Annotated in this window: 46 protein-coding genes and 1 pseudogene (2 of these 47 running past the window's edge); 26 read left to right on the top strand and 21 right to left on the bottom strand. The window is 70.2% G+C overall.

Going from position 1 to position 56413, the window contains the following annotated elements:
• The 8 genes from metE to AC3A6G_RS00680 all read left to right on the top strand — a co-directional run.
• Positions 1-1509, top strand: the 3' portion of a protein-coding gene (gene metE, locus AC3A6G_RS00715) for a 5-methyltetrahydropteroyltriglutamate--homocysteine S-methyltransferase (protein ID WP_487865889.1). It extends 849 nt beyond the left edge of the window; only the last 1509 of its 2358 coding nucleotides appear in the window; its start codon lies off the left edge, out of view; the stop codon is at positions 1507-1509.
• A gap of 25 nt (positions 1510-1534) precedes the next feature.
• Positions 1535-2416: a hypothetical protein gene (locus AC3A6G_RS00710; RefSeq protein ID WP_487861599.1), complete on the top strand. Its 882-nt coding sequence runs from the start codon at positions 1535-1537 to the stop codon at positions 2414-2416.
• A gap of 284 nt (positions 2417-2700) precedes the next feature.
• A complete protein-coding gene (locus AC3A6G_RS00705) occupies positions 2701-3042 on the top strand; it encodes an alpha/beta hydrolase (RefSeq protein ID WP_487861598.1) in 342 nt (113 codons plus the stop codon).
• Between the two features lie 236 nt (positions 3043-3278).
• A complete protein-coding gene (locus AC3A6G_RS00700; protein WP_487861597.1) occupies positions 3279-3827 on the top strand; it encodes a hypothetical protein in 549 nt (182 codons plus the stop codon).
• 123 nt (positions 3828-3950) lie between these two features.
• On the top strand, positions 3951-4691 hold the full coding sequence (locus tag AC3A6G_RS00695) for a DUF3348 domain-containing protein (protein WP_487861596.1): 741 nt from the start codon (positions 3951-3953) through the stop codon (positions 4689-4691).
• A complete protein-coding gene (locus tag AC3A6G_RS00690) occupies positions 4684-6783 on the top strand; it encodes a DUF802 domain-containing protein (protein WP_487861595.1) in 2100 nt (699 codons plus the stop codon). Before AC3A6G_RS00695 ends, AC3A6G_RS00690 begins: the two co-directional genes overlap by 8 nt.
• A gap of 76 nt (positions 6784-6859) precedes the next feature.
• Positions 6860-7537, top strand: coding sequence for an OmpA family protein (locus tag AC3A6G_RS00685; RefSeq protein WP_487861594.1), 678 nt, complete (start codon positions 6860-6862; stop codon positions 7535-7537).
• Positions 7530-8180, top strand: coding sequence for a DUF2894 domain-containing protein (locus AC3A6G_RS00680; protein ID WP_487861593.1), 651 nt, complete (start codon positions 7530-7532; stop codon positions 8178-8180). Before AC3A6G_RS00685 ends, AC3A6G_RS00680 begins: the two co-directional genes overlap by 8 nt.
• Here AC3A6G_RS00680 and AC3A6G_RS00675 read toward each other — a convergent pair.
• Genes AC3A6G_RS00675 through AC3A6G_RS00655 form a run of 5 tightly spaced genes read right to left on the bottom strand, consistent with a single transcriptional unit; the run spans position 8177 to position 11400 of the window.
• On the bottom strand, positions 8177-8485 hold the full coding sequence (locus tag AC3A6G_RS00675) for a chaperone modulator CbpM (RefSeq protein WP_487861592.1): 309 nt from the start codon (positions 8483-8485) through the stop codon (positions 8177-8179). The genes AC3A6G_RS00680 and AC3A6G_RS00675 overlap by 4 nt on opposite strands.
• 2 nt (positions 8486-8487) lie before the next feature.
• Positions 8488-9450 carry a DnaJ C-terminal domain-containing protein gene (locus AC3A6G_RS00670; RefSeq protein ID WP_487861591.1) on the bottom strand — a complete coding sequence of 321 codons (963 nt, stop codon included), beginning with the start codon at positions 9448-9450 and terminating at the stop codon, positions 8488-8490.
• 39 nt (positions 9451-9489) lie between these two features.
• A complete protein-coding gene (locus tag AC3A6G_RS00665; protein WP_487861590.1) occupies positions 9490-10149 on the bottom strand; it encodes a histidine phosphatase family protein in 660 nt (219 codons plus the stop codon).
• Positions 10150-10163: 14 nt separating this feature from the next.
• Complete coding sequence (locus AC3A6G_RS00660; RefSeq protein WP_487861660.1) at positions 10164-10736, bottom strand: glutathione S-transferase family protein; 573 nt, start codon at positions 10734-10736, stop codon at positions 10164-10166.
• 25 nt (positions 10737-10761) lie between these two features.
• Positions 10762-11400 (bottom strand): CDP-alcohol phosphatidyltransferase family protein, encoded by a 639-nt coding sequence (locus tag AC3A6G_RS00655; RefSeq protein WP_487861589.1) that lies wholly within the window; start codon positions 11398-11400, stop codon positions 10762-10764.
• A 197-nt stretch (positions 11401-11597) separates the two neighbouring features.
• On the opposite strand from AC3A6G_RS00655, the gene bla reads away from it, so the two are divergent.
• Positions 11598-12503, top strand: a complete 906-nt coding sequence (gene bla, locus AC3A6G_RS00650) for a class A beta-lactamase (protein ID WP_487861588.1) — start codon at positions 11598-11600, stop codon at positions 12501-12503.
• A gap of 6 nt (positions 12504-12509) precedes the next feature.
• Here the strand turns inward: bla and AC3A6G_RS00645 are convergent, their stop codons facing one another.
• From AC3A6G_RS00645 to AC3A6G_RS00620, 6 genes are all read right to left on the bottom strand, one after another.
• Positions 12510-13814: a UDP-N-acetylglucosamine 1-carboxyvinyltransferase gene (locus AC3A6G_RS00645; protein ID WP_487861587.1), complete on the bottom strand. Its 1305-nt coding sequence runs from the start codon at positions 13812-13814 to the stop codon at positions 12510-12512.
• Between the two features lie 27 nt (positions 13815-13841).
• On the bottom strand, positions 13842-14276 hold the full coding sequence (locus AC3A6G_RS00640) for a helix-turn-helix domain-containing protein (RefSeq protein WP_487861586.1): 435 nt from the start codon (positions 14274-14276) through the stop codon (positions 13842-13844).
• A gap of 70 nt (positions 14277-14346) precedes the next feature.
• Entirely contained in the window at positions 14347-14967 is a 621-nt protein-coding gene (trhA, locus tag AC3A6G_RS00635; protein WP_487861585.1) for a PAQR family membrane homeostasis protein TrhA, read from the bottom strand.
• 111 nt (positions 14968-15078) lie between these two features.
• Positions 15079-16497 (bottom strand): GTPase/DUF3482 domain-containing protein, encoded by a 1419-nt coding sequence (locus AC3A6G_RS00630; RefSeq protein WP_487861584.1) that lies wholly within the window; start codon positions 16495-16497, stop codon positions 15079-15081.
• Positions 16494-17885 carry a DUF2868 domain-containing protein gene (locus tag AC3A6G_RS00625; RefSeq protein ID WP_487861583.1) on the bottom strand — a complete coding sequence of 464 codons (1392 nt, stop codon included), beginning with the start codon at positions 17883-17885 and terminating at the stop codon, positions 16494-16496. The genes AC3A6G_RS00630 and AC3A6G_RS00625 overlap by 4 nt, the downstream gene beginning before the upstream one ends.
• Positions 17886-18225: 340 nt before the next feature.
• A complete protein-coding gene (locus tag AC3A6G_RS00620; RefSeq protein WP_487865891.1) occupies positions 18226-18828 on the bottom strand; it encodes a TetR/AcrR family transcriptional regulator in 603 nt (200 codons plus the stop codon).
• An 86-nt stretch (positions 18829-18914) separates the two neighbouring features.
• Here AC3A6G_RS00620 and AC3A6G_RS00615 point away from each other — a divergent pair, with 86 nt between their 5' ends.
• On the top strand, positions 18915-19343 hold the full coding sequence (locus tag AC3A6G_RS00615) for a VOC family protein (RefSeq protein ID WP_487861581.1): 429 nt from the start codon (positions 18915-18917) through the stop codon (positions 19341-19343).
• 22 nt (positions 19344-19365) lie between these two features.
• On the opposite strand, the gene AC3A6G_RS00610 is transcribed toward AC3A6G_RS00615, so the two are convergent.
• Positions 19366-21231, bottom strand: coding sequence for an ABC transporter ATP-binding protein (locus tag AC3A6G_RS00610; protein ID WP_487861580.1), 1866 nt, complete (start codon positions 21229-21231; stop codon positions 19366-19368).
• A 225-nt stretch (positions 21232-21456) separates the two neighbouring features.
• Here AC3A6G_RS00610 and AC3A6G_RS00605 point away from each other — a divergent pair, with 225 nt between their 5' ends.
• The 4 genes from AC3A6G_RS00605 (at position 21457) to AC3A6G_RS00590 (ending at position 31748) form a co-directional block, all read left to right on the top strand.
• A complete protein-coding gene (locus tag AC3A6G_RS00605; protein ID WP_487861579.1) occupies positions 21457-21675 on the top strand; it encodes a hypothetical protein in 219 nt (72 codons plus the stop codon).
• A gap of 25 nt (positions 21676-21700) precedes the next feature.
• On the top strand, positions 21701-29944 hold the full coding sequence (locus AC3A6G_RS00600) for a glycoside hydrolase family 94 protein (RefSeq protein WP_487865892.1): 8244 nt from the start codon (positions 21701-21703) through the stop codon (positions 29942-29944).
• 62 nt (positions 29945-30006) lie between these two features.
• Positions 30007-30819, top strand: coding sequence for a DODA-type extradiol aromatic ring-opening family dioxygenase (locus AC3A6G_RS00595; RefSeq protein WP_487861577.1), 813 nt, complete (start codon positions 30007-30009; stop codon positions 30817-30819).
• A gap of 44 nt (positions 30820-30863) precedes the next feature.
• A complete protein-coding gene (locus AC3A6G_RS00590) occupies positions 30864-31748 on the top strand; it encodes an alpha/beta fold hydrolase (protein WP_487861576.1) in 885 nt (294 codons plus the stop codon).
• Between the two features lie 6 nt (positions 31749-31754).
• Here AC3A6G_RS00590 and AC3A6G_RS00585 read toward each other — a convergent pair whose 3' ends face one another.
• Positions 31755-32759, bottom strand: coding sequence for a Bug family tripartite tricarboxylate transporter substrate binding protein (locus AC3A6G_RS00585; RefSeq protein ID WP_487872819.1), 1005 nt, complete (start codon positions 32757-32759; stop codon positions 31755-31757).
• 11 nt (positions 32760-32770) lie between these two features.
• Positions 32771-33775: a Bug family tripartite tricarboxylate transporter substrate binding protein gene (locus tag AC3A6G_RS00580; RefSeq protein WP_487861575.1), complete on the bottom strand. Its 1005-nt coding sequence runs from the start codon at positions 33773-33775 to the stop codon at positions 32771-32773.
• Between the two features lie 154 nt (positions 33776-33929).
• Between AC3A6G_RS00580 and AC3A6G_RS00575 the strand changes: the two genes are divergently transcribed.
• The 7 genes from AC3A6G_RS00575 to AC3A6G_RS00545 all read left to right on the top strand — a co-directional run bounded on the left by AC3A6G_RS00575 (position 33930) and on the right by AC3A6G_RS00545 (position 41980).
• Positions 33930-35378 (top strand): FAD-dependent oxidoreductase, encoded by a 1449-nt coding sequence (locus AC3A6G_RS00575; protein ID WP_487861574.1) that lies wholly within the window; start codon positions 33930-33932, stop codon positions 35376-35378.
• A 43-nt stretch (positions 35379-35421) separates the two neighbouring features.
• Positions 35422-36270, top strand: a complete 849-nt coding sequence (locus AC3A6G_RS00570; RefSeq protein ID WP_487861573.1) for an IclR family transcriptional regulator — start codon at positions 35422-35424, stop codon at positions 36268-36270.
• Between the two features lie 50 nt (positions 36271-36320).
• Entirely contained in the window at positions 36321-37622 is a 1302-nt protein-coding gene (locus AC3A6G_RS00565; RefSeq protein ID WP_487861572.1) for an aconitase X, read from the top strand.
• Positions 37623-37645: 23 nt separating this feature from the next.
• Positions 37646-38077: an aconitase X swivel domain-containing protein gene (locus AC3A6G_RS00560; protein WP_487861571.1), complete on the top strand. Its 432-nt coding sequence runs from the start codon at positions 37646-37648 to the stop codon at positions 38075-38077.
• The gene (ilvD, locus tag AC3A6G_RS00555) at positions 38074-39759 is read left to right on the top strand and encodes a dihydroxy-acid dehydratase (protein ID WP_487861570.1); all 1686 of its coding nucleotides are present in this window, start codon (positions 38074-38076) and stop codon (positions 39757-39759) included. The genes AC3A6G_RS00560 and ilvD overlap by 4 nt, the downstream gene beginning before the upstream one ends.
• 117 nt (positions 39760-39876) lie before the next feature.
• Positions 39877-41001 carry a porin gene (locus AC3A6G_RS00550; protein WP_487861569.1) on the top strand — a complete coding sequence of 375 codons (1125 nt, stop codon included), beginning with the start codon at positions 39877-39879 and terminating at the stop codon, positions 40999-41001.
• A gap of 13 nt (positions 41002-41014) precedes the next feature.
• A complete protein-coding gene (locus AC3A6G_RS00545) occupies positions 41015-41980 on the top strand; it encodes a Bug family tripartite tricarboxylate transporter substrate binding protein (RefSeq protein WP_487861568.1) in 966 nt (321 codons plus the stop codon).
• 10 nt (positions 41981-41990) lie between these two features.
• Here AC3A6G_RS00545 and AC3A6G_RS00540 read toward each other — a convergent pair whose 3' ends face one another.
• A complete protein-coding gene (locus AC3A6G_RS00540) occupies positions 41991-42968 on the bottom strand; it encodes an aldo/keto reductase (protein WP_487861567.1) in 978 nt (325 codons plus the stop codon).
• A gap of 318 nt (positions 42969-43286) precedes the next feature.
• Between AC3A6G_RS00540 and AC3A6G_RS00535 the strand changes: the two genes are divergently transcribed.
• On the top strand, positions 43287-44216 hold the full coding sequence (locus AC3A6G_RS00535) for a LysR substrate-binding domain-containing protein (protein WP_487861659.1): 930 nt from the start codon (positions 43287-43289) through the stop codon (positions 44214-44216).
• Here the strand turns inward: AC3A6G_RS00535 and AC3A6G_RS00530 are convergent.
• Both AC3A6G_RS00530 and AC3A6G_RS00525 read right to left on the bottom strand, forming a co-directional pair.
• A pseudogene (locus AC3A6G_RS00530) lies at positions 44187-44833 on the bottom strand (DsbA family protein). The gene AC3A6G_RS00535 and the pseudogene AC3A6G_RS00530 overlap by 30 nt on opposite strands.
• Entirely contained in the window at positions 44830-45666 is an 837-nt protein-coding gene (locus AC3A6G_RS00525; protein ID WP_487861566.1) for a CmcJ/NvfI family oxidoreductase, read from the bottom strand. Before AC3A6G_RS00525 ends, AC3A6G_RS00530 begins: the two are co-directional and overlap by 4 nt.
• Before the next feature lie 173 nt (positions 45667-45839).
• Here AC3A6G_RS00525 and imuA point away from each other — a divergent pair, with 173 nt between their 5' ends.
• From imuA to AC3A6G_RS00505, 4 genes are all read left to right on the top strand, one after another.
• On the top strand, positions 45840-46661 hold the full coding sequence (gene imuA / locus AC3A6G_RS00520; RefSeq protein WP_487861565.1) for a translesion DNA synthesis-associated protein ImuA: 822 nt from the start codon (positions 45840-45842) through the stop codon (positions 46659-46661).
• Positions 46630-48015: a Y-family DNA polymerase gene (locus AC3A6G_RS00515; protein WP_487861564.1), complete on the top strand. Its 1386-nt coding sequence runs from the start codon at positions 46630-46632 to the stop codon at positions 48013-48015. The genes imuA and AC3A6G_RS00515 overlap by 32 nt, the downstream gene beginning before the upstream one ends.
• A complete protein-coding gene (locus tag AC3A6G_RS00510) occupies positions 48008-51370 on the top strand; it encodes an error-prone DNA polymerase (protein ID WP_487861563.1) in 3363 nt (1120 codons plus the stop codon). The genes AC3A6G_RS00515 and AC3A6G_RS00510 overlap by 8 nt, the downstream gene beginning before the upstream one ends.
• 87 nt (positions 51371-51457) lie before the next feature.
• On the top strand, positions 51458-52387 hold the full coding sequence (locus tag AC3A6G_RS00505) for a hypothetical protein (RefSeq protein ID WP_487861562.1): 930 nt from the start codon (positions 51458-51460) through the stop codon (positions 52385-52387).
• A 57-nt stretch (positions 52388-52444) separates the two neighbouring features.
• On the opposite strand, the gene AC3A6G_RS00500 is transcribed toward AC3A6G_RS00505, so the two are convergent.
• The 4 genes from AC3A6G_RS00500 to AC3A6G_RS00485 all read right to left on the bottom strand — a co-directional run.
• Positions 52445-52678: a hypothetical protein gene (locus tag AC3A6G_RS00500; RefSeq protein WP_487861561.1), complete on the bottom strand. Its 234-nt coding sequence runs from the start codon at positions 52676-52678 to the stop codon at positions 52445-52447.
• Positions 52679-52781: 103 nt separating this feature from the next.
• A complete protein-coding gene (locus AC3A6G_RS00495; RefSeq protein ID WP_487872818.1) occupies positions 52782-54284 on the bottom strand; it encodes a phosphoethanolamine transferase in 1503 nt (500 codons plus the stop codon).
• A 74-nt stretch (positions 54285-54358) separates the two neighbouring features.
• On the bottom strand, positions 54359-55219 hold the full coding sequence (locus AC3A6G_RS00490; protein WP_487864387.1) for a universal stress protein: 861 nt from the start codon (positions 55217-55219) through the stop codon (positions 54359-54361).
• A 12-nt stretch (positions 55220-55231) separates the two neighbouring features.
• Positions 55232-56413, bottom strand: the 3' portion of a protein-coding gene (locus tag AC3A6G_RS00485) for a SulP family inorganic anion transporter (protein ID WP_487861558.1). It continues 297 nt past the right edge of the window; only the last 1182 of its 1479 coding nucleotides appear in the window; its start codon lies beyond the right edge, outside the window — the gene reads right to left on this strand; its stop codon occupies positions 55232-55234.

Genomic DNA, 56413 nt, shown 5'->3' with positions numbered 1-56413 from the left:
GTGCGCGCGCCGCAAGAGCTGATCGGCGTGGCCGATTGGCTCCCGGCGCACAAGGTGCTGTCGGTCGGCATCGTCGATGGACGCAACATCTGGCGCACCGATCCCGATGCGGCGCTCGCCGCGCTGCAGCCCGCGACGGCAAAGCCGCGCAGCGAGTTCTGGCTGGCGCCGTCGTGCTCGCTGCTGCATGTGCCGTTCAGCCTCGAAGCCGAACACAAGCTCGATGGCGAACTCCGCTCGTGGCTGGCCTTTGCCGTCGAGAAGCTCGGCGAGTTGCGCGTGCTGCGTGCCGTGCTCGACGGGCGCGAAGACAGCGTGGCCGATGCGCTGCGGAGCGCACGCTCGGCGGTGGCGGCACGCCGCGCGAGCCCGCGCGTGCACCGCGCCGACGTGGCGCTGCGGCTCGCGCGCAGCGTGGCGGGCGACGACCGCCGTGCCTCCGCCTTCGCACAGCGCCAGGCGCTGCAGCGTGCGCGCTTTGCATTGCCCGCGTTGCCGACCACCACCATCGGCTCGTTCCCCCAGACGCCGCAGATCCGTGCCGCGCGCGCCGCCTTCAAGCGCGGCGAGCTCGATGCCGCCGGCTACCGCGAGAAGATGCGCGCCGAGATCGCGCTGGCAGTGCAAAAGCAGGAAGAACTGGACCTCGACGTGCTGGTGCACGGCGAGGCCGAGCGCAACGACATGGTCGAATATTTCGGCGAGCAGCTCGACGGCTTCGCGTTCACCGCCAATGGTTGGGTGCAGTCGTACGGCTCGCGCTGCGTGAAGCCGCCGGTGATCTTCGGCGACGTGTCGCGCCCGGCGGCCATGACGGTCGAATGGACCGCCTACGCGCAGAGCCTCACGAAGCGGCCGATGAAGGGCATGCTGACGGGGCCGGTCACCATCCTGCAGTGGTCCTTCGTGCGCGACGACCAGCCGCGCAGCGTCACCTGCGAGCAGATCGCCTGGGCGATCCGCGACGAAGTGGCCGACCTCGAAGGCGCCGGCATCGGCATCGTCCAGATCGACGAGCCCGCGATCCGCGAGGGCCTGCCGCTGCGGCGCGCCGGCTGGCCGGCGTACCTGAAGTGGGCGACGCGCGCGTTCCGCATCAGTGCCGCGGGCGTGCGCGACGAGACCCAGGTCCACACGCACATGTGCTATTCGGAATTCAACGACATCCTGCCCGAGATCGCGGCGATGGACGCCGACGTGATCACCATCGAGACCAGCCGCTCCGACATGGCGCTGCTTCGCGGGTTCGGCGGTGACGCAGCCGGCGGCGGCTTTCGCTACCCGAACGAGATCGGCCCCGGCGTCTACGACATCCACTCGCCGCGCGTGCCATCGGTCGACGAGATCGTGCGCCTGATGCGCAAGGCCGCCGCCGTGGTGCCGCCCGCGAACCTCTGGATCAATCCCGACTGCGGCCTCAAGACCCGCGGCTGGCCCGAGACCGAGGCGGCGCTCGCGAACATGGTTGCGGCCGCGAAACTGCTGCGCGCGGAGCTCGCGCCGGCCTGACCAGCGTGGCGCCAATAATGGCGCCATGCCCTTTCACGCCGTTCGTTCGCGATCCGTTGTTCTTCTTTCCGCGCTGCCGTTGCTCTTGGCCGCGGCCATTGTCTTGCTGCTGCCGGCCCCGGCGCGCGCGCAGGACCGGGCCGAGGCGCTGATGCTGTTCGAAGGCGTGCAGGCGCGCTACCAGGCGGCCTATGCGCCCGGCGCCGTCTCGCGCGAGGCGCGCCAGCTGCTCGAGGCGCCCGACCAGGCCATTGCCGGCAAGGCGCTCGAAGCGCTCGACCAGGCCGCGGCCCGTGCCTTCGATGTGGCCTCATCGGTGGCGGCCGTGCGGCAGGAGGTGGCAGCGGCGGGGCAGGGCGCCGCGGCGCCGGGCCCGCAGGTGCAGGCGGCAGTGGCCCGCCTCGCGAAGCTGCGCGCCGACTATGCCGCGATGGACGAGCCGGCCAGGGTGGCCTTCTTCCATCGCGAGCGCGCGAAGCCCGCCGACGCGGTGCGCACCGAGCTGCTCGAGCGCATGGCCGTGGCCGACCTGCGCGAGGTCGACTTCTCGAGCCAGCTGCTGCTGAGCGCCGTCGTCAAGCAGCTCGCGCGCGGCAATGCGGGCCAGTACACCGCGCTGCCCGATGCCACGCTCGACATGGCGCTCGACACGCTGTGGTCGCGCGGCGTCACCTCGCCGCGCCCGCGCAACCTGCTCATCGTGGCGCGCGAGTTCGAGCGGCAGCTCGCGCAGGCGTTGCTCGCGGCGCTGCCCGATGCGGATGCGGCGGCGCTGCTCGCCTGGCGCAGCGATCCGCAAGCCGCGGCCGAGCGCGAAGCGCTCGTGGGCACCTACCGTGCCGAGGTGAAGGCGAGCGGCGCGGTCGCGATCCGGACGCTGCTGCGCGGCTGGCCGCCGCGCTCCTGAACGCCCGCGCCGGGGAAATTGGCCGGGACGCGACAGGTATGAACCGGATGCGCGATACTCGCCGCCCGCATCGGCCAACTGGCTTACATCGCGGGCAAATGGCCGCCGAGTGAGGCAAACTTCTTAATCGAACCGCAACTTTTAGGCGGACGCAAGAAAGTTCCGCGTCATTGTTTCAGTTTCATGAACACTGCGGTTCAATTCGTCGAGGGTTTTCCCTTGGTTTGTGGTGCAAACTTCAAGGCATCCAAAGTCCAAACCAAGAAACCAAGAAGGAACCTGAAATGAAGACCTCGAACATCCTCGCCGCCGCCGCTCTCTCCCTGCTCGCCGCCGCTGGCGCCCATGCAGAAACCTACGAAGGCGTGCAGCCCCTGACCTCCGGCTACAGCCGCGCCGACGTCGCGCCGCAAGCCGTTGCTGCCGCCCGTGAAGGCAATGCCTACAGCGAAGTCGCCTCGGCCGGCGTGGCCCCGGTGCTCGCCAGCGCCACCGACCGTGCGATCGTTCGCAGCGAAGCTGTGGCCGCTGCCCACGCTCCCGGCCAGAACCTGCGCCGCGAAGCCTTCGCAGGCAGCGTGATCCCCGAGCAGGCACGCGGCTTCACCCGCCAAGCCGGCCTGTAATCGAACAGGCAGGCAGAACGCCGGCGGCCCTGGGCGGCCGGCGCTTCGGCAAGCAAAGACAGCCAGAGCCGGACGGTGCGACAGCACCGTCCGGCTTTTGTCCTTGGGCGCTTTGAAAACCGGGCCGGCCGTTCGCCAGAGCCGACAGCCTTGCGGACACGACCAACAGCATATGGTCGGCCGCGCGTCCGCCCGACAGAATTCGCGACTTCACTCCATCACTGAAAGTCGCTCCCATGTCCGATCCCGAGACGCTCACCGCACAGGTGGTCAACATCCTGAGGCATGACAAATTCATCGCGCGCCACAACTTCGCCATTGGTGCGCTGCGGATCTGGCCGCGCGCCTACCACGACGTGGCCGACGCGATCACAGCAGGCAAGATTCGCGTCGGGTCCAACCTGAGTGCCGGCAATGCCGCTCAGTACGACATGACCTTTGCCGTGATGGACGTGTCGGAAGACCTCAACGTGCTCGACGAGCGCCATCGCGCTGTGGTGTTTCACGAAGCGACGCACGCCCACCTCGATATGCTGGCGTTCGGCGAGCATTCGGGCTACGAGAACGAAGCCATGGGCTACATCGCCGAGGCGCTCTATACGCTGGCGGCGAAGGGGCGCGACGTTCCCTCGCACCCCATCCGCGTGATTGCCAAGCCGATCGCTGCCAAGGTGTACGCCGGCATGTATGCGATCCCGCAGGCCGACGTCGCCGCGCTGACAGCCGCCATCTCGGCCGTCCCCCTCTACAAGCAAAGGCCGCGCTACCACAGCAACGGACTCTGACTCCCAAGGGGCCTGATCCGAGCGGGCCCGCCAGCGTTACCGGCGGTTTCCTTCGGCGCGCCATGCACGGGAGGCCGGCGCGGCCCCCCGGTGTAGACTGCCAGGTTTTTCGTTCTGGCGTTCATGGGGCAAGTTTCACAGCAGCAGCGCACGGCCTTCAGCGATTCGGCGCTCGTTCGCTTGCTCCTCGGGCTCGCCCAATCCGACGTGCGCGAACCGCGCCAGGCAACGGCCGACCAGCTGAGCCAGTGGTTCGGCTGGACCGAGGCGATTTCGCTCTCGGCCGCGCTCGACGGCGGCGCCTCCGGCATGCCGTCGGCCGGCCGTACCGCACCCGGCGCCGAGGAGCGCGAATGCACCCGCGTGCGCACGGCACTGACCAAGGCCATTGCCGAAGACGCCACTTGGCGGCGCGGCAAGAACGCCGACGATGCCGCACCCGACTTCACACCGTACCGCCGGCGCTACCTGGCCCAGCAACAGGCGCTCGATGCGGCCGTCGGCCCGTTGCGCGCACGGCTGCGCGCGATGCTGGCGGCGCGGTCGCCCGCCATGGCTCGGCTCGCGTCGGTCGACGTGGTGATGGAGCAGGTGCTGGCGCCGCGCGAGCGCAGCTTTCTCGCAGCCGTGCCCACGCTGCTCGAGAAGCACTTTGACCGCCTGCGGCCTGCCGCCGCCGCGGACCCGGCCGACGGAGCCGCTGAGCCTGCTGCACCCGCTGCACCCGCTGCGCCCGGACCCTGGCTCGATGCCTTCCACAAGGACATCCGGAACGTGCTGCTCGCCGAACTGGACTTCCGATTCCAACCCGTCGAAGGGCTGCTCGACGCCCTTCGCATGAGGCAACCAGAGTCCCATGAATAGATTTCTTCCCTATTTCGTCTTTGCCGCGGGCCTTGCCGTGGTGTGCTGGGTCGGCGCGGGGTATGCCGGCTCGCACGCGCTGGCCTTTGCCGTCACGCTGATCGTCGGCGTGTTCTATGTCATCGGCGGGCTGGAGCTGCACCGCTTCCGGCAGGCGAGCGGCACGCTCGCGCGCGCCGTCGACGGCCTGTCCGAGCCGCCGGCCGATCTCGGCGCCTGGCTGGCACAGCTGCATCCGTCGCTGCGCAACGCGGTACGGCTGCGCATCGAGGGCGAGCGCGTGGGCCTGCCCGGCCCGGCGCTGGCGCCGTACCTCTCGGGCCTGCTGGTGCTGCTCGGCATGCTCGGCACCTTCATGGGCATGGTGGTCACGCTCAAGGGCACCGGCCTGGCGCTCGACAGCGCGACCGACCTGCAGGCGATCCGCAACTCGCTGTCGGCACCGGTGAAGGGCCTGGGCCTGGCCTTCGGCACCTCGGTGGCCGGTGTGGCCGCCTCGGCGATGCTGGGGCTGGCCTCGGCGCTGTGCCGGCGCGACCGCCTGCAGGCCGGGCAGCGGCTGGACAGCCTCATCGCCACGCGCCTGCGCCCCTACTCGCGTGCCCACCAGCGCGAGGCGTCGTTCCAGTTGCTCGAGCAGCAGGCCCGCCTGATGCCGCAGCTGGTCGACCGCATGCAGGCCATGATGGAAACCATGGAGCGGCAAGCCCTGGCGCTGAACGAGCGCCTCGCCGCGGGCCAAGCGCAGTTCCACAGCCAGGCCGAGGCGGTGTATGCCGGCCTGGCTTCGTCGGTCGACAGCTCGCTGAAGCAGAGCCTGACCGAGAGCGCGCGCATCGCCGGTGCGACGATCCAGCCCGTGGTCGAGGCCACCATGGCCGGCATCGCGCGCGAGACCGCCTCGTTGCACGACAGCGTCGCGCGCACGGTTCAGCAGCAGCTCGACGGCCTCACGGTCCGTTTCGAGACCGCGACCGCCGGTGTCGCAGACACCTGGAAGGGCGCGCTGGCCGAGCACCGCAGCACCTCGCAGGCGCTGGTCGCAGACCTGCGCAGCACGCAGGAGCGCTTCGCCGAAACCTTCGAGCAACGCTCGGCCACGCTGGTCGAGAGCGTCTCGGCCCGCCTCGGCCAAACGACCGACGAAGTGGCGGGCAGCTGGGGCCGCGCGCTGGCCGAGCACGAGCGCGTCGGCGCGCAGTTCGCCGCCGAGGCGAAGCAGTCGCTCGCGGCGGCCGCGGCCGATGCCGGGCAGCAGGCGGCCGCGCTGTTGCGCAGCGTCGATGAGGCCCATGCCGGCCTGCAGGCGCAGATCGCCTCGCGCGATGCGGAGCGTCTTGCGGCATGGACCGAGGCCCTGGGCGCGGTGGCCGCCTCGCTGCAGCAGGAATGGCAGCAAGCCGGCACCGAGTCAGAGCGCCGCCAGCAGCAACTGTTCGACGCGCTGGCCGAGTCCGCACGCGGCATGTCGGCCCAGGCCGAAGGCCATGCCAAGAACACCGTGGCCGAGATCTCGCGGTTGCTCGAGGCCGCATCCGAGGCGCCGCGCGTCGCGGCCGAGGTGGTGGCCGAACTGCGCCAGAAGCTCTCCGACAGCATGGCGCGCGACAACGCGATGCTCGAGGAGCGCAGCCGCCTGATGGAAACGCTGGGCACCTTGCTCGATGCGGTGAACCATGCCTCGACCGAGCAGCGCTCGGCCGTCGATGCGCTGGTCGGCGCCTCGGCCGACGTGCTCGAACGTGTCGGCAGCCGCTTCACCGAGCAGGTCGAAGCCGACACCGGCCGGCTGGCCGAGGTGGCCGCGCAGGTCACCGGCAGCGCGGTCGAGGTGGCGAGCCTCGGCGAGGCCTTCGGCCATGCGGTGCAGCTGTTCAGCGAATCGAACGAGAAGCTGGTGGTGCACCTGCAGCGCGTCGAAGGCGCACTCGGCAAGTCGATCGAACGCAGCGACGAGCAACTGGCCTATTACGTGGCACAGGCGCGCGAGGTCATCGACTTGAGCATCATGTCGCAGAAGCAGATCGTCGACGACCTGCAGCAGATCGCGGGCCGGCCTGCGGCAGCGGTGGCGGTGGGAGGCGAAGCGTGATGAGCGCCGCGCCGGGCCGCCCCAAGCAAGCTCGCTCCCGCTTGGCGGGAAGGCGCGCAGCGCCAAGGGTGCACCAGTGAACGACGAGATCGACATCGACGCGGGCGTGGAGCCGGGCGTTCCGGTCTGGGCGGTGTTCGGCGACCTGATGGCTGGGCTGGTCGGCGCCTTCGTGCTGATCCTCGTCGGTGCGCTGGGCATGCAGCTCGACCTGGCCGCGAAGCTGCAGGCCGAGGTGCAGCAGCGCCAGGCCGAGACCCAGCGCCGCGAGGCGCTCGAGCAGGCGCTCGCGGGGCCGCTGGCTGCCGGCCGCGTGACGCTGCGCGACGGCCGCATCGGCATCAGCGGCAGCGTGCTGTTCGCCTTCAATTCCGCCGAGCTGCAGCCCGAGGGGCGGCAGGTGCTCGAGAGCCTCGCCGGGCCGATGGCGGCCTACCTGCGCGCGCGCGATGAAGTGCTGATGGTCAGCGGCTTCACGGACGACCGGCAGATGCGCGCGCCGCGCGACGGCAACCGGCCGTTCGCCGACAACTGGGAGCTCTCGGCGCAGCGCGCGCTCACGGTGACGCGCGCGCTGATCGACGAAGGCGTGCCCTCGGATGCGGTGTTCGCGGCCGCGTTCGGCGCGGAGCAGCCGGTGGCCTCCAATGCCGATGCCGAAGGGCGCTCGAAGAACCGGCGCGTGGAGATGGCGCCGACGCCGAGGCACAAGCCCGGCGCTGCCGCCCATGCCGATGCCCGGCCCCGTGAGTAGCGCTGGAGCGATCGACGCCGCGGCCACGCTCGCGGCCTGGCGCGAGCGTGGTGCGCATCGGCGCGACCCCGTGCGCTTTCGCCTGATCGAGGCGATGGCGCGGCGCACGGCCGGGCACCAGGGCGAGGCGCGGCGGCTGCTCGATGCGCGGCTGGCCGTGCTGATCGATGCCTATGGCCGTGCGCTCGACGAGGCGCCGGCACCGGCGGCGGATGCTGCACCGCCTGCGCGCAGCGGGCTCGCAGAACTGCTCGAGCACATCGCGCGCCATGCGCCGACACCCGATGTCGCCGCGCCCGGTGGCATGGCGCTGGCGGCGTCGGGCTCCGCGCCCGAGCTCAAGGGCGTGCGCTTCTTCAACCGCACCTGGACGCGCCTGCGTGCCGAACGCCGCATCACGCAGTCGCTCGCGCGGGTGCCCGAGAACGCGGGCCCGCTCAACTCGCACCAACTCGTGCACCGCGCGCTGGTGCTCATGCACGAACTCTCGCCCGACTACCTCAACCGCTTCATGGCGCATGTCGATGGGCTGCTGTGGCTCGAGCAACTGCAGGGCCGTGCGGCGCCGCCTGCCGCGAGCGCGGCGAAGGCCGAGGCCCAGCCTCCGTCAAAGCCCACCCCCAGGAAGCGCCCGAAGTCCTAGCCCACCCCGTGCGCGCGCAGCACCGCCTTGAGCCGCCGCACTTCGTGCTGCAGGTCGAGGATCAGCGCGGCGGCATCGAGGCCCACGCCGAAGTCGCGCTCGAGCCGGCGCGCCTCGAGCGCGCATTGCAGGTCGCTGCTCGAAAAGCGCCACTGCTCGGGCGGCTCGGCCGCGGCGATCTGGACGATGCCGACTTCGACGAGTTGCACCACCCATTCGGTGTCGGCGCCACAGGCATGCGCGAGCTCGCTCGCGGCGAGCGGATGCGAAGTGCCCACGGCCGTGGTCACGGTTACTGTCGCCATGCTCAAACTCCCAGGTGCTGGCGTGGGTTGAACGTTGCCGAGGCCTGCGCGAGCTGCTCGTAGGCGCGGCGCACGGCCGGTTCGCCGGCCGGCGGCAGCGCGATGTCGAGCAGCAGGTACAGGTCGCCGGGCTGCTTGCCGCCGAGCCCGCGGCCCTTGAGCCGCAGCTTCAGGCCGCCGCGCGCGTTGGGCGGCACCGTCACCTCGACCGCGCCCCCGGCGGGCACCGGCACCTTCACCTGCGCGCCGAGCGCCGCCTCGGTGGGCGTGACGGGCAGCGTCATGTAGATGTCGCGCTCCTCGACGCGGTAGAGCGGATGCGGCGCAATGCGCACTTCGAGGTACAGGTCGCCCGCCGGCTCGCCGCCGTGCCCTGGCATGCCCTGGCCCGCGAGCCGGATGAACTGCCCGGGACGCATGCCGGGCGGGATCTTCACGCTCAGCGTGCGCGTGTCGAACACGGGGCGGCCCGCGGCGTCGAGCTTCTGCGACCGCAGCGTGATCTCGCGCTCGGCACCCTGGATCGCGTCCTCGAGCGCGATCTCGATCGCTGCATGGTGGTCTTCGCCTCGTGCCCGGTGGTTGCGCCGGGCCGCGCCGCGGCGTTCGGCCTCGCCGAACAGCGACGAGAAGAACTCGCTGAATTCTGCGTGGTCGGCCGGTCCGGCGTTCGGGCCGCGGTGGAACTCGAAGCCGGTGTCCCAGTCCGGCGGCGGCTGGAAGCCAGGCCCGGCCTGTCCGCCGCGCGCCACACGGTCGGCCAGTGCGTCGTAGGCCGCGCGCTTTTCCTTGTCGCGCAGCACGTCGTTGGCCTCGTTGATGTCGCGCATGCGCTGCTCGGCGTCGGCTTCCTTGCTGACGTCGGGGTGGTACTTGCGCGCGAGCTTGCGGTAGGCCTTGCGCACCTCTTCGTCGGAAGCGGTGCGCTCGATGCCCAGGGCGCTGTAGTAGTCCTTGAATTCCATGGTTGTGGTGGGTTGCCCGACGGTGCACAGCCCGGCGCGTCAGGCCAGGGCCGAATCCCCGTCGGCCTGCCGCAACAGCGGCGTTATCGTCCATGTAGGGCCGCTCTTCGAAAAACGCAATGGCTGCGCGTTGCCGAGCAGGCCCAGGTCCATCGGCACCCCGAGCAGCGCCGCGAGCGCATAGAGCGAACCGCCGTGCGCCACCACCAGCACCGGCGCCGGCTGCGCCAGCGCGGCATCGAGCGCGAGCCGCTTGCGCGCCACGAACTGCGCCAGGGTTTCGCCGCCCGCGGGTTCGCAGGCCCAGTCGATGTCGACCGACGAGGTGCCGATCAGCGCGCCGAAGTTCCGCTCGCGCAGCCCCTCCTGGAGGGTGGGCTCGATCCGCAGCACCGCCGCCACGGCATGCGCCGTGTCGTGCGCGCGCCGCGCATCGCTGCAGACGATGGTGCGGATCGGTTCGCCCGCGAGCAACTGCGCGGCGCGCGCCGCCTGTTGCAGGCCGAGTTCGCTGAGCGGCTCGTCCACCGCCTGGAAGATGCGCTGCGCATTGCGGCCGGTCTGGCCGTGGCGCAGGAAGTAGAAATGGTCGCAGGCCGGCGCGAGCGGCTGTTCGGCCGCGATGCGGGCCAGCTGCTCGAGGCCGGGCGACGTGGCGTGGGTGGTGGAAGGGGGCGAAGAAGAGGCGTGGGTCTGCATGAAAGGATTCTGGCTCAGCCAAATGACAGGCCCTTGGGCCGCGCCTGCAGGCGTGCGACGTAGGCGTCGATCTTCGGCCGGTTCGAACGGCTGCCGAAGGCGCGCTGCCAGATGAACATCGAGCCGATCATCACGTCGGCGGCGGTGAACTGCGCACCGAACAGGTAGGGGCCGTTGCCCAGCTCGCGCTCCACCACGTCCTTGGCTTGCTCGAAATCGGTCCAGCCGCGCGCAGCGTGATGTTGCAGGCCGAGCAGGCTATCCCCCATCGCGGGCTCGAGCTGTGCGGTCGAGTAGGCCATCAGCGACAGGTAGCGGCCGCGCTCGGGCGAGCCCACGGGCGGTGCGAGCCGGGCGTGCGGAAACTTCTCGGCCACGTACATGCAGATCGCCGCGTTTTCGAAGAGGCGCGTGCGGCCATCGACGAGCGCCGGCAGCTTGCCCGCCGGGTTGATCTTCAGGTAGTCGGGTTTCTTGTGCGCGCCGTCACGGATGAGCGTGGGCACGATCTCGTAAGCGGCGCCGGCCTCGTCGAGCATCCATTTGGCGATCTGTGCGCGGCTTTGCGGATCGAAATACAGCTTCATGGTCACAAGGCGTCTCCGATGGAAGTCAGAACTTGGGAATCCTCAGGGTCTTGCTGATCATCAAGGTGCCCGAGAGCGCGAACAGCAGCGTGAGCGGATGCAGTTGCCACGGCCCCAGCACCCAGGCGCCGCCCCAGACTGCATCGCCGATGCGGCCCTGCCAGGCCGCCAGCGCGAGCACGCCGACCAGCACCACGCTGGTGGGAATGGGCGTGCCCTCGAAGTACTTGACCTTGTCCGCGCCTTCGGAGAGCGCCTCGGCCGTGACGTTGTAGCGCGCGAGGCGACTCACGCCGCAGCCGACGAAGTAGATCAGCAGCAGGCAGTCCCAGACGCCGTCCAGGCCCGCGGCAAAAGCGAGCGCAGCGGGGGCCACGCCGAAGGAGATCACGTCGGCCAGCGAGTCGAGTTCGCGACCGAGCGCCGAATGGGTCTGCCGCCAGCGCGCGATGCGGCCGTCGAACACGTCGAAAACAAAGGCCGCCGGGGCCAGCGCGGCGGCCCAGTAGAACTGCGTGAGCGACTGGCTCGCCATGAAGGCCATCGCGAGGAAGACTGCACCCACGCCGCAGGCTGCGTTGCCGAGCGTGAAGACATCGGCCAGGTGGAAGCCGCGGATCATCGAGAAATGCCTGCGGACCGGTGCAGCGGGGGGAGGGGTCATGGGGAGCTCCGGAGTCGGCGAATGGCACGAACCTTAACGCAAGCCGCGTGGTCCGCCTGTAGTCGCGCGCCGACGCGTCCGGCCCGGCGTTACAGCCGATACACCCGGGACGCGGCCGCGCCGCCGGGCGCTGGAGCCGGCGCGGCTGCGCTCCTACGATGCCCTTCGTTCCATCCACTCGTCTGAAACCCAAGCACATGACTTCTTCGATTTTCTTCACTCAGCGTCGCACATTCCTGCTCGCCGCCTCCGCGCTGCCGCTTGCGAGCGCCTGCACCGCCGGGCTCGCGAAGCGCCCGGGCGCGCGCGCGGCCGAAGCCGAGGCCGCGCTCGCGGCGCTCGAGGCATCGGTGGGCGCGCGGCTCGGCGTGGCCGCATTCGACACCGGCACCGGCGCCCGCGTGAGCCACCGCGCCACCGAACGCTTCCCGATGTGCAGCACCTTCAAGACGGTGCTGGCCGCGGCCATCCTTGCACGCAGTACGCGCGAGCCGGCGCTGCTGGCGCGCCATGTGCGCTACGCCCGCAGCGACCTGCAGCCCCATTCGCCGATCACCGGCAAGCATCTGGACCAGGGCATGAGCGTGGCCGCGCTCTGCGCCGCGACCGTCCAGTACAGCGACAACGCCGCGGCCAACCTGCTGATGACGATCCTCGGCGGGCCCTCCGCGGTGACCGCCTATGCGCGATCCATCGGCGACACCACCTTCAGGCTCGACCGCTGGGAGGTCGAGCTCAACACGGCGATTCCGGGCGACCCGCGCGACACGACCACGCCCGAGGCCATGGCCGCGAGCGTCGAGCGGCTGGTGCTGGGCGATGCGCTCGGCGCCGCCGAGCGCCGCCAGCTGCAGGAATGGCTGCTCGGCAACACCACCAGCGCCACGCGCATGCGTGCTGGCGTGCCGGCGGACTGGAAGGTGGGCGACAAGACCGGTGGCGGCGATTACGGCACCAACAACGACGTCGGCGTGCTGTGGCCGCCGGCCGGTGCGCCGCTGGTGGTGGCGATCTATCTCACCTTCCCGGCCAAGGACGCGCCGGTGCGCAACGACGTCGTCGCCTCGGCGGTGCGCATCGCGGTGAACGCGCTGCGCGGCTGAGGCTCGCTAGTCTTCACTTGTCCATTCGACCTGCACGCCCAAGCTGCGCAGGTTCTCCGCAAAGCGCGGATGGGCGCGGCGGATCGGCGTGGCGTTGCGGATCTCGGAGCGGCCCTCGATGCTGGCCGCCACCATCAGGAGCGCGATCGCCACGCGGATGATGTAGGGGCTCTCGACCACGGCCGGCGTGAGCGGGCTGCCGCCGAAGGTGATGAGCCGGTGCGGGTCGGACGAGAACACGTGCGCGCCGAACTTCGAGAGCTCGCCGGTCCAGCCCAGCGCGCCGTCGTACACCTTGTTCCAGAACATCGCGTTGCCCTGCGCGCGCACGCCCAGCGCGATGAAGATCGGCAGCAGGTCGACCGGAAAGTAGGGCCAGGGCGCGGCCTCCACCTTGGTAAGCACGTTGCTCGTGAAGGGCGTCTGCACCTTGAGCGGCCCGTTGGTGCTGGCGCGCGACCAGCCGTCCTCGTGCGTGACGGTGACGCCGAACTTGGCGAAGGTGCGGTCGATCAGCGGAAAGTTGGCCGGCGCGCTGTTGCGCACCACCACGTCGCCGCCCGTGATCGCGCCGAGCGCGAGGAAGGTGGTGATCTCGTGGAAGTCCTCGTCGAAGCGGAACTCGCCGCCGCCGAGCGCCACGCCGCCGTGCACCGTGAGCCGCGAAGTGCCGATGCCGTCGATGCGCACGCCCAGCATCGTCATGAAGCGGCAGAACTCCTGCACGTGCGGCTCGGACGCGGCATTGGTGAGGGTGGAGACCCCGTCGGCCGCGGCCGCGCAGAGCACGAAGTTCTCGGTGGTCGTCACCGAGGCGTAGTCGAGCCAGTGCGCCACGGGCCTGAGCCGCTCGCCGTTGCTGCGCACGAGCAGCGAGCCGCTCGCACGTTCCACCTCGCCGCCGAAGTGGCGGAACACCTCGACGTGCGGATCGATCTCGCGCACGCCCAGTGTGCAGCCCTTGACGTTGTCTTCGAGGCGCGCCACGCCGAAGCGCGCGAGCAGCGGCGGCACCAGCATGATCGACGAGCGCATCTCCTCGGGCAGCCGGTCGCGCGCAGGGTCGAACGTCGTGTCGCGGTGGTGCAGTTCGAGCGTGCCCGTGGCGTGGTCCATCTGCGCGTCGCTGCCGAGGCTGCGGAAGATGTCGAGGATCTTGCGCACGTCGGTGATGTCGGGCACGCCATAGAGGCGCAGCGGCTCGCGCGTGAGCAGCGTGGCGCAGAGCACCGGCAGCACGGCGTTCTTGTTGGCGGAAGGCGTGATGCGGCCCCGAAGCGGCGTGCCGCCGTGCACGATGAGGTTGGACATGGGAAGAGGAAAGGAGAGAGGGAAAGCTCAGGCCGCTTCGAGCTGCTGCGCGGCTTCGCGCGGGCTCAGCCCGCGCACCGAGGCCAGGCCTTCTAGCTGGGCCTTGCGCGGACGTGCCTTGCCCTGTTCCCACTTGTAGATGGTCTGCCCCGTCACCCCCACCAGCTTGCCGTAGGCGGCGGCCGAGAGCCCGAGCTTCTCGCGATGCGAGGCCAGGCGGCTGGCACTGAAGCGCCGCGGCGGGGCGGAATCGGCTTCGTCGTCGGCCGGGGCCGCGGCGCGCGCGCTTCCCTTGGCGGTGCGGCGCAGTTCCTTCTCGAGCTGGTCGACCTGCCGGCGCAGTGCGGCGATCGAGGCACGGTGCAGGGTGGACGCTTTTCTGAGCGCCTCGACCTCGGTGCGCACTTCCTTGCGGGCGACGCGGGTGATCTCGGCTTTCAGGATGGAGGCAATATTTGGCATGGTGCGCATTTTGCACATCCGCGAAGGCACTCTGACCGCACGCCGTGCGGTAACGGTCGCTTACAGCTTCTCAGAGCACGAACCAGCCGACCGCGACGAAGTGGCTCGCGGTGCCGCCGAGCACGAACAGGTGCCAGGCGCCATGGGCATGCCGGAAGCCGCGGCGATTGCGATAGAACACCGTGCCCACGGTGTAGAGCACGCCGCCCGCCAGCAGCCATGCCAGGCCGCCGCCGTCGAGCCGTGCGGCCAGCGGCGCTGCCGCGAGCACGCCGAGCCACCCCATGCCGAGGTAGAGCGACAGCGGCGGCTTCGAGGACGTGTCGCCGGCCTGCCGGAGTTCGCGCGCAATGCCGAACACCGCCGCGCCCCATGCGGCGGCGAGCAGCAGCCAGCCCCAGGGGCCCCGCAGCGTGACGAGCGCGAACGGCGTGTAGGTGCCCGCGATCAGCAGGTAGATGGCGCAGTGGTCGGCACGCTCCCAGAACCGCTTCAGCTTCCCGCGCGTGCTGTGGAACAGCGTCGAGGCCGCGTACAGCGCCACCGCCGAGAGCGAAAACACCAGCGCGCCCGCAATGCGCGCGGCATCGCCGGTGGGCAGTGTCTTGGCCAGCAGCAGCGCCGTGGCCGGCAGCGCGAGCAGCAGGCCCAGCAGATGGCTGTAGCCGTTGAGCCTTTCGCCGGGGTACATCGCGACAGCGCAGTCCTGGTGAGGTCGGGTGGAGGAGGGGCCTGCCGATGCTAGGCAGGCCGCGTGACCGCACGGTGACTGTGCCGCGGCGGTGCTGCGGTGCGGCCGCGCTCAGGCCTCGAACGCGCCGTGCAGCGCCTGCGCGATCTCCGCCACCAGCGCGTCGCGCTGCGGCGCCGGGCGCCAGAAGGCGCGTGTCGCCACGCCCTTGGTCTCCCATTCGGGATGGCTGCGCGCGGGCCGCGCCGCGCGCACCGCCGCGGCGGTGGCGCGCGTGGCCGTGCCGTCTTCGGTGCCGGGTGCTGCGGCCGCGATGCGGTCGGTGGCCGCATGGCCACGCTGCTCGAGCGCGTGCGTGAGCTTCAGTTGCCAGGCCACCACCGCGAACAGCACACCGTCCTCGACCGTGAGCTCGTGCAGGTCGCGCAGCCGGTTCGCCAGCTTGCGGCCGAGCGGCCCCCAGCCCTGCGACACCGCGCCGCCGATGGCGCCGCCCATCGCGGCGCCCGCGCCGAGCGAGATGCCGGCCACCGCGAGGTCGGCCACCACGCCCACCGCCGCACCGATCACGGCGCCCTTGCCGAGCCGCAGGCCGGCCTCCTTCATGGCTTCGGGGCTGAAGAAGTCGAGCGACCAGCGGCCTTCCACCAGCGGCAGCGGCGCCTCGCTCGCATCGTCCTGCCGAAAGCCGAACAGCGCGAGCAGGTCGTCGGTGCAGTGCTGTGCCTTGTCGAATACCTCTTTCTGCAGGGCCGCGACGATCGTCTTGCGCCGTTGCAGGTCGGCGAACTCGTGCGCCGGCACCGTGCGGCGCAGCGCGGCCGCGTCGACCAGCCACTGCGCGATGCGCGTGCAGGCCGCATCACGGCGCTCGGCGGCCTCGGCCGCGAGCGAATCGACCACGGCGCGCAGCAGCTCGCGCCGGTCGCGCAGCAGCGTGGCAAGGTCGTTGTAGAGCTCGCGTTCGGCGCCCACGAAGGGCGCCGCGGCATCGAAGCGCACCTGCACGTGCAGGCCATAGGCCGAGAGCAGCTCCTTCCAGGCCGCCTCGCGGCTCGCCGCATCCCGCACGAAGTTCAGCACCGGCAGCACCGGCCGCGCACAGGCGTTGAGCAGCTCGATCTCGTCGCGGAACTTGGGCAGCACCGCCTCGCGCACGTCGATCACCAGGAACGCGGCATCGATGTCGAGCATGGTGCGCAGCACCTTGGCCTCTTGTTCGAACACGCCGTGCGCTTCGGGGCCCTGCAGGAACTGGCGGATGCGTTCGGGCGGCGTGGCCTTGGTGTCGTAGCCCGCGAGGTGCTCGCGCAGCGCCACCGCGTCCTCGAGGCCCGGCGTGTCCAGGAAGCGCACCGCGGGCCGGCCGTTCACCTCGAGATCGACCGACTCGACATGGCGCGTGGTGCCGGGCCGCTGCGACACCTCGCCAAAGCCGGCGCGCCGCGTCAGCGTGCGCAGCAGCGAGGTCTTGCCGGCATTGGTGTGGCCGACCACGGCAATGCGGATGGGTGGGGCTTCGTTCGTCATGTCGTCGCGGCCAGCGCCTGCAGTGCGTCATCGAGGCGCGGCGTGGCCGCGACCCGCGGTGCGAGGCCGGTCTCGGCGAGCCAGTCGGTCCAGCGCTCGACGGGCCCCGCGCCGGCCAGCCAGAGCCGGCACTCGCCGCAATGGGCCAACAGTTCGCGCACGAAGCGCTCGGTGCCGCGGTCGGGGCTCGAGGCGGCATGGCACACCAGCAGCACGGCGCGCGGATGCGCCTGCGCGAGCAGGTCGAGCACTTCGCGGCGCGCGGGCGCGCTGCCGTCGATGCGCCGCACCTCGGCGGCGGCCGGCAGGCCTTCGGGCGACCATGCCATGTCGGGCGGCAGTTCGAAGCCGAGCACGAAGAGCGCGTCGTCATGCCATTCGGAAGGCGCGAGGCCCGCGGGCACCGCACCGCGCGCATGCCCCGGGTCGGCATCGACGATCGTGGGCGGCACCAGCGCCGCCAGGCGGTCCGCCAGCCTGCGGTAGTAGGGCGTGTGCCAATCCGGCTGCAATGCGCTGCGGCGGCGCCGCCACACCAGGGCGCTCAGCAGTACCAATGCGACGCGCGGCAGCAGTCCGTAGACCACGATGCAGCCGGTGAGCCATAGCGCCCAACTGCGCTGGCCCGAGGCGCCGGCCACGGGAGAGAGAACGGTCGCGGCTTCGGGCACCGGAAAGCCGATCTGCGCCGGCGCCCAGCCCAGCAGCTGTACGGCGCGCACGAAGAACGCAGGGTCGAGGATGGTGGTTTCCCAGCTCAGCGTGTAGCTGCGGAACGCCAGCGCGAACAGCAGCGCGGCAAGCACCACGGCGAACGAGAGCGCCCAGATGCCATGGCTGACCAGCCCGAAGGCCCAGGGCAGCAGCCGGGCGCGCGCGAGCAGGTCGGTGGCCGAGCGCACCAGCAGCGGCGCCTGGCCGCGGCGCCCGCCCGCGACGCGCGCAGTGAGCGACAGCCAGAGCGACCCGAGCGATGCGCCATTGAAGACGCCCGCCGGCAGCCACAGCCCCACGAGCCAGAGCAGCAGCGTGAGCGCATGCAGCCCCAACAGGCTGGCGAGCGCGACGATGACGTTGATGTGCCGCTCACCGCTGCCGACCACGTTGCCGGCCAGCCCGAGCCCGGCGATGACGATGAGCGCCACGAGCCCGAGCAGCACCCAGGGTGCCCACTGGCGCGCGCGCGTCAGTTCGGCCGAGAGCCCGATGCGTTCGCCAAGCGAAAGCGCTCGGGCAGTGATCTGCGCGTGGCGGTCGGTGTTGGGGGAAGAAAGGGCGATGCGCATGGCTTGCGCATCGTCGAGCGGACCTTGCTGTTCGGTCCAGCGGATCGCTTCGGTGACGACCGCATCGGTAAAAACTGGTTCGCGCAATGCGGTGTTGGTCAACAGGGTCCCTTCGCTCTTTGGCCCTGCAAATTATGCCAACGCCCGGTAGCGACATGACTCGAGGCCGCCGCCTCGCGCTGAAGGAGGCACCACCGGCGGCCCGCAAGCCGGGTCCGCGGTGTGCCGATGACCGGTCAGCGCAGGCCGAAGAACGAAAGCACAGCGACCACGACCACGACCAGACCGACGATATAGATGATGGAATTCACGCGAGGACTCCTCTTTGTTGACGACAGCGCCAGCATCGCGCCCAGGGTGGCGCGGGGCTGTCGGCAAGAGACGGCCTGTGCTGTAGGACTCGCCAAGGGCCGGGCGAGCGCCAGTGCCGCGGCGCGCCGCCTCAGGCGCGCCGCTTGCGCGGCGCGGGTGCGGGCAGCGCCCGCTCCAGCAGCCACAGCATGGCCGAGCGCACCTCGGCCGCATCGGCACCGCCATCGATCTCGAGTGCGGCGCGGTCGAAGGCGGCCGACAGCAGGCGCGCGAGCGCATCGAGCGGCACCTCTGCCTTGCCGGTCTGCAGCTGCGCCAGCCCTTCGCGCAGCGAGGCCGCCGACGTCGCATCGTCGATCGCCGTGATCTCCTCGCGGCCCAGCACCGCGGGGCCGTCGATCAGCAGCAGCCGGGTGCGGCCCGGCGCGGTCATCGCGTCGAGGTAGGCCTTGCTGCCTTCGAGCAGCGCATCGCGCGGGGCGAGCGGCGCCGGCGCGGCGGCTTCGATGCAGGCGGCCACGGCTTCGGCCTCGCGTACCAGCACCTGGCGGAACAGGTCGCGCTTGTCGGCGAAGTGGTGGTAAAGCGCGCCGCGCGTGATGCCGGCGGCCTCTGCGATCTCGGGCGTGGAGGTGTCGCCGTAGCCCTTGCTGACGAAGAGGGCGCGCGCGGCGTCGATCAACGCCAGTCGGGTGGTTTCGGTGCGTTCGCGGTTGGTGCGGGGTGTGGCCATGACGTTCCAGGTCATTTACATACAGACTGTCTGTAGATAAGATTCAACTTACATGCAGTTTGTATGTTAATTGAAAGGAACCAGCCATGAAAGTGACGAGCTACTACCCGGTGATCATGACCCGCGATGTCGCGCAGACCGCGGCCTTCTATCAGGCGCATTTCGGCTTCGTGCCGCTGTTCACGAGCGACTGGTACGTGCACCTGCAGCTGGAGGGCGGGCCTGCGGTCAACCTCGCGGTGCTCGACGGCCGCCACGAGACGATCCCCGAAGCGGCGCGCGGGCAGGTGGTGGGCGGGCTGCTGCTCAATTTCGAGGTCGACGACCCCGATGCGGCGCACGACCGGCTTGCCGCGGCCGGGCTGCCGATCCTGCTGCCGCTGCGCGACGAGGCCTTCGGACAGCGCCACTTCATCACGCGCGACCCGAACGGCGTGCTGATCGACATCATCAAGCCGATTCCGCCGAGCGCGGAATTCGCGGCCCAGTACGAGGCGGGCGCGCTGCCGGGCTGAGAAGCCGTGAACTGAAGCCCGCTCAGGCGCGCAGCGCCTCCTCGGCCTCGCCCTCGTCGAGGTCCTCGCCGAGGAAACCGCCGCTCTGGTGCGCCCACAGGCGCGCATAGAGCCCGCCCTTGGCCATCAGCGTGCGGTGGTCGCCTTCTTCCACCACGCGGCCTTCGTCGAGCACCACGAGCCGGTCCATGGCCGCGATGGTCGAGAGCCGGTGCGCGATCGCGATCACGGTCTTGCCCTCCATCAGCCGGTAGAGGCTCTGCTGGATGGCGGCCTCGACCTCGGAGTCGAGCGCGCTCGTGGCCTCGTCGAGCAAAAGGATCGGCGCGTCCTTCAGCATCACGCGCGCAATGGCCACGCGCTGGCGCTGGCCGCCCGAGAGCTTCACGCCGCGCTCGCCGACGTGCGCGTCGTAGCCGTGGCGGCCGTGTGCATCGCCGAGCGTCTGGATGAAATCGTGCGCCTCGGCGCGGCGCGCGGCGGCCTCGATCTCTTCGCGTGTGGCGTCGGGGCGGCCGTAGGCGATGTTGTCGGCCACCGAGCGGTGCAGCAGCGAGGTGTCCTGCGTGACCATGCCGATGTGGGTGCGCAGCGAATCCTGCGTCACCTGAGCGATGTCCTGCCCGTCGATCAGGATGCGGCCGCTTTCGAGGTCATGGAAGCGCAGCAGCAGGTTCACCAGCGTCGACTTGCCCGCGCCCGAGCGGCCGACCAGGCCGATCTTCTCGCCGGGGCGCACCACCAGGTTCAAGTCGTCGATCACGCGGCGGCCGGCGTCGGCATAGCGGAAGCTCGCATGCGCGAAGCGCACTTCGCCGCGCGGTACCTCGAGCACGCCGGCGCCCGGCGCGTCGAGCACGGTGCGCGCGCGCGACAGCGTCTTCATGCCGTCCTGCACCGTGCCGATGTTCTCGAACAGGCTGGTCATCTCCCACATGATCCAGTGCGACATGCCCTGCAGGCGCAGCGCCATCGCGGTGGCCGCCGCCACGGCGCCGACGCCGACCGTGCCCTGCGACCAGAGCCACAGCGCCATGCCCGCCATGCCGGCGGTGAGGCCCATGCTGAGCGCGTGGTTGACGATCTCGAACGCGCTCACGAGCCGCATCTGGCCGTAGCCGGTGTGCATGAAGTCGCGCATGGCGTCGCGCGCAAAGCCGGCCTCGCGCTGCGTGTGCGAGAACAGCTTGACGGTCGCGATGTTGGTGTAGGCATCGGTGATGCGGCCGGTCATGAGCGCGCGCGCATCGGCCTGCGCCTTGCCGATCTTGCCGAGTCGCGGCACGAAATACGCGAGCGAGGCCGCATACAGCACGAGCCAGACGACGAAGGGCAGCACCAGCTGCAGGTCGAGCACGCTCACCAGCACGACGATGGTCACGATGTACACACCCATTGCCACCACCACGTCGGCCAGCACGAACACCGTGTCGCGCACGGCAAGCGCGGTCTGCATCACCTTGGCGGTGATGCGGCCCGCGAATTCGTCCTGGTAGAAGGCCATGCTCTGGCCCAGCATCAGGCGGTGGAAGTTCCAGCGCAGCCGCATCGGCAGGTTGATCGCCAGCGTCTGGTGCTTCACGATGGTCTGCAGCGCCACCACGCCGATGCTGATCGCGAGCAGCGCACCGAGCCAGCCCAGCGTGTTCCCGCGGTCGTCCCAGAGCCGCGACGGCTCCTGGCCGCCGAGCCAGTCGACCACGCGCCCGAGAACCCCGAACAGCAGCGCCTCGAACCCCGACATGAGCGCCGTGAGCGCTGCCATCGCGGCGATCTTGAGGCGCACGCCCCGGGTGCAGGCCCAGAGAAAGGCGAAGAATCCGGTCGGCGGCAGAGCGGGTTCGGCGGCGGGGTAGGGATGAATCAGTTTTTCAAAGAAACGGAACAAGACGGGGGATCTCCAGCGGAATCGAGCCCCGGACTCTAGCCGGGACGGCTTTTCCCTGCCCCGGAAAGGTGCGTTCCGACAGCTTCGAGCGTCTTTCCTACGCAGGTGCGCCCGCAATAGCAACCCGTAAGGTCAATTAAAAGAGTAGGGTCGGGAATACCCCAAGATTCTCGCTATATCCCGCATTCGCGCGGCGGCCCGAGTCGTATTCAGGAGCCCGTTGCCATGTCCACCCCCCAATCACTCACCCGTTCACAGATCGATTTCGTTCATGGCGACTTCGAAGCCCTGGCCTCCCACATGCGCCATTGCGCGCGTGCCCACGGCCCGTGGTTCTCGATGCAAAGCCACATGCAGCGCGCCCGTGCGCTGGCTGCGGGCCGGATCGTCACGCTGGCCTGCGTCGTAGCCGCGCTCGGCATCGTCCTGTTCGCCTTCGCTTGAGGGCGGCCGCGTCGAGGGTGCTCTCGTGAGCGCCGCTTTCGTCGTTGACCGGCTCGCCAACCTGAGTGCCTACGCGCGCGCGCTGCTGCTCGCGCCGCACGATCCGGTGGCGCCCCCGATCCGGGCCGAACTCTTCGGCACACAGCGCTTCGAGCAGCACGGCCACAGCCTGGCGCGCGCCCAGCCGGTCGAGGCCGACCCGCGCCGCGCGCGCGAGGGCGCGCCGTTTTTCCCGCGGGTGGACGAAAACCTCGAATCGCTGCGCCAGGCGTTCGACTACATCGCGCTCATTTCGCAAAGCGGGCGCTACGTGTCGCCTGCGGCCGAATGGCTGCTCGACAACTTCCACCTGGTCGAAGCGCAGCTGCAGCAGATCCACGAAGGCGTGCCGCGCAGCTACTACGCGCGCCTGCCCAAGCTCGCCACGCCGCCGCTCGCGGGCCTGCCGCGCGTATATGGCATTGCGTGGGCTTACGTGGCACACACCGACAGCGTGCTCAACAACACGCTGTTCACGGCCTTTCTCAACGCCTACCAGGACATCGACGAGCTCACGCTCGGCGAACTCTGGGCGCTGCCCACCACGCTGCGCGTGGTGTTGCTCGAGAACCTGCGCCGCGTGGCCGAAAGCATCGCCGAGAACAAGGTGGCGCGCGAGATCGCGCATGCCGTCTGGGACGCGGCGCCGCATCTGTCGGCGCAAGACCTCGACACGCTGTACCGCGCATTGCAGAGCCACGACCTGCAGGACGCCTACCTCACGCAGCTGTGGCAGCGCCTGCCGGTGGAGCAGGGCGAGGCCATGCCCGCGCTCGTGCGCTGGACCGAACTGCATTGCCCCAACGGGCCCGCGCTGATCGGCGAAGCGCACAACGCGCAGGCCGCGGCCAACCTCACGGTCGGCAACATCATCACCACGCTGCGCATGATCGGCCAGGTCGAGTGGAGCGACCTGATCGAACCCGTCAGCCGTTCGCTGCGCGTGCTGCGCGGCCTGCCGAGCTTTGCCGACGAAAGCGAGCGCACGCGCCAGCAGATCACGCATGCGATGGAGCGGGTCGCGCACGACAGCGGCCGCTCCGAGCGCGAAGTGGCCGAGGCCGTGGTTCGGCTCGCGGCCGCTGCCGCAGCAGCCGGCGCCGATCCTGCCGACCAGGGCGATCGCGCCGATGGCACGGCCGGCTACCACCTTTTCGGCCAGGGCCGCGCCGTGCTGGTCGCGGCGCTGCAGGCCAACGCGGCGGCGAGCGGCATCGGCCGTCCGGCGAGGACGGCCCGGCCGCCGCAAAGCCGCAGCGGCTGGCGCCTGCCGGCCTATGTGCTGTTCGTCGTGCTGGGCACCGTGGGGCTGCTGGCGAGCGTGGCGCACGGCCTGCCGCCGCCGCGCGGCTGGACCACCATCGCCGCGATGGCGCTGCTGGCCTGGCCGCTTTCCGAGGCGCTGATCGCGCTGGCGCAGCGCATCATGGCCGAGTCGGTGCGCGTGCAGGCATTGCCGCGCCTCGACTTCGCGGCCGGCATTCCCGAGAAGCACCGCACGCTCGTCGTCATTCCCACGCTGTTGAGCTCGCCCGCGAACAACGCGCAGCTCGCCCATCGGCTCGAACTGCACTGGCTCGCGAACCGCGAGGCGCATGCGCAGTTCGCGTTGCTGACCGACTGGGCCGATGCGGCGCACGCCTCGCTGCCGCAGGACGCGCCGCTGCTGGCCGATGCCAACCGGCGCATCGACGCGCTCAATGCGAAATATCCGCCGCCCGCCGGCATGGCCGCGCGCTTCCTGCTGCTGCACCGGCCGCGCAGCTGGAGCGGCACCGAAGCACGCTGGATGGGCTGGGAACGCAAGCGCGGCAAGCTCGAGATGCTGGTGCGCCTGCTGGCCGTCGGCGACGCCAGTGGCTTTCTGCCGCTGGCGCCGGGCCAGCAACTGGCCGCCGGGCGAACGCCCTACGTGCTCACGCTCGACAGCGACACCGGCCTGCCGCCGGGCGTGCTGCGTGACCTGGTGTCGATCGCGGCCCATCCGCTGAACGCGCCCGAGGTCGACCCGCAGAGCCGGCGCGTGGTCGCGGGCTTCGGCATCCTGCAGCCGCGCATCGTGACGCCGTTTCCCAAGCGCAGCGAACGCTCGTTCTTCCACTGGATGTTTGCCGGGCAATGCGGGCTCGACCCGTACGGCAGCGGCGCGTCCGACATCTACCAGGACGTGTTCGGCAGCGGGTCCTTCACCGGCAAGGGCCTGCTGAACGTGCGCGCGGTGCATGCCGCGCTCGACAACCGCCTGCCCGACGGCGCGGTGCTGAGCCACGACCTGCTCGAGGGCAGCGTCGCGCGCTGCGCCATGGTGAGCGACGTGGTGCTGATCGAGGACCATCCGCACCATGCCGGCGTGGCCGCCTCGCGCGTGCACCGCTGGGTGCGCGGCGACTGGCAACTGCTGCCGTTGATCTGGCGCGCCGGGCGCTTCGGCATCGATGCGCTCGGGCTCTGGAAGATGGGCGACAACCTGCGCCGCTCGCTGGTGGTGCCTGCCTCGTTCGCGCTGCTGGTTCTGGTGATCTTCACTGAGGCGATGCCGCTGGCATGGGCGATCGCCGCGGTCGCCTCGGCGCTCACGCTCGGGCCGCTGCTCGGCGCACTGGCCGGGCTGGTGCCCACGCGCCGCGCCATCGAGCTGCGCCATTTCTTCGACGTCGGCGCGGTCGAGCTGCTGCGCGCCATGGCCGGCGCAGCCTGGCAGTTCGTGCAGCTGGCGGCACAGTCGCGCCTGCTGCTCGATGCGATCTTTCTCGCGACATGGCGGCTCACCGTGAGCCGCAGGCACCTGCTCCAGTGGACCACGACAGCCCAGGCTGAGGCCCAGTCCAGCCAGCGGCTGCCGCCGTTCCTGCGCAATGCGGCGCTCGCCAGCGTGCTCTGCCTGGTGCTGGCCGTGGCCGCGGCGCGCTGGAGCGCCTACCCGGTGGCAGGGCCGCTGCTGTTCCTCGTCTGGGCGCTGGCGCCATTCGCCGCCTGGTGGGGCAGCCGCGTCGCCGCGAAGGCACCCGACCCGTTGAGCGCCGAACAGCGCAGCTATCTCGAAAAGCTCGCGCACGACACCTGGCGCTTCTTCGAACACGTGGTCGGTCCGGACGACAACCACCTGCCGCCCGACAACCTGCAGCTCGAGCCGCAGCCGACCATTGCCCACCGCACATCGCCGACCAACATCGGCATGTACCTGCTGGCCACCTGCTGTGCGCGCGAGTTCGGCTGGATTGACACCCCGGCGCTGCTTGCGCGGCTCGCGGCCACGCTCGACACCGTGGACCGCATGCAGAAGCACCGCGGCCATCTCTTCAACTGGTACGACACCCAGACGCTGCGGCCGCTGCCGCCCGACTACGTCTCCAGTGTGGACAGCGGCAACCTCGCCGGCCACCTGGTGGCCGTGGCCGAGGCCTGCCGTGCCTTCGCTGTGGAAGCGGGCTGCCAGCGCCCTGAGCAGACGGCGCTGCACGCGCTGGCACGGCGCTGCGACGCGCTGCACACCGGCATGGACTTCAGCGGCCTGTACGACCCGAAGCGCCACCTGTTCCACATCGGCCTGCGCGTCGAGGAGAACATGCTCGACGCGAGCTACTACGACCTGCTGGCCTCCGAGTCGCGGCTGTTGAGCTTCCTTGCGATCGCCAAAGGCGATGTGCCCCGGCGCCACTGGACGGCGCTCGGCCGGCCGTTCCTGCTGGTGGGGTTCCAGCCCGGGCTCAAGTCGTGGTCGGGCTCGATGTTCGAGTACCTCATGCCCGCGCTCGTGATGTCCGAGCCCGCCGACGGCCTGCTGCAGGTGGCCAACAGCGCGGCCATCGCCGAGCAGCAGGCCTTCGGCCGGTCGCTCGACCTGCCGTGGGGCGTTTCGGAGTCGGCCTATTTCGGGCAGGACCATTCGCTCGCCTACCAGTACTCGCCGTTCGGCGTGCCGCGCCTGGCGCTGCGCCGCACGCCGCCCACCGACCGCGTGGTGGCGCCCTATGCCAGCGCCATGGCGGCCGTACTGGCCCCGGCCGCCGCGGTGGCCAACCTCGAACGGCTCGAAGCCATGGGCGCGCGCGGCGAGTTCGGCTTTCACGACGCGGTCGACTTCACCGCCTCGCGCCAGGCCAAGGGCGAGGCGTTCACCGTGGTGCGCAACTTCATGGCGCACCACCAGGGCATGTCGCTGGTCGCGCTGTGCCACGTGCTGCGCGCCGAGGCGCCGCGCCGCTGGTTCGCAAGCGCCGCGCTGGTGCAGGCGCACGAATCGCTGCTGCATGAGCGCACGCCGCGGCAGATCATCGGCAGCGCCGACCCGCGCACGCCGCCCGAGCCGAGCGTGGCCGAGCTCGCGCCGCTGTTCCAGCCGCGCACGGTCAACCCGATGGTGCCTGGCTTCCAGCCCACGCACCTGCTGTCGAATGGGCGCTACACCGTGGCGCTGCGCGCCAATGGCGCGGGCGTCAGCCGCTGGCACGCGTTCAACGTGACCCGCTGGCGCGACGACCCGCTGCGCGACAGCCACGGCACCTTCTTCTATCTGCGCGACATCGAAACGGGGCAGACGCCATCCGACCTCGTCTCGCTCACCGCGCTGCCGGCGCCGGGCGCCGGCTGGACCTACCGCACCCGCTTTCTCGCCGAACAGGTGCAGTTCGATGCCTCGAGCGACGGCCTGCAGGTGCGCACCACGGTGCTGATCAGCCCCGAAGACGACACCGAGCTGCGCAACATCACGCTGCACAACACAGGCAGCGTGACCCGCACGCTCGAGCTCGTCTCGTACTTCGAGCCCGTGCTGTCCTACCCCAAGGCCGACGAGGCGCATCCGGCCTTTGCCAACCTGTTCGTCGAATCGCACTGGGAACCGGCCTGGCGCGCGCTGCTGCTCACGCGCAAGCCGCGGCTGCACGGCGACCCGGTGGTGGCCGCCGCGCACTTTCTTGCCTCGGTCGACGCCCACGTGCTGTCGGTCGACTGCATGACGGACCGGCGCGCCTTCATCGGCCGCAACCGCTCGCTCGCGAGTCCCGCGCTCGATGCCCAGCCACTGGCGGCCGACGGCACGCCGGTGAACGGCCTCGACCCCATCGCCTGCCTGCGCGTGCGCCTGTCGATCGCGGCGGGCGCGACCGCGCGCCTGAGCTTCGCGACCGCCGCCGACAAGAGCGTCGAAGCGCTGATGCCGAGCATCGACCGCTACCTGGAGCCGATGCACGTCGAGCGCGCCACGCGCATGGCCGCCACGCTGGCGCAGGTGCGGCTGCGCGACCTGCGCATCGCGCCCGCGCAGACCTTCGCCCTGCAGGACCTGACGACCATCCTCACCTACACCACGCCGCGCGCGACCACGAACCGCGGCGTCGTCGACCTGCGGCAGCTCTGGCGCTTCGGCATCTCGGGCGACAAACCCATCGTGCTGGTCGCGATCCACTCGATGATCGGCCTGGGGCTGGTCAACGCGCTGCTGCGCGCGCAGCCGTGGTGGGGCTTTGGCGGCGTGGCCTGCGACCTGGTGGTGCTCAACGGCGAGCCCAACGCCTACCTGATGCCGCTGCAGCGCGAGATCGAGGCCCTGCGCCAGCGCGTCGCGCACCAGACCGAGAACAGCTTTCCGCGCAACGACACGGCCGGCTTCTACCTGCTGCGCGAGCAGGAGGTGTCCGCCTCGGAAAAGGCCGCGCTGTCGAAGCTGGCACGCGTGGTGTTCACCGCCGACGGACGCTCGCTCGAAACGCAGGTGGCGGCGCTGCACGAAGCCGCAGCCGAGACGCCGGCGGCAGCGCCGCGTGCCGCGCTCCTGGCCCGTCCCGCGGTAGAGCGGTCCGTGCAGGCCGCGGCCGACGAAGCAGCGCCCGCCGGAAGCTTCGACGCCGAGAGCGGCGAGTACCGCTTCGACGTCGATGCGGCGCACCGCACACCGCGCCCCTGGATCAACGTGATCGCGAATGCCGCGTTCGGCTTCCAGGTGTCCGAATGGGGCACCGGCTTCACCTGGGCCGGCAACAGCCGCATGCACCAGGTCACGCCCTGGTCGAACGACCCGGTGCAGGACCCGGCCTTCGAGCACTACCTGCTGCAGGACATCGCCTCCGGCGTGCTGCTGCCGCTCACGCCCGCCGGGCAGGGCGCGTCGGCGCCGGACGACGGCAGCGAGGTGCGCCACCACGTGCGCCATGGCCAGGGCTACACGGTGTTCGAATGCCGGCAGCAGGCGCTGGCCCTCGAGACCACCTTCTTCGCGGACCGCGACGAGCCGGTCAAGCTGGTGCATGTGCGCGTGCACAACCAGGGCACCGGCACGCGGCGGCTGCGCGCGCTCGGCATGGTCGAGTGGCAGTTGGGCGCTGCACGCGGCGAACGGCGGACTGTGCATTGCTGGAAGCCCGAAGACCAGGGCGCGGTGTTTGGCCAGCAGCGCGAGGCGAGCGCCGGCTTTGGCGGCAGCACGGCCTTCCTGCTGCTCGCGGGCCTGCCGGGCGCCACCGAGTGGACCTGCGACCGCAGCGAGTTCTTCGCCGGGCGCGGCATCGTCGAAGTGCCCGACGCGCTGGCGCAGCGCGCCGGTGGCGGGCTCGACGCGTGTGCGGCCATCGGCGGCGAGTTCGTCGTCGGGGCGGGCGAGAGCGCCAGCTTCACTTTCGTGCTGGGCCACGCCGGCGACGCTGATGCCGCGTTGGCGCTGGCCCGCCGCTGGCGCGAGCGCGACGTGCCCGAAGCCCTGGCAAAGGTGCGCGGCTTCTGGGACGAGCTGCTGGGCCGCCTGCAGGTGCGCACGCCCGACCCGCTGTTCGACGCCATGGTCAACCGCTGGCTCATCTACCAGACCCTGGCCTGCCGGCTCTGGTCGAAGGCCGGCTTCTACCAGGCCGGTGGCGCCTTCGGCTTTCGCGACCAGCTGCAGGACGCCATGGCCTTTGCGCTCACCGATCCGTCGCGGCTGCGCGAGCAGATCCTGGTCAATGCGGCGCGCCAGTTTCCCGAAGGCGACGTGCAGCACTGGTGGCACATGCCCGGCGGTGCCGGCGTGCGCACGCATTTCTCGGACGACCTGCTGTGGCTGCCCTTTGCGACCGCGCACTACGTCGAGGTGACCGGCGACAAGGCGCTGCTCGACCACGCCGTGGGCTTCATTGAAGGCCCCGCGATTCCCGATGGCGCCGAAGACGCCTATTACGCGCCGCAGTACAGCGGCCGCATGGCGAGCGTGTTCGAGCACGGCGCGCTGGCCATCGACCGCAGCCTGGCCACCGGCGTGCATGGCCTGCCGCTGATGGGCACCGGCGACTGGAACGACGGCATGAACCGCGTCGGCCATGAAGGCCGCGGCGAATCGGTCTGGCTGGCGTGGTTCCTGTGCAGCGTCGTCGCGCAGTTCGCGCCGATCGCGCAGGGCCGCGGCGAGCACGCGCGCGCCGCGCGCTGGAACGAGGCGCGCCGCGGCTGGATCGTCGCGCTGCACGATGCCGGATGGGACGGCGCCTGGTTCCGCCGCGCCTTCTTCGACAACGGCGCGCCGCTCGGTTCGTCGGCCAACGACGAGTGCCGCATCGACCTGATCGCGCAGGCCTGGTCGGTGCTCTCGGGCGCCTCGGACGAGGCCCACACCGTGCCGGCCATGGCCGCCGTCCGGCGGCACCTTCTCGACGAGCCCGCCGGCCTGCTGCGCCTGCTGACCCCGCCCTTCGCCCAGGCGAGCGACAACCCCGGCTACATCCAGGCCTACCCGCCCGGTGTGCGCGAGAACGGCGGCCAGTATTCGCACGGGGCCGTCTGGGCGCTGATGGCCCAGGCGCTGCAGGGCGACCACGAGGCGGCATGGCAGAGCTTCGAGGGCCTGAGCCCGGCGCACCGCGCGGTGCACCCCGAGCGCGGGCCCGCCTACGAACTGGAGCCCTACGTGATGGCCGGCGACATCTACGGCGCCGCGCCGTATGTCGGCCGCGGCGGCTGGAGCTGGTACACCGGCTCGGCCGCATGGCTGCACCGCGCCGCCGTCGAAACGCTGCTGGGCCTCAGCGTCAAGGGGCGCCTGCTGTCGCTGACGCCGCGCGTGCCCGCGCACTGGCCGGGCTTCGAGATCGCGCTGCGGCTCGGCGCACGGCGCCTGGCGCTGCAATGGGGAACGCCCGGCGATGCCGCCACGCCCACGCACCACGCCGCCGCCGGGGAATGGATCGACTGGCAGGCGCTGCCGGCCGACGCCGTGCTGCGGGTCGAAGGGTTTCCCGTGGAGAAACAGAGTGGTGCGCCTTAGGGCGCGCTCGGGCTTCGGAAATGTCTACAGTCGATGCCATGCCTGAACCAAGGAGCATCGACATGACCCGCCTTCCCACCTATTTCATCTCGCACGGCGGCGGCCCCTGGCCCTGGATGAGGAAGGAGATGGGCGGCACCTACGACCAGCTTGCCGCCGCCCTCGCCGACATGCCGCGCCAGATCGGCCGCACGCCCGCGGCCGTGCTCATGGTGTCGGCGCATTGGGAGGCGCCGGTCTTCATGGTGCAGGGCAACCCGCGCCCGCCGATGGTCTACGACTACGGCGGCTTCCCGGCCCACACCTACCAGGTGCGCTACGACGCGCCCGGTTCGCCCGCGCTCGCCGAGCGGGTCGCAGCGCTGCTCGGTGCGGCCGGGCTGCCCGTGGCCATCGACCCCCAGCGCGGCTTCGACCACGGCATGTTCTCGCCGATGGCCGCGATGATTCCCGACGCCAGCGTGCCTGTGGTGCAGCTGTCGCTGAAGCGCGGCCTCGATGCCGCCGAGCACCTCGCGCTCGGCCGCTCGATCGCGCCGCTGCGCGACGAGAACGTGCTCATCGTCGGCAGCGGCCTGAGCTATCACAACCTGCGCAACTTCGGGCCGCAGGCGCATGGCGTCTCGAAGGACTTCGGCGACTGGCTCGATCACACGGCCGTGGATTCGGCGCCCGCCGAACGCGTGCTGCGCCTGCACCAATGGGCCTCTGCGCCGTCGGCGCGCATGGCGCATCCGCGCGAGGAGCACCTGATCCCGCTGATGGTCGCGGTGGGCGCGGCCGAGCAGGAGCCCGGCGAGCGCATTTACCACGAGGAGGACTTCATGGGCGGGCTCGTGGTGTCGAGCTATCGCTTCGGCGCTGCGGCGGGCTGAGAAGCCGCGGACGAACGGGCAGCGCGCCTTGGCAAAATCGGGCGATGCCTTCTTCCCCGATTCCCGATCCTTCCGCCGAGCGCGCGGCCCGCGCCACCATCGACCGCATCGCCGCGCTTGGCACGCGGCATGACGTAGAGCACGGCGGCGTGCGCGTCTGCTGGCGCCGCTTCGGCGATGCCGCCGAAAGCGGCAAGCCGCCGCTCGTCTTGCTGCACGGCGGCCACGGCAGCTGGATGCACTGGCTGCGCAACGTCGAGGCGCTGTCGGCCGGCCGCACGCTGTGGCTGCCCGACATGCCGGGCTTCAACGATTCCGATGCGCCGTCACCCGCGGTGCCCGGCGGCGACCCGCTCGGTCCGCTGCTCGATGCGCTCGGCGGCTCGCTCGACCAGCTGATCGGCGCGGACACGCCCATCGATCTCGGCGGTTTCTCGTTCGGCGGCCTCACCGCCGCGCGCTTTGCGGTGCGGCGTGGTGCCATCCGGCGCCTGCTGCTCGTGGGCAGCGGCGGCCACGGGACGCTCCGGCGCATGGCCGTGCAAATGATCAACTGGCGCGTCGCGGCGGGCCGCGACGCGGAACGTGCCGCGCTGCTGCACAACCTCGGCGCGCTGATGCTGCACGACAACGCGGCCATCGATGCGCTCGCCTTCGAGATCCACGACATCGCCTGCCACGGCACGCGCTTTCGCAGCAAGGACGTGTCGCAAGCCGGCGGGCTGCAGGCCGCGCTCGACGCGATCGGCGGGCCGCAGCTGCTGCTCTGGGGTGAATACGACGTGACTGCCGATCCGCGGCCGCTCGTGGCGCAGCTGGTCGCCGGGCACGCCGAGCGCGAAGGGGCGGTGATCGATGGGGCGGGGCATTGGGCGCAGTACGAGCGCGCCGATGCGTTCAACCGACGCGTGCTCGACTTCCTGCGCTGAACCTCGTCATTGCTTCGCCAACCCCAGCCGCTTGATCGTCGCCCCCCACTGCACATACGTCGCGCGCGTCAGCTCGGCCAGTTGCTGCGGCGTCGACGACTCGGCCTCGTAGGCGCCCTGGCGGAAGAAGTCGCGCGTGGCGGGCATGGCGAGCACCTGCGCGAGCGCCGCGTTGAGCCTGGCGACCACGGGCGCGGGCATGCGCGCGGGGCCGTAGAAGCCGAGCCAGCTCGGCATGTCGACGCCGCTCACGCCTTGCTCGCCCATCGTCGGCACGCCAGGCAACAGCGGGCTGGACTGGGGCGCTGCGACGGCGAGCATGCGGACCTTGCCGGTGGCGGTGTTCTGGATCGCGTTGGGCGCGGCATCGAAGTAGAAGTGCACGCGGCCCGCGAGAAAATCCTTCGCGGCGTCGGCGCCGCCCTTGTAGGGCACATGCACCACGTCGAGTCCGGCCTGCTGGGCAAAGGCCTCGCCGTAGATGTGCGACGAGGTGCCGGTGCCGAACGAGGCGTAGGCGATCTTGCCGGGGTTGGCCTTGATGTAGGCGATGAGCTCCTGCACGTTGCGTGCGGGCACGCTCGCATGCACGGTGAGCACCAGCGGCCCGCGCGCGCCGAGCGAGATCGGCGCAAGGTCCTTGAACGGGTCGTAGCGCACCTGCGCGAGCGTCTGAGGGTTCTGCGCCACCACGGAAGAGGGCGCATACATCAGGGTGTAGCCGTCGGGCGCGGCGCGGATCACCTCTTCGGTGGCGAGGATGAAGCTCGCGCCGGGCCGGTTCTCGACGATGACGGGCGTCTGCAGCACCTCGGCGAGCTTGATGGCGACGAAGCGCGCCTGCGCATCGGAAGCGCCGCCGGCCGCGAGGCCGAGCACGATGCGGACGGTGCGGCCCTTGTCGGGAAAGGCGGGCGCGTCGGCTGCGCGAACCGACATCGACGGCAGCGCAGCGAGCGGCAGCAGCGCGAGCGAAGCGGCGAGTCGGCGCCGGCGCGAAGAAGAATGCATGGTGCCGTCCGTCATTGCTTGGCCAGCCCGACCTGCTGGACCATCGCGCCCCAGCGCTCGTAGGTCGAGCGCGTGATGCCGGCGAATTCCTCGGGCGTCGAGCCGCCGGCCTCGTAGCCGCCGGTGCGGTAGAACGCCTGCACCTGCGGCATGGCGAGCACCTTGGCGAGTGCGGCGTTGAGCGTGGCGACCACGGCCGGCGGCATGCGCGCCGGTCCGTAGAAGCCGAGCCAGCTCGGCAGGTCGAGGCCGGCGTAGCCCTGCTCGGTGAAGGTCGGCACCTCGGGCAGCGCGGAAATGCGCGCGTTCGCGGCCACGGCGAGGATCTTCACCTTGCCCGTGGCCGAAGTGATGATGGCCGAGGAGGCGGAGTCGAACATGTACTGCACGCGCCCGCCGATCAGGTCCTTGGCCGCGTCGGAGCCGCCCTTGTACGGGATGTGCACCGCGTCGATGCCGGTCTTCTGCACGAAGGCCTCGCCGTAGATGTGCGACGAGGTGCCCGCACCGAACGAGGCGTAGCTCACCTGGCCCGGACGGCCCTTCACCCAGGCGACGAGTTCCTTCACGTTCGAGGCCGGCACCGTGGTGCTCACCGACAGCACCAGCGGCCCGCGCCCGCCCATCGAGATGGCGGTGAAGTCCTTGAACGGGTCGTAGGGCACCTGGGCGAAGGTGTGGGGGTTCTGCGCCATGGTGGACGAGGGCGCGTAGAGCAGCGTGTGGCCATCGGGCAGGGCGCGCGCCACCTCGCTGGCGGCAAGCATGGTGCTGGCGCCGGGGCGGTTGTCGACGATCACGCCGGTGCCGAGCACTTCGCCGAGCTTCTGCGCCACGATCCGCGCCTGCGCGTCGGTGCCGCCGCCGGCCGTGAAGCCGACCACGATCCGGATCGGCTTGCCGCGTGCGGGAAAGCCCTGCGCTTCCTGCGCGAAGGCGCGCGGCGCCAACCCCAGCAGGGCCGCGGCGCCCAGCGCCGAGCTGAACGCGCGGCGGGTGCCTGGAAGTTTGTTCATCTATGTCTCCGTTGGTTTTCGGCGCGTATATTGATCTTGAAAACCATAAAAAGCCATATTCACTAGGGAATACCCCGAACATACATCAATCAAGTTGACAAAATGGAAGTTGAAATCAAAATATGACGAAACCAGCTTAGCCGAGAACGCATTCATGAAAACTGTCGTCCGCACCGACGAGCGCATCCTGTCCTCCGACATCTTCGACCGCGACAGCCGTGTCAAGCGCCCTGACCATGGCAGCTGGGCCGAGCCCGGCAAGCAGATTCCGGTCTACCACCGCTGCGGCGTGCTGGTGGTCGGCGGCGGCCCGTCGGGCACGGCCGCGGCCGCGGCGGCCGCGCGCGCCGGCGCCGACGTGGCGCTGCTCGAGCGCTACAACCACCTGGGCGGCCTTTCCACCGGCGGGCTCGTGATCTGGATCGACCGCATGACCGACTGGGAGGGCCAGCTCGTGATCCGCGGCTTTGCGGAGGAGCTGTTCGACCGCCTGCCGGCCGAGGCCATCGCCGGCCCGGCGCGCGAGGATTGGGGCTCGCAGGACCCGGCCAAGGCCGCGCACTGGTCGCAGCGCACCGCCGCCTACCACGGCGTGGTCACCTGGTCGCCCACCATCGACCCCGAGCGGCTCAAGCTGCTGTCGCAGGAGATCGTGCTCGAGCGCCAGGTCAAGCTCATCTATCACTCGTGGGCCGCGATCCCGATCGTGCAGGACGGCGCCGTGAAGGGCGTGGTGTTCGAAAGCAAGGAAGGGCGCATGGCGATCATGGCCGACGTGGTGGTCGACGCCACCGGCGACGGCGACCTGTTCGCGCGCGCCGGCGCCGCCTTCGTCAACGACATCGAGGAAGCCGACGTGCACCATTGCATGAACACCTCGTGGCTCTTCGGCGGCGTGGACATGAACCGCTGGATCGCGTTCAAGGCCGGCCAGCCCGAGGCGTTCAGCGCTTTCATGGCGCTTGGACGCGAGCAGCTCGGCCTGTTCGAGCGCCCCTTCGTCTCCTGGCGCAACGACGTGGCGTTGTTCATGGGGCCGCGCCAGTCGGGCTACTCGGCGCTCGACGTCGACGACCTCACCGCGGTCGAGGTGCGCTCGCATCGCGCGATGGCCGCGCACCTCGACTATTTCCGTGCCCATGCGCCGGGCTTCGAGGACGCCTACCTGATGCTCAGCGCGCCGCAGATCGGCGTGCGCCATGCGCGGCGCCTCACGGGCGTGGGTGCGGTGCTGCGCAGCCAGTGGCCCGACGGCGTGGCGCTGGCCGACGAGATCGGCGTGACGCCCGCGGTGTCGCCGAAATTCCCGAACATCTCCATTCCCTACGGCGCGCTGGTGCCGCAGCAGCTCGACGGCCTGCTCGCCTGCGGCCGGCACATCTCGTGCGACCGGAATTCGCACGGCTTCATGCGCGAGATCCCGCAATGCTGGATCACCGGCCAGGCCGCGGGCGTGGCCGCCGCGCTGGCCTCGCAGGGCGGCATCGCGCCGCGCGCGGTCGGCATCGGCGCCTTGCAGTCGGCGCTGCTCGCGCAGGGCGTGTACCTGCGCGCCGGTGCGGGGCAGGGCGCGCAGGCGCCGGCAGCAGCGGCCGAAGCCTGAACCTCTACATTGCATGGTCCTGGGTCTTGCAACGGGTTTTCCCATGTCCACTGAAAAGAACGAAACCTCCTCACTTTCTGCATCGCCCGACGCCGCTGAGTCGCGTGCCGACCGCTCCGACACCGTGAGCGCGCTCGAGCGCGGCATCTCGGTGCTGCGCTGCTTCAGCGAAGAGCGGCCGGTGCTGGGCCATGCCGACATCGCGCGCATGACCGGCATCCCGCGCGCCACCGTCAACCGGCTGGTCGCGACGCTGCTCTCGCTCGGCATGCTCAAGAGCGCGCCCGCGGCCGACCGGCTCATGCTCGGCCCCGGCGTGGTGTCGCTCTCGCGCGTGTTCCTCGGCAGCCTCGACGTGCGCGCCGCCGCGCGGCCCAGCATGCAGGCCATGGCCGAGGAGGTCGGCGCCTCGGTCTACCTGGCGGTGCGCGACGGCATGGAGATGGTGCTGATCGAAGCCTGCCGGCCGCGCTCGTCGATGCTGTCGGCGCGGCTCGACGTGGGCTCGCGCGCGCCGCTGCCCAACTCGGCGCTCGGCCGCGCCTACCTGTCGGCGCTGCCCGAGGCCGCGCGCAACCAGCTCGTCGATTCGCTGCGCCTGCTGCGCGGCCCCGAATGGGACGGCATTGCGGCGCCCATGGCGCGTGCCATCGGCGAGGCGAAGCGGCTCGGCTACTGCCTGTCGCTCGGGGAGTTCCACCGCGAGATCAATTCGGTGTCGGTGCCGCTCGTCGGGCCCGACGGCGAGGTGATGGCGCTCAACGGCGGCGGCGCGGCCTTCGTGTTCACCGAGGAGCGGCTGCGCAACGAACTCGCGCCGCGGCTGCACGACATCGCACTCACCATCGCGCGCGACATCGGCGGCCACGTGCCGTCGCCCACATCGGGCTAGCGACCACCAGATTCCCCCCACGACGGAAAAGAAGAACGGAGACACAGGCCATGCACCTGAGCGATGAAGAAAAAGCCATGTACGACGGCCGCGACGGACCGGCCGTGCAGAAGGCCATGGACCTGCTGATGCGCTACGGCGAAGCGCTCGGCGCCGAGCGGCTGGTCGAGACGCGCAACGTCTGCGCATCGATCACCTCGACCACGCCGTTCCAGCGCGACTTCGCGCTCGCCAAGGGCGGCGGCATGGACGCGGTGTTCTCCGAATTCAGCCTCGACAGCCAGGAGACCGTCGAGATCCCGAAGTTCAAGGTCTTCACGAGCCACCTGCAGCTGGGCTTCGACCCCGGCCAGCCCGAGCGCATGGGCGTGAGCGAGGAGATCGTGCAGTTCTACGAGCGCAGCGAGCGCCACGCGGCCGGCCTCGGCGCGCAGATCATGAACACCTGCACGCCCTACCAGGTAGGCAACATCCCCACGCGCGGCGAGCACTGCGCGTGGATGGAATCGTCGGCGGTGGTGTATTGCAACTCGGTGCTCGGCGCGCGCACCAACACCGAGGGCCGCGAGAGCACCGGCGCGGCCATGCTCACCGGCCGCATTCCCTATTGGGGCTACCACCTCGACGAGAACCGCCATGCCACGCACGTGATCGAGCTCGACGCGGGCATCGAGGTCGAGTCGGTGCAGGACTGGGGCCTGCTGGGCTACTTCATGGGCGAGCACGTGCAGGAGCGCGTGCCGGTGGTGCACAGCCGGCGCGGCATCGCCCGGGTGCCGAACCTGCCGCGGCTCAAGCACTTCGGCGCGGCCGCGTCGTCGTCGGGCGGCGTGGAGATGTACCACATCGTCGGCATCACGCCCGAGGCGCTGACGCTCGAGCAGGCGCTCGGTGGGCGCAAGCCGCAGGCGGTGCTGCACTACGGCGAGGCCGAGCGCCGCGCCACCTACGAGAAGATCAACGCCACCGGCCGCGATGCCGACGTGCAGTACGTGATGCTCGGCTGCCCGCACTACACCATCGAGCAGATCTGGGAAGCCGCGCAGCTCATCGAGGGGCGCAAGGTGCATGACGGCTGCGAGCTCTGGATCTTCACGCCGCGGGCCATCAAGTCGCTTGCCGACCGGAACGGCTACACGAAGATCATCGAGGACGCGGGCGGCATCCTCATGACCGACAGCTGCTCGGCGATGAGCCGCGCCGTGCCCAAGGGCACGAAGACCGTCGCGCTCGATTCCGCCAAGCAGGCGCACTACCTGCCGGCGATCCTCGGGGTGCAGGCGTGGTTCGGCAGCACGGCGGAATGCATCGATGCGGCCTGCACGGGGCGGTGGAATGGGGGCATGCAATGAGCGCCGCGAGCCTGAGCGAAACCATGTTGATCATCCGCGGCCGCAAGGTCGTCGGCGGCGTCGCCGAGGGCGAGGCGCTCGTCACGCGCGACCGCATCTCGGGCTGGGGCGGCATAGACCCGCGCACCGGCAGCATTGTCGAGACGCGGCACGAACTGCGCGGCCAGAGCTTCGCGGGCAAGGTGCTGGTGTTTCCCGGCGCCAAGGGATCGTCGGGCTGGTCGGCCATGTTCCACATGACGCGGCTCATGAACGTCGCGCCCGCCGCATTCCTGTTCAACGAGATGACCACCAAGATGGCGCTCGGCGCCGTGGTCACCCACGCGCCCGCCATGACCGACTTCGAACGCGATCCGCTCGAATGCATCGCGACCGGCGACTGGGTGCGCGTGGACGCCGACCGCGGCGTGATCGAGATCACCAAGAAGAAGAACCTCTCCGGAGACCGCCCATGACCCGCCCCCTGCGCAGCAACTTCCCGCGTGGCTCCTACCTCTGGTCGGTGCGCAATGCGCATTGGCGCGCGCTCGGCATCCCGGAGGAAGACTGCGAGAAGCCCAAGATCGCCATCGTCAACAGCTCGTCCGAGCTGGCCGCTTGCTTCAGCCACCTCGACCAGGTGGCGGCTGAGATCAAGACCGCGATCCGCGCCGCGGGCGGCGTGCCGTTCGAGATCCGCACCGCCGCGCCGAGCGACTTCATCACCGGCGCCGGCGCACGCGGCGCCTACATGCTCGGCGCGCGCGACCTCGTCACCAACGACATCGAAGTGGCGGTCGAGGGCGCGCAGCTCGACGGCATGGTCTGCCTCACCTCGTGCGACAAGACCGTGCCGGGCCAACTCATGGCGGCGGCGCGGCTCAACATCCCGACCCTGCTCGTGCCCTGCGGCTACCAGCCCAGCGGCGAGTACCGCGGCCGGCACATGGACATCGAGGAGGTGTTCATCGGCGCGATGCATGCGGTGACGGGCAACCTGCCGGTCGAGGAACTCGTGGCCATGAGCCGCGAGGCGATCCGCGGCCCCGGCGTGTGCTCGGGCCTGGGCACGGCCAACTCGATGCACATCGTCTGCGAGGCGCTCGGCATGGCGTTGCCCGGCAGCGCGCCGGTCGCCGCACTGAGCCCGAAGATGATGGCCGACGTGCGCGCCGCCGGCGCACGCATCGTGCAGATGGTGTGGGACGACCTGAAGCCGCGCGACATCCTCTCGCCCGGCGCCTTCGCCAACGCGGTGCGTGCGGTGCTCGCCACCGGCGCGTCGCTCAACACGGCCAAGCACCTGCAGGCCGTGTCGACCGAAGGCGAATGCGGCGTCGACGTGTATGGCCTGTTCGAGCGCCTCGGCCCCGACACCCCGGTGCTGGCCGGCGTGCGCCCGATCGGCGAGCACAGCATCGAGGCCTTCGAGGCGGCCGGCGGCTGCCGCGCGCTCATGAAGCAGTTGGCGCCGCTGCTCGACACCGACGCTTTCACCGTCACCGGCGCCACCGTGGCCGAGAACCTGCGCGATGCGGCCGTGGCCGATGCCGAGGTGATCCGCCCCATCGACCGCCCGGTGGCACCGCTGCCCGCCATCGTGCTGCTGCGCGGCAACCTCGCGCCCGAATCGGGGCTGGTCAAGGCCGGCATCGCCGAGCGCAAGGTGCGCCGCTTCACCGGCCCGGCGGTGTGCTTCTGGACGTCCGATGCCGCCATCGCGGCGCTGAAAAAGGGCGAGATCGTGCCGGGCCAAGTGGTCGTGATGCGCGGCGCCGGTGCCTGCGGCGGCCCTGCGATGGGCGGCGGTGCCTCGCGTGTGGTGTTCGCGGTCGACGGCGCGGGCCTGGGCGACCAGGTCGCGATACTGACCGACGGCCACCTCTCGGGCCTGGTCTGCAAGGGCCTCGTGGTGGCCGAGGTCTCGCCCGAGGCCGCGCTCGGCGGGCCGCTCGGCCTGGTGCGAGACGGCGACCGGATCACCATCGACCTCGATGCGCGCCGGCTCGACGTCGACCTGAGCGACGCCGAGCTGCAGACGCGCCGCGCCGACTGGCAGGCGCCGCCGCCGATGCACGACACCGGATGGCTGCAGCAGTACCGGCGCAACGTGAGCCCTCTCTCGAAAGGCGCGGTGCTCGTGCGCACCGAGCAGTAAGTTTTTCTCGCACGGCTTTCGCAACCGGCGCGGACGCAGTTCCGCCCCCGGTGGCGCAGCCCTGCGCGCACCCGAGTTGTTGTTCAACCAAGAGAAGAAGCAGGAGACAAGACAGCCATGAAAAGACTATTGATGTGTTCGGCGCTGGGGCTGGCGGGCGGCGCAGTGCATGCGCAGTCGTCCGTCACCGTGTTCGGCGTGATGGACCTCGGCGTGCAGCACACGCGCAGCGGCGGCGGGGGCTCGGTCACCGCGCTGTCGAACGGCGGGCTCTCGACCAGCCGCCTCGGCTTTCGCGGCACCGAAGACCTGGGCGGCGGCCTGCGCGCGGGCTTCTGGCTCGAAGCCAGCCTGAACCCCGACACCGGCGGCGGCCGCGCCAGCAACACCAACAACCAGCCGAGCGGCGCGGGAACGGCGGGGCCGATCGCCTTCGACCGCATGTCCTTCGTGAGCCTTTCGCACCAGCGCTTCGGCGAAGTGCGCCTCGGCCGCGACTTCATTCCCACGCACTACAACAGCATCTACTTCGATCCCTTCAATGCCAACGGCGTGGCGCGCGCGGGCAACCTCACGTTCGCGGGAGCGGGCACGGGGCCGCTGCCCACGGGCATCACCGGCAGCAACACCGTGAGCTACTGGCTGCCGGCCGGGCTCGGCGGCTTCTACGGCATGGCCATGGCCGGCACCGGCGAGAACGACTCCACGGCGCCGAACCGCGACGACGGCAACTTCGCCGGCGCGCGCTTCGGCTTCGCCTCGGGCGCCTTCGACATCGCCGCGGCCGTGACGCGCACGCATTTCGACGCCACCGCGGCCATCGGCAACTACACGCACGCCAACGTCGGCGCAAGCTGGGACGCGGGCTTCGCGAAGTTCTTCGCGCTCTACAACCGCGTGACGGTGAAGCTCGCGGCCGGCACGGTGCGCAAAGGCACCACCGAGATCGGCGCGCACATCCCGGCGTTCGAGGTCGGCCGCATCCGCCTGAGCTACGCCTACCTCGACGACCGCAGCGACGACAGCCTGCGCCATGCCGACGGCATGCCGCGCAACCGCGACAACGCGCGGCAGTTCGGCATCGGCTACGTGCACAACCTCTCGAAGCGCACCGCGCTCTACGGCACCTATGCACGGCTCATGAACAGCGGCCAGGCGCGCTACGTCGTCAGCGGCGGCGTGGCGCCGGCGGGCGGACAGCGTTCGTCGGGCTGGGAGTTCGGCGTGCGGCACCTGTTCTGAAAGGAGCGACCCCATGCAACGCAGACACCTCAATCTCGCCGCACTTGCCGCGGCCACGCTGCCCGCCACAGCGGCGTGGAGCGCCGGCGGCGCCTTCCCCGACAAGCCGCTGCGGCTGATCGTCGGCTTCGCGCCCGGCGGCGGCGCCGACGTGCTCACGCGGATCATTGCGGAAGGGCTCTCGAAGCAGCTCGGCCAGCAGGTGATTGTCGAGAACCGACCCGGCGCCGACGGCGTGCTCGCGGCGCAGGCCACGTCGTCGGCCAAGCCCGACGGCTACACGCTGCTGATGGGCACCAACACCGCCATGGTGGCCGCGCCCACGCTGCGGCCGACGCCGCCCTACGACCCGTTCAAGGCCTTCACGCCGATCAGCTCGGCCGGCCAGTTCTCGATGTTCCTGGTGGTGCCGTCGAGCCTGCCGGCCAAGAGCGTGAACGAGCTGCTCGCGCTGGTGGCGGCCAAGCCGGGCGCCTACAACTCGGCCTCGAGCAACAGCGCCTCGGAGCTCGCGATGCTGCAGCTGCTGGGCGAGCGCAAGGTGGTCAACGCGCGCTACAAGGGCGACATGCAGGCCATGACCGACCTGCTCGGCGGCCAGATCCACATGATGTTCACCACCGGCACGCTGGCGCCGGGCTTCGTGAAGGAAGGGCGCATCCGCGCGCTGGTCACGCTGCTGCCGCAGCGCAGCGGCCTGCTGCCCGACGTGCCCACGGGCGGCGAGCTCGGGCTCGGCAAGCTCACCATCACGCCGTGGGCCGGCTTCTTCGGTCCGCCCGGGCTGCCGCAGGCCATCACCGAGCGGCTGTCGCAGGAGCTGCAGAACACGCTGAAGCGGCCCGAGGTGCATGCGCAGCTGGTGCAGCAGGGCTTCGAGGGCTACGGCATGAGCCCCGCGAAGTTCACCGAATTCTTCCGCACGCAGTACGAGGCCTTCGGCGCCACCGTGCGAGAGCACAACGTGAAGTTCGAGTAGCCGGCGCGATTCAGCGCTCGATGGCGGGCGCGTTGCTGCGCCAGAACGCGGCATCGGGAACGGGCCCCGCGCCCGCGGCGGCGTTGTCGGCCATGTGCTCGGGGCGACCGGTGCCCGGGATCGCGCAGGTCACGGCCGGATGGCCCAGCACGAACTTCAGCAGCACCTGCGCCCAGCTCGTGCAGCCGATCTCGCCCGCCCATGCGGGCAGTGGCCGGCCCTGCAGCCGGCGCAGCAGCCCGCCGCCGCCGAAGGGCATGTTGACGATCACCGCCACGCCCAGGTCGGCCGCAAGCGGCAGCAGCCGGTGCTCGGCGTCGCGCGCGTCGAGCGAGTAGTTGATCTGCAGGAAGTCGAGCTGCTTCTCGGCGCGCAGCACCGCCTCGACCTCGCCGTAGGCCGAGGCCGTGTAGTGCGTGATGCCGATGTAGCGCACGCGGCCCTGCTTCTTCCAGGCGCGCAGCGTGGCGAGATGGGTCTTCCAGTCGACGAGGTTGTGCACCTGCATCAGGTCGATGCGATTGGTGCGCAGGCGTGCGAACGACTGTTCCATCTGCGCGATGCCGGCCTTCCGGCCCGAAGTCCAGACCTTGGTCGCCAGGAAGGCCCGGTCGCGCTGCCTGGCGGCGGCCAGCAGTTCGCCCGTGGTTTCTTCCGAGCGGCCGTACATCGGCGAGCTGTCGATCACCTTGCCGCCGGCCGCGAACAGCGCGTCGAGCACGCCCGGCAGGCGCTGGTATTCGTCGCTGCCCGGCCGGCGGTCGAAGCCGATCCAGGTGCCGCAGCCGATCACCGGCAGCGCTTCGCGGGTCGACGGGATGGGGCGGGTGTTCATCTTGCTCGCGGGTTGTTGCGGCGCTGTTGCTGCATTCGCCATGGCGGCGGCGCCGAGCGGCAGTGCGGCGGCCAGCCGCAGGAATGCTGCGCGGGTCAGGCGTGCGCCGGGCCAATGCGCTGGCGAGGCATCGTGCGGGCCGAGGTCTTTCATGGGAAGGGCGGCGGTGTTTCCATTGCGGCGGGGCGAAAAACCGCGCTCACGATAGCACCGGGCGCGGCCCGACGCGCAGCTTCCTGTGCCGAGGGAGGTCCTCGAGAAAACGCTGTAGCCCCGCGCGCTTGCTTTTCGGCGGGCTGGCATGAACGCGTAACCAGGCGTACGATGGGATGTGAAATCTTCACATCCGAGGTCGTGATGAATGCCCTGATTACCCTGTAGCGCCCACCGTGAGCGGGCCTGCGCGAAGTGCGTTGAGGCGATGGCGGCTCGGGCCGCCGTTTTCGATCGGGCATGATATTCACCATGGGAATGCCACTCTCGCTGCTTCGCCTGTCATCGCTCGACCTGGTGCGGGGCTTCGTCGCGGTCGGCCGGCGCATGAGCATCTCGCTCGCCGCGCAGGACCTCTGCCTCACCCAGTCGGCGGTCAGCAAGCAGGTCCATGCCCTGGAGGAGCAGCTCGGCGTGAAGCTGCTGGTGCGCGGCCACCGGTCGATCTCGTTCACGGCCGAGGGCGAGCGGCTTTTTCGCAGCGCCGACGGCGCGGTGCAGCAACTGCAGGACGTGATGGGCGCGATCGGCCGGCGCGGCGAGCAGCGCCCGGTCACGCTCAGCGCCAGCATCGGCATGACCGGCCTCTGGCTGCTGCCCAGACTCAGCCGGGTGCAGCGCCTGCATCCGGGCGTGGACGTTCGCGTGTCGGCCAACAACCGCCTGGTCGACCTGCGCACCGAAGGCATCGACCTGGCGATCCGCTACACCACGCCGGCGCTTGCGCCGGCCGGTGCATTGCGGCTCTTCGGCGAAACGGTGGCGCCGGTGGCGCATCCGTCGCTTGGGCTCACCGCCCTCGATGGCGCTGCGGCCTTCACGGACCTGTGCCTGCTCGACTTCGACGATCCGCAGCATCCGTGGCTGCAGTGGCGCGGCTGGCTGGCCTCGGCCGGCTGGGCCGATGCCCGGCCGCAGGCCGCGCTGCATTTCAACCAGTACGACCAGCTGATCCAGGCCGCGCTGGCGGGGCAGGGCGTGGCGCTCGGGCGGCTCGAACTCATCGGGCCGCTGCTTGCCGACAAGCGGCTCGTGCGCGTGGCAACGCTCGCGCCGGTGCAGCCTTCGGGCCACGCTTACTGGCTGGTCCAGGCCGACGGCACGCCGCGCGAAGAGGTGCGTCATGTGGCTGCCTGGCTTCTGGAAGAGGCCGGGCGTTCAAGCGCGGCCGGGGCCGCCAGCGCCTGAGCAGTCCGCGCCGGGTGCGATGAAGTCCATCGCATCGTCGAGCCGGTCGTTGCCCCAGAACATCTCGTTGCCTGCAAAGAAGGTGGGCGCGCCGAAGATGCCTTCCTCTGCAGCGGTTTCCGTCTGTCGCCGCAGGGCCCCTTGTTCGCATCGGAAGCCGCTTCCTCGAGGATGCGGTGCGCGGGCAGGCCGAGCGCGGCCAGCACGTCGCGCATCGCATGCGGCGAATCGATGTCGCGGTCGTCCGCAAAGTTCATCGCCATCGTGCGGCGGCAGAACGCGCCGATCCACGGCTGCGATGCGCCCACCAGCGCAATGCGCAGCGGCAGCACGGCGGCTCTCGGAAACCGCGTGGGCTGCGTCCATGGCAGGTCGTACTTGCGGCACTGGCGGGCCATGTCCTTCCACATGTAGTCGCCCTTTTCCTTCTGCAGCACGAAGGGCGACGTGGCCCAGCCGAAGGAACGGAAGATCGGTCCCAGCAGAAAGGGCTGCCAGCGAATGTCGATGCCGCGCCGGGCCGCCTCTTCCTCGATGCGCATGGTGCTGAGATAGCTGTAATTGCTGCCGAAGTCGAACCAGAAGTCGAGCGCCGGGCGGGCTTGCGGCGACGTCATTCGAACACCACCAGGCAGCGCGCCTCGATGCTCTCGCGCAGCGGCGCGTCGGCCGGCGCGTCGGGGTGGTCGAAGGCCGCATGCGGCGTGAAGCGCGAGACGCCGCCGAGTTGCGCGTCGTACTGCTTGAAGACCAGTGCCTCGTGCCGGTCCATCGCCGAGAAATACGACCAGCGATGCGCCGGCGAATGCGTGGCCAGGTAGATCTCGCCGGTGCGGCGCGGGTAGCGCACCTCGGCGCTCACCAGGTCTGCGGCCATTACCGAACGCGCGTCGCAAACGGCCAGCGGCGTGTCGAGCACGGGCCCGCGGATCGAGCGCCACACGTTCACGATGCAGTAGCGCCGCACCGAAGCCGCCTCGGCGGTATCGCCGAGCACCAGCGCGAGCCGGCGCCGGCCCGACTCTTCGGTGTAGTCGTTGTGGATGCGGCCGTTGGCCGCGGCCCGGCCGTCGGCACCGCGCCGTCCGAAGCTCAACGCGGTGCGGTCGGCCTCGCGGCGGCGCACCAGGTGGTCGAACACATGGGCGCGGCTGCCGCCAGTGACCGCGAGCGCCAGTTCGGCCACCTCGCGGTGGTACACGGCCGCGACCTCGTTGTCGTCCAGGAAGTTCGAAACGGCGGTCGGCGCATCACGCAGTTCGAAGCCTTCGCGTTCGATGCGCGGCGGCTCGGTGGCCGTGCGCGCATCCGCGATCGGCACAGCGTGTAGTGCATAGCGGCCACTTTCCCAAGGCGTGCCGGGCGGCGGCGGGAAGGTGTAGCTGAAAGGTCGCAGCGCATCGGGCTGCAGGTAATTGAGGCCGGCGGTGATGGGGGTGCTGGGTGTCATTGCGGGGCTCCTTCGAAAGAGGCATTGGAGCGGAGCCTCGGTCGGCGTTCAAACGCTTTCTGGTCCGTGTGACATGAGTCATAGGAATGTGAGAAAGGCGTCCGAAAAGAAGGTTTCCGCCGCTTGCCAATGCGGCAAATACTGTATGAAAATACAGTTAAATCGCAATCACCATGGGTCTTCCTTCACTCGACTCCTTCTCCGCCGCCGCAGGCCGGGGCGTCTGGCATGCCGACGAGCTCGGCCTGGCCGACGCCCAGGTCGCCGCCACCGGCCATGCCGCGCTCGACGCCGAGCTGCCGGGCGGCGGCTGGCCCGTGGGCGCGATGACGGAGTTGCTGCAGGCGACGCCCGAGGCCCATGTCTGGCAGCTGCTGCTGCCTGCGCTGGCCCAGGCGGTGCAGGCGCGGGGCGGTCCCGTGGTGCTGATCGGCGCGCCCTTCGAGCCCTGCGGCGCCTCGCTCGCGGCCGGGGGCCTGCCACTCGAGGCGCTCATGTGCATCAAGAGCCATGCGCCGCCCGCGCGGCTCTGGGCCTGCGAGCAGGCGCTGCGCTGCGCCGAGGTGGCCGCGGTGCTGGCCTGGCTGCCGCAGGCCCGCGTCGGCGAACTGCGGCGGCTGCAGCTCGCGGCCGCCCAGCACGAGGTGCTGCTGTTCGTATGCCGGCCCGCTTCGGCCGCGCAGGGGGCATCGCCCGCGCGGCTGCGCATCCAGCTCGACACCGACCCGGCCGACACCTCGCAGATGGCGCTGCACATCCTCAAGCGGCGCGGCCCGCCGCTGGCTGCGCCCGTCGTGCTGCCCGCACGCAACGAGCGCATGAGTGCGTTGCTCGCGGCCGCGCGGGTGCGCCGCAAGCTGCGCCTGCAGCAGCAGGGCCGCATGCTGCCCGCCGACCCGGCCGCCGCAGCGCCGTCGTCGTCGGCCACGGTGGTGCGCATCGACGCGTGGAAAGGGGGACCCGATGCACTGGATCGCATTGCGGTGGTCGCTTGAGCCTCACGCGCCGGACACGCCCGACGCGCCGGATGCCGCCACGCTCCCCACGCCCGAGGCGCTGGGCTGGTGGGCGCTGCGCTACACGCCGCATGTCGCCTGGCAGGACGAGGCGCTGATGCTCGAAGTCTCGGCCTGCGAACGCCTGTGGGGCGGGCGCACGTCGCTGATGCGCCAGCTGGCCCACGAGAACCCCGCGCCCGGCGCCGTGATGCGCGGCGCGCAGGGCGCCACCAGCCTGGTCGCGCTCGCGCGGCTGCGCCTGTTCGAGCGCAACGAGCGCCGGCCTCGGGATTTGCCTGCGGGCCTGCCGCTCGACACCCTGAGCGCCGCGCGCGGCCACCTCGACCTGCTCGCGCGGCTGGGCTGCCGCACCTGGGGCGACGTGGCGGCGCTGCCGCGCGGCGGTTTCGTGCGCCGCTTCGGCACCGAGCTGCGCGATGCGCTCGACGCTGCCTGGGGCTTCTGCCCAGAAAGCCACCAGTGGCTCACGCTGCCCGACGTGTTCGAGCAGAAGCTCGAACTCCCCGCGCTGGCCGAAACGGCACCCGAGCTCATGTGGTCGGCCAACCGGCTGCTGTCGGCGCTGCAGATCTGGCTGCGCGCACGCCAGCGCGGCGCGCGCGCGCTCGAGCTGCAATGGACGCTCGACCTGCGGCGCTTCAACGGCGCCGACCTGCCGCCGTACCAGCAGGTCACCGTGCGCACGGCCGAGCCCACGCAGGACATGGCGCACCTGCGCCGCCTGCTGTCCGAAAAGCTCGCGCTGGCCACGCTCGCCGCGCCGGCCAGCTGGATTCGGCTGCGCACGCTCGAGACCGATCCGTGGGCCGGCGCCAGCACCAGCTTCCTGCCCGAGGACAACCGCAAGGGCGACAAGCTGCACGAGATGGTCGAGCGGCTCAGTGTGCGGCTCGGGCCCGAGCGGGTGGTGGTGCCCGCTGCGCAGGCCGACCACCGGCCCGAGCGCAAGCAGGCCTGGCGGCCAGCGCTGCAGGCGAACGCGAAACCCGAGGCACCGTCCGGCAAGGCGCGCAGGCAGCCGAAGGCCGAACAGGCGCAGCAGCAGCCCGACGCCATCTACCCCGCCTGGCTGCTGCCCGAACCCCTGCTGCTCGAGATGGACGGCGAACGCCCCTGCTACCGCGGACCGCTCGCCAGGCTCATCGGCCCGCAGCGCGTCGAGGCCGGCTGGTGGGGCGACAAGGAAGAGGGCGGCCAGCCCGCCATGCGCGACTACTACATCGCCGAAAGCCCCGAGGCCGGCCTGGTGTGGATCTTCCGCGAGCGGCCCTCGGCGCGGTTTTCGCCGTCGGGCGAAGTGCGCTGGTACCTGCAGGGTTTCTATGCCTGACCTGAGCGAGAAGCAGCTGCGCGGACGCAACACCGCCAAGGTGCATGCGCTGCCGCCAAAGGCACGCGCCGTGCCTGGCCTGCCCGACTATGCCGAGCTGCATTGCCTGACCAACTTCAGCTTCCAGCGCGGCGCCTCCACGCCCGAAGAAGTGGTCGAGCGCGCCTACCAGCTCGGCTACAAGGCCCTGGCCATCACCGACGAATGCTCGGTGGCGGGCATCGTGCGCGCGCATGTCTGCCTGCGCGAACTGCCGGCCAAGCTGGCGGAATACGAGCGCGAACACCCCGACGAACCGAAAATTCCGCGCAACCCCGATTTCCGGCTGCTGTTCGGCAGCGAGTTCCGCTTCGAGCGCTTTCGGCTCGTGGTGATCGCGAACGACACCGAGGGCTGGGGCAACCTCTGCGAGTTCATCACCGCCGCGCGCAACACCGAACTGCCCAAGGGCGAATACCGCGTGGGTTGGGACGAGAGCGACGTCGCCTCGCTGCAGCACTGCCAGGTGCTGTTCGTGCCGCACCGGCAGCCCGGCCAGGCGCCGGACACCGCCACGCTGCACGAAGACCTGCTGGCGGCCAAGGCGCTCTACGGCGAGAACCTCTGGCTCGCGCTCGGCCTCTTCAACGAGCTCGACGACGACCTCTGGTTCGTCTCGCTGGTGCAGGCCGGCGAACGGGCCGGCGTGCCGCTGGTGGCGGCAGGCGACGTGCACATGCATGCGCGTTCGGTCAAGCCGCTGCACGACGTGCTCACGGCCGTGCGCCAGGGCAAGGCGGTGGCCGAGTGCGGCTTCGCGCTGCAGTCGAATGCCGAGCGGCATCTGCGGCAGCGCGTGCGGCTGGCCGCGCTGTACATGCCCGAGATGCTCTCGAACACGCTCGTCGTGGCCGAGCGGTGCCGCTTCGATCCCGCCGTGATCCGCGAGAACTACAAATACCCGCTCGAAACCGTGGGCACCCACGAGACGCCCGTGCAAACGCTGTTGCGCAAGACCTGGGAGGGCGCGGCAGGGCGGTATCCGGCGGGCATTCCCGACCAGGTGCGCGCGCAGGTCGAGAAGGAACTCGCCCTCATCACCGAGATGAAGTACGAGATGTTCTTCCTCACGGTGGAAGACATCGTGCGCTTCGCACGTTCGCAGAACATCCTTTGCCAGGGCCGCGGGTCTTCCGCCAACTCGGCCGTCTGCTACTGCCTGGGCATCACCGCAGTCGATCCCGACAAGGGCCACCTGCTGTTCGAACGCTTCCTGAGCCGCCACCGCAACGAGCCGCCCGACATCGACGTCGACTTCGAGCACCAGCGCCGCGAAGAAGTCATTCAGTACATCTACCAGAAGTACGGCCGCGAGCGCGCCGCCATCGCCGCCGTCGTCATCTGCTATCGCGCGCGCAGCGCCCTGCGGGACGCGGGCAAGGCCATCGGCATCGACGAGCGGCTGATCGACGAGTTCGCGAAAGACCACTACTGGTTCGACGACACCGTGCTCGGCGAACAGCTGCAGAAGGCCGCCGAGCGCGTCGGCGTGCAGGAAGACGCGCTCAGGCTCGAACACTGGATCGAGATGACGCGGCGGCTCAAGGGCTTTCCGCGCCACCTGAGCCAGCACGTCGGCGGCTTCGTGCTCACGCACACCAAGCTCACGCGGCTGGTGCCGGTCGAGAAGGCATCGATGAAAGACCGCTCCGTCATCCAGTGGGAAAAAGACGACCTCGAGGCCATGGGCATGCTCAAGGTCGACGTGCTCGCGCTCGGCATGCTCAGCGCCATCCGGCGCGGCCTCGACCACATGAACCGCTGGCGCGGCACGACGATGGAGATGCACCAGGTGCCGCACGACGACCCGAACGTGTTTGAAATGATCTGCGATGCCGACACCGTGGGCGTGTTCCAGATCGAGAGCCGCGCGCAGATGTCGATGCTGCCGCGCCTCAAGCCGCGCTGCTACGAAGACCTGGTGATCGAGGTCGCGATCGTGCGGCCCGGCCCGATCCAGGGCGGCATGGTGCATCCGTACCTCAAGCAGCGCGAGCGTGTCGCCAAGGGCCTGCCGATCCACTACGAGAAAGAGGAACTCCGCGAGGCCCTCGGGCGCACGCTCGGCGTGCCCATCTTCCAGGAGCAGGTGATGCAGATCGCGATGATCGCGGCCGGCTTCAGCGCCGACGAGGCCGACCAGCTGCGCCGCGCCATGGCCGCCTGGAAGCGCAAGGGCGGACTCGAGAAGTTCCACCAGAAGCTCGTCGACGGCATGGTTGCGAGAGACTACAAGCGCGAGTTCGCCGAAGCCATCTTCAAGCAGATCCTCGGCTTTGGCGACTACGGCTTTCCCGAAAGCCATGCCGCGAGCTTTGCCAAGCTGGTCACCGTGAGCAGCTGGCTCAAGTGCCACGAGCCCGCCTGCTTCCTGGCCGCGCTGCTCGATTCGCAGCCGATGGGCTTCTACAGCCCTTCGCAACTGGTGCAGGACGCGCGTCGGCATGGCGTCGAGGTGCGGCCGGTCGATGTCGCGTGCAGCGAGATCGACACCACGCTCGAGGCCCGCGCGCCCGATGCGCCGTGCATGCCGCCCGGCACCGACCAACGCCATGCCGATCGCCTCGGCAACCCCAACCAGCCCGCGGTGCGGCTTGGCCTCAACCGCATCTCGGGGCTCGGCGAGGAAGGCGCCCAGCGCCTGCTCGCGGCCCGCGCCCAGGCGCCCTTCAACAGCACCGAAGACCTTGCGCTGCGCGCCGAGCTCGACGCCAGAGACATGGCCGCGCTTGCCGCCGCCGATGCGCTGATGTCGCTGTCGGGCCATCGGCGCCAGCAGGTCTGGGACGCCACCGCGACGCGCGACACGGGCAGCCGCGGCGCCACTTTGCTGCGCGGTGTGCCCGTCAACGAAGAGGCCTTGCAATTGCCCGCCGCGCCCGAGGGCGAAGAGATCGTCGGCGACTACGCCGCGCTCGGCCTCACGCTGCGGCGCCATCCGCTCGCGCTGCTGCGCCCGCGCCTCGCGCGCATGAAGCTCATGAGTGCCGAGCAGCTTCGGCAGGTGCCCACCGGACAGACCGTGCGCGCCTGCGGCATCGTCAAGGGCCGCCAGCGGCCCGGCACCGCCAACGGCACCATCTTCGTCACGCTCGAGGACGAGACCGGCAACGTCAATGTCATCGTCTGGAACCACGTCATCGACGCCTGGCGCGAGCCGCTGCTCAAGTCGCACCTGCTCGCGGTGCAGGGCACCTGGCAGCGCGACGACGACAACCAAGGCAAGGTGCAGCACCTCATTGCCACCGGCTTCAAGGACCTGACCCCGCTCATGGGCCGACTGGCCGAGAGCAACACCAGCCGCGATTTCCATTGAAGCCGGCCCGCATGCCCATGAAGACCCCCATGCAACCGATCGTTCCATGGCTCGCGCCCGACGCTCGTTTTCGCTAACCTGTAGCCCATGTCCGCACTCGTCCTTGACCTTCCCGTGGCCGGGCCCATCGGTCCGCCGCCGCCCGCGCCCGACGTGCCGGTTCCCATGCCGCCGCCGCCTCCGCCACCCGAAGGCGATCCACCGCCCGTCGTGCCGCCAATCGAAGACCCCGGCTTTCCGCCGCCCGTGGGCGACCCGCCGCCGCCCATGCAGCGCGCCGAGGTGCCGTTCGGCAAGCACCATGCGCGGCGGCTGCGCGAGATCTACCGTTCGGCCGGCTGGCCCTGCTGCGACGCCATCGAGGTCGAGCTGCTCGCGGGCGGCTTTCTGGAGCGCGTGCGCACCGCACACGGCCACGAGACCTTGCGCGTCACCGATGCCGGCATTGCACGCATCGCCACCACGCTCACCCTCAACCGCGCGGCGCTCTCGCCGCACGAGGCGCTGGTCGAGCGCGTGGCGCGCGAGATGACCCGCGGCGGCCGCATCGCCTGGCGCGGCCTGGGTCTGCGGGCGCGCCTGCCCGCGCTCGAAGAGGGCGGCAAGCCGCGCTGGTGCATGGCCCGGCCCGACGTGTTCTCGATCCGGAACACCAGCGTCGAGGCCTATGCGCACCCCATCGTGCACGAGGTCAAGGTCAGCCGCGCCGACCTGCTCGGCGACCTGCGCAAGTCCGACAAGCGCGCGGCCTACCTCGACCTGGGCGGCGAGTGCTGGTACGTGCTGGGCAACGATGCGCGCGGCCGCTGCATCGCGTCACCCGACGAGATACCGGCCGAATGCGGCGTGCTCTTGCTCGACGGCGAGCGGCTCGTCGTCGCGCGCGCCGCCGTGCACCGCGCCTTCGAACGCATTCCCTTCGGCGTGTGGATGGCGCTCGCGAAGGCGCAGCCCATTGCGGGCTTCGACGACGATGCGCAGGACATGCTGGGCGAACTCGCGGCCGCGGCCGGATAGCTTGGCCGGGTAACGCGGCGCCTTTCTCGAAAGAAAAGAAGCACAACGCCAACCCGCTCAGCCGGCCTTCGACCCCCAATACACCGCGGTCGTGCGGATGACGCGTGCCGCCTGAACGCGGATGTCGGCGCCTTCGCGAAGCTTGGCAGGGTGCGCGTCGATCGCCACCCGGAACGGCCAGGTCGACAGCCGCGCTGCCGCATGCGCCCGCGGCAGCTGGCGCAGCAGCGGCGAGAAAAACAGGACCCGCGCAGAGGGGGAAGAGGGTGCCGGCGGGCGGGCGGTGGTCATGGTGTCGCCTCGAATGTTGCTCTTGGAGACGATCGATTCTAGAGGGTGAACTGTATGGATGTACAGTTATTTTGCCGGCGCGGGAGACGGCCCGCAACGCACCTCAAGGACTGACGCTCCGGTCGCGGCTGCGATAGTCAGGGCTGATCAGCGAGTGCCACGGCTGAGCGTTGCGAATGCTGAGGTCGAGCAGGTCCAGCAGTGTCCAGTCGAGGATGTCGCTTTGAAAGCGCCTCGCCGAAAGATCGGCGCGCGTCGATGCGCTGACGGCCCCGGATGTCCAGAGCAGCATCGGCACCTCGTAGCCGGCCCGGTTCTCGGCGTGCCCCGCATGGTTGCGTGTGTGGCCGACATCCTGGCCGTGGTCCGAGGTGTAGAGGAAGGCGCTGGGCTGGTTCGTCTTGTGCTGCATGAAGCCATCGAGAAGGCTGGAGACCACGTGGTCGTGATAGCGCAGTGCGTTGTCGTATTCATTGCGTTGGGCCACGATCCAGGGCATGCGGCCAGTCTTGCGCATTTGCGCCGTCACGCTGTCGGCAACGCCATTGAATACCTTGAATTCATCCGGGCGTCGCTGGTCGTAGTGAGGATGCGCACCGAGCAGGTGAACGATGATGAGCTTCCTCGGTGCCGGGTCCTTCAGTGCGGCCGCCCACGCAGGCAGAAGGCGTTCATCCAGGCTTCGATCGCCGCGCCTTCCGCCCGGATTGGGAAGGAACCTGACGTCGGCCTCCTCGGCAAAGCGGTTGTTGATGTAGCGGTCGTGCTGGTTCGAGATCCAGAACGTCTTGTAGCCTGCCTCGCGCGCCATCAAGGTCACGCTCGGTACGGCTTCGTCGTCGACCTCGTTCTCCAGGTCCCTCGCCGTCAGCATGTGCTGGAACGCACCGACCGTGTGGCTGCTCGCCGACAGCACGTCCTTGAACACCACGAGTTGGCCCTGTCGTGCATCGAGCCGGGGTGATGTCGCGCGCGCATAGCCGTAGAGGCTCCAGTTGTTGCGGTTGATGCTCTCTCCGACGACGAATGCAACGGTATTGCGCTCCGGCCCCGTGTAGGCGACGTCCAGTGCATCGAGCTTGTCCTCGGTCGCAGCTCGCTTGAGCGCCAGCATGCGGATGCCCGCCTGGTACTCGACGTAGCTGGACGCTTGCCCTGGCCAGTACAGGAACGGATTCGATCCCCGTGCCGTTGCATTGACCTGCACGCCGAGAAAGAGCGCAACGCACACGATGCCGGCGGCGGGATGCGAACGCGCCCGCCTGCGCCGATGCCACGACCAAATGAGCAGCAACGACGCCGCGCCGGCCGCAGCCAGGTGCAGCGCCAGGTCGACGGCATGGTGCCGGGCGAACTCCATCGACTCCGCAGCCGAGGTGTTCCCGACCGCATCGAGCACGAGCGCCGCGTCGGGATGGGTCCGGTAGACGGCCATGAGAAAGGAGCGCAGCAGCAGGTCCCCCGCGAACCCGAGGCGCCATGCCACCTCGAGAACGGCGCGCAGCCCCGCCAGGGGAGGCACCGCACGCAGTGCGCAGGCACCGAGGCAGAAGACCAGTGCCGCTTTCGCCGAGTCGCGCCACCCGATGTCGAAAGCCAGGTACATGGCGCACAGCAGCGCTGCGGCCAGCACAGGCTCCAGCCCCCCGGGAAGCGCTCGCGGCGATCGATGTACCCGCATCAGCGCAGGATGAGAACCGGCGCCACACTCGTGCGCAGCAGCGTCGTGGTGGTGCTTCCCACGATCAGTTGCCGGATGCGCGAGTGGCCATAGGCGCCCATCACCAGAAGCGCCGGCGCCTGGCCCGCAACCAGCGCGGGCAGCACATCCTCGGGGTCGCCGGCGGCCAGCACCGTTTCCACCGCGAAGCCTGCGTCCGCGAGCACGCGCCGTGCATCCTCGAGCTGGCGCCGGGCTTCCGGTGTCTCGGAACCGGCCATCGCCAGAAGTGCCGGAAGACCGGCCAGCATCGGGCTGCGCGCCACGGTCTCGACCATCTTGCGCGCCGTCGGGCTGCCGTCGAAGGCAATGACGAACCGTGCAGGGGCCGCGAAGCCGTCGCTCGTGGCGACCAGAACCGGGCGCTTGACCGAGCGGATGACGCGCTCGACGTGGTGGTCGAGATGAACCCTGCCGTGCGACGCCTCTGCGCGCCGATGCTCGCCGAGCACGAACAGGCGCGCCTCGGTCTCGACCTCGAGCACGCTGTCGACCAGCTCGCCATGGCGAAGCCGCGCATCGTGGCGCCCGACGCCTGCGGCCTCGGCGCGTTCGCGCGCGGCAGCCAGCAGGCGGCGGCCGCTTTCGGTGGCCAGCTTGCTGCGCTTCTCATCGAGTTCGCTCAGTTCCTGCAGCAACGACTCCTGGGCGCCGAGCCCGATCGCGCCGCTGTAGTCGCCGGCCGACGCGCGGCCCGGATGCCGTTCCAGCACATGCAGGAATTCCAGTGGCACATCCAGCCGCTGCGCCGACCAGGCGGACCAGTCGATCACCGCGGCAGTATTGCCGAGCCCGTCGATACAGGCGTAGACCTTGTTCATGGCGAGTCTCCTTCAGTGCATGAGTTTTTCGACGGCGCCCGGCTTGTCGTGGAGCGCGAAGCGGTCCACCAGCGTCGCGCTGGCCTCGTCGAGGCCGATGACTTCGACATCCGTGCCTTCGCGCTTGAACTTGAGCACGACCTTGTCCAGCGCGCTGACGGCGGTGATGTCCCAGAAGTGGGCACGGCTCACGTCGATCCGGACCTTCTCGACCACTTCCTTGAAGTCGAAGGCACCGACGAACGCTTCGGAAGAGGCAAAGAACACCTGCCCAACCACCGCGTAGTTGCGCATGCGGCCCTCGGCGTCGCTGCTGCGGTCGATGCGCAGCACGCGGCCGACCTTGTGCGCGAAGAAGATGCCCGAGAGCAGCACGCCGACGAAGACGCCCTTGGCCAGGTCGTGCGTGGAAACCGTCACGGCCACCGTGGCGATCATCACCAGCGATGAACTCGGCGGGTGCTCGCGCAGCTTGCGAACCGAGTCCCAGCTGAAGGTGCCGATGCTGACCATGATCATCACGGCGACCAGGGCCGCCATCGGAATCATCTTGACCCAGGGCCCGAGAAAAACGATCAGGATCAGCAGGAACAAGCCGGCGCAGAAGGTGGAAAGCCGCCCGCGGCCGCCCGACTTCACGTTGATGACCGACTGGCCGATCATCGCGCAGCCCGCCATGCCGCCGATGAACCCGGTGGCGATGTTGGCCACGCCCTGGCCCATGCATTCGCGGTTCTTGTTGCTGGTGGTGTCCGTCAGGTCGTCCACGATGGACGCGGTCATCATGGATTCGAGCAGGCCGACGACGGTCAGCGTCAGTGCATACGGCAGGATGATCCTCAGGGTCTCGAGGTTCAGCGGTACGTCCGGCAGCAGGAACACCGGAAGGCTGTCGGGCAGCTGGCCCATGTCGCCCACGGCGCGGATGTCGAGCTTCAGCACCACGGCGACGATGGTCAGCACGACGATGCACACCAGCGGCGAGGGGATCGCACGGCTGATGTACGGAAAGCCGTAGATGATCGCGAGGCCGGCGGCCGTCATCGCGTAGACGACCCAGGTGACGTTCGTGAGTTCGGGCAACTGTGCGAGGAAGATCAGGATGGCCAGCGCGTTGACGAAGCCCGTGACGACCGAGCGGGACACGAAGCGCATCAGCGAGCCCAGCTTGAGCAGGCCGGCCACGATCTGAAG

The organism is Variovorax sp. Soil_C_26 (assembly GCF_057657075.1).
The sequence above is the reverse complement of the archived record's forward strand: the minus strand, read 5'-3'. Positions and strand labels throughout refer to the sequence as shown.

What these genes read in the sequence shown, in the direction of transcription:
- AC3A6G_RS00710 (WP_487861599.1), top strand. Translation starts at nt 1,535, where the DNA reads ATGCCCTTTCACGCCGTTCGTTCGCGATCCGTTGTTCTTCTTTCCGCG.
- AC3A6G_RS00705 (WP_487861598.1), top strand. Translation starts at nt 2,701, where the DNA reads ATGAAGACCTCGAACATCCTCGCCGCCGCCGCTCTCTCCCTGCTCGCC.
- AC3A6G_RS00700 (WP_487861597.1), top strand. Translation starts at nt 3,279, where the DNA reads ATGTCCGATCCCGAGACGCTCACCGCACAGGTGGTCAACATCCTGAGG.
- AC3A6G_RS00695 (WP_487861596.1), top strand. Translation starts at nt 3,951, where the DNA reads ATGGGGCAAGTTTCACAGCAGCAGCGCACGGCCTTCAGCGATTCGGCG.
- AC3A6G_RS00690 (WP_487861595.1), top strand. Translation starts at nt 4,684, where the DNA reads ATGAATAGATTTCTTCCCTATTTCGTCTTTGCCGCGGGCCTTGCCGTG.
- AC3A6G_RS00675 (WP_487861592.1), bottom strand. Translation starts at nt 8,485, where the DNA reads ATGGCGACAGTAACCGTGACCACGGCCGTGGGCACTTCGCATCCGCTC.
- AC3A6G_RS00670 (WP_487861591.1), bottom strand. Translation starts at nt 9,450, where the DNA reads ATGGAATTCAAGGACTACTACAGCGCCCTGGGCATCGAGCGCACCGCT.
- AC3A6G_RS00665 (WP_487861590.1), bottom strand. Translation starts at nt 10,149, where the DNA reads ATGCAGACCCACGCCTCTTCTTCGCCCCCTTCCACCACCCACGCCACG.
- AC3A6G_RS00660 (WP_487861660.1), bottom strand. Translation starts at nt 10,736, where the DNA reads ATGAAGCTGTATTTCGATCCGCAAAGCCGCGCACAGATCGCCAAATGG.
- AC3A6G_RS00655 (WP_487861589.1), bottom strand. Translation starts at nt 11,400, where the DNA reads ATGACCCCTCCCCCCGCTGCACCGGTCCGCAGGCATTTCTCGATGATC.
- bla (WP_487861588.1), top strand. Translation starts at nt 11,598, where the DNA reads ATGACTTCTTCGATTTTCTTCACTCAGCGTCGCACATTCCTGCTCGCC.
- AC3A6G_RS00645 (WP_487861587.1), bottom strand. Translation starts at nt 13,814, where the DNA reads ATGTCCAACCTCATCGTGCACGGCGGCACGCCGCTTCGGGGCCGCATC.
- AC3A6G_RS00640 (WP_487861586.1), bottom strand. Translation starts at nt 14,276, where the DNA reads ATGCCAAATATTGCCTCCATCCTGAAAGCCGAGATCACCCGCGTCGCC.
- trhA (WP_487861585.1), bottom strand. Translation starts at nt 14,967, where the DNA reads ATGTACCCCGGCGAAAGGCTCAACGGCTACAGCCATCTGCTGGGCCTG.
- AC3A6G_RS00630 (WP_487861584.1), bottom strand. Translation starts at nt 16,497, where the DNA reads ATGACGAACGAAGCCCCACCCATCCGCATTGCCGTGGTCGGCCACACC.
- AC3A6G_RS00620 (WP_487865891.1), bottom strand. Translation starts at nt 18,828, where the DNA reads ATGGCCACACCCCGCACCAACCGCGAACGCACCGAAACCACCCGACTG.
- AC3A6G_RS00615 (WP_487861581.1), top strand. Translation starts at nt 18,915, where the DNA reads ATGAAAGTGACGAGCTACTACCCGGTGATCATGACCCGCGATGTCGCG.
- AC3A6G_RS00605 (WP_487861579.1), top strand. Translation starts at nt 21,457, where the DNA reads ATGTCCACCCCCCAATCACTCACCCGTTCACAGATCGATTTCGTTCAT.
- AC3A6G_RS00595 (WP_487861577.1), top strand. Translation starts at nt 30,007, where the DNA reads ATGACCCGCCTTCCCACCTATTTCATCTCGCACGGCGGCGGCCCCTGG.
- AC3A6G_RS00590 (WP_487861576.1), top strand. Translation starts at nt 30,864, where the DNA reads ATGCCTTCTTCCCCGATTCCCGATCCTTCCGCCGAGCGCGCGGCCCGC.
- AC3A6G_RS00585 (WP_487872819.1), bottom strand. Translation starts at nt 32,759, where the DNA reads ATGCATTCTTCTTCGCGCCGGCGCCGACTCGCCGCTTCGCTCGCGCTG.
- AC3A6G_RS00580 (WP_487861575.1), bottom strand. Translation starts at nt 33,775, where the DNA reads ATGAACAAACTTCCAGGCACCCGCCGCGCGTTCAGCTCGGCGCTGGGC.
- AC3A6G_RS00575 (WP_487861574.1), top strand. Translation starts at nt 33,930, where the DNA reads ATGAAAACTGTCGTCCGCACCGACGAGCGCATCCTGTCCTCCGACATC.
- AC3A6G_RS00570 (WP_487861573.1), top strand. Translation starts at nt 35,422, where the DNA reads ATGTCCACTGAAAAGAACGAAACCTCCTCACTTTCTGCATCGCCCGAC.
- AC3A6G_RS00565 (WP_487861572.1), top strand. Translation starts at nt 36,321, where the DNA reads ATGCACCTGAGCGATGAAGAAAAAGCCATGTACGACGGCCGCGACGGA.
- AC3A6G_RS00560 (WP_487861571.1), top strand. Translation starts at nt 37,646, where the DNA reads ATGTTGATCATCCGCGGCCGCAAGGTCGTCGGCGGCGTCGCCGAGGGC.
- ilvD (WP_487861570.1), top strand. Translation starts at nt 38,074, where the DNA reads ATGACCCGCCCCCTGCGCAGCAACTTCCCGCGTGGCTCCTACCTCTGG.
- AC3A6G_RS00550 (WP_487861569.1), top strand. Translation starts at nt 39,877, where the DNA reads ATGAAAAGACTATTGATGTGTTCGGCGCTGGGGCTGGCGGGCGGCGCA.
- AC3A6G_RS00545 (WP_487861568.1), top strand. Translation starts at nt 41,015, where the DNA reads ATGCAACGCAGACACCTCAATCTCGCCGCACTTGCCGCGGCCACGCTG.
- AC3A6G_RS00540 (WP_487861567.1), bottom strand. Translation starts at nt 42,968, where the DNA reads ATGAAAGACCTCGGCCCGCACGATGCCTCGCCAGCGCATTGGCCCGGC.
- AC3A6G_RS00535 (WP_487861659.1), top strand. Translation starts at nt 43,287, where the DNA reads ATGCCACTCTCGCTGCTTCGCCTGTCATCGCTCGACCTGGTGCGGGGC.
- AC3A6G_RS00525 (WP_487861566.1), bottom strand. Translation starts at nt 45,666, where the DNA reads ATGACACCCAGCACCCCCATCACCGCCGGCCTCAATTACCTGCAGCCC.
- imuA (WP_487861565.1), top strand. Translation starts at nt 45,840, where the DNA reads ATGGGTCTTCCTTCACTCGACTCCTTCTCCGCCGCCGCAGGCCGGGGC.
- AC3A6G_RS00515 (WP_487861564.1), top strand. Translation starts at nt 46,630, where the DNA reads ATGCACTGGATCGCATTGCGGTGGTCGCTTGAGCCTCACGCGCCGGAC.
- AC3A6G_RS00510 (WP_487861563.1), top strand. Translation starts at nt 48,008, where the DNA reads ATGCCTGACCTGAGCGAGAAGCAGCTGCGCGGACGCAACACCGCCAAG.
- AC3A6G_RS00505 (WP_487861562.1), top strand. Translation starts at nt 51,458, where the DNA reads ATGTCCGCACTCGTCCTTGACCTTCCCGTGGCCGGGCCCATCGGTCCG.
- AC3A6G_RS00500 (WP_487861561.1), bottom strand. Translation starts at nt 52,678, where the DNA reads ATGACCACCGCCCGCCCGCCGGCACCCTCTTCCCCCTCTGCGCGGGTC.
- AC3A6G_RS00495 (WP_487872818.1), bottom strand. Translation starts at nt 54,284, where the DNA reads ATGTACCTGGCTTTCGACATCGGGTGGCGCGACTCGGCGAAAGCGGCA.
- AC3A6G_RS00490 (WP_487864387.1), bottom strand. Translation starts at nt 55,219, where the DNA reads ATGAACAAGGTCTACGCCTGTATCGACGGGCTCGGCAATACTGCCGCG.